This window comes from Pseudomonas sp. Xaverov 83 (genome assembly GCF_019352905.1).
Classification (GTDB): domain Bacteria; phylum Pseudomonadota; class Gammaproteobacteria; order Pseudomonadales; family Pseudomonadaceae; genus Aquipseudomonas; species Aquipseudomonas yamanorum.
Window position 1 is genome coordinate 172,400 of sequence record NZ_JAAAFU010000083.1, and the last position, 50,109, is coordinate 222,508.

The window sequence follows — 50,109 nt, forward strand, 5'->3', positions numbered from 1 at the left end:
GCCACCGACCTCCATCGCACCCTCGATGGAAAACGCCAGGGCCAACGGGTCACGGTCCTGAGGTATCGCCCTGACACATACATCCTTCAGACGTGGTTCATAGGCCTGGATGGAGCGCTCAATCAGGAAACGGGCCTGGCTCAACGCGTCATGCAGACTGAGCCGCATGTCATTCAGATCAGGCAACCCGTAGTCCGGTAGCGTCTGTACGCTGCCCACACGGGTGCTGAGCATGTTCGCCAGATGGCTCGCCACGGACTCCACGATGCAGCCTTGTGGGCTACGTCCCACGCCGGAATCCAGACGTTCGAAAAGGCTGCGGTTTTGGGTCATCACGTGGCTGCGACTCATTCTTTATCGAGCTTGCCGACGAGAGACAGGGTGAAGTCCGCCCCCATGTACTTGAAGTGCGGGCGAACGCTCAGGTTGACGCGATACCAGCCGGGCTCCCCGTCGACATCGCTGACCACAATGCGTGCTGCCCGGAGCGGGCGTCGTCCACGCACTTCGGCGCTGGGGTTATCCTGATCGGCAATGTATTGGCGAATCCACTTGTTGAGTTCCAGTTCGAGGTCGGTGCGCTCCTTCGACGATCCCAGCTGTTCGCGCTGCAGCACCTTGAGGTAGTGAGCCAGACGATTGACGATCATCATGTAAGGCAGCTGGGTGCCAAGCCGGTAGTTCAGCTCCGCGACCTTGCCCTCGGCGCTGATGCCAAAGGACTTGGGTTTCTGCACCGAGCTGGCGGAGAAGAACGCCGCATTGTCGCTGCCCTTGCGCATGGTCAAGGCGATAAAGCCCTCTTGCGCCAGCTCGTATTCCCGCCGGTCGGATACCAGCACCTCGGTGGGGATCTTGGTTTCGATCTCGCCCATGCTGTGAAAGTGATGCAGCGGCAAGTCCTCCACCGCGCCACCACTTTGCGGGCCGATAATGTTCGGGCACCAGCGAAACCGGGCGAAGCTGTCCGTCAAGCGGGTGGCAAAGGCATACGCCGTGTTGCCCCACAGATAGTGCTCGTGGCTGTTGGCGACATTTTCCTGGTAGGCGAAGGTCTTGACCGGGGAATCAATGGGATCGTAAGGCGTACGCAGCAGAAAGCGCGGCACTGTGAGCCCGATGTAACGGGCATCTTCGCTCTGGCGAAAGCTCTGCCATTTGGCAAACTGCGGCCCTTGGAAGTGGTCTTTCAGATCCTTGAGGTCAGGTAGGCCGGTGAAGCTCTCAAGGCCAAAGAAACCTGGGCCAGCCGCCGCGATGAAGGGTGCATGGGCCATGCAGGCCACATTGGAAACGTACTGCATCAACCTGACGTCGGGTGCACTGGGGGAAAGGAAATAATTGGCGATGATTGCCCCGACGGGCTGACCGCCGAACTGACCGTATTCGGCACTGTAAATATGCTTGTAGAGCCCGGACTGGGTAACTTCCGGCGAGTCCTCGAAGTCATCCAGCAGGTCCTGTCGAGAGACGCTCAGCAGTTCGATCTTGATGTTTTCACGAAAATCGGTGCGATCAACCAACAACTGCAGGCCGCGCCATGATGACTCCAATGACTGGAAATCGGGATGGTGGAGGATTTCATCCATTTGCTGGCTAAGTCTTGCATCAATCTCGGCAATCATCCGGTCAACCAGGCGCTTCTTGACCGGCTCGTCCCTGTTCTGCGGTTTGATCAGCTCCTCGATAAATGCCGACACCCCGCGCTTTGCGATGCCATAGGCTTCGTCGTCGGCGCTGAGACGGGTCTGGGCAATGATGTTGTCGAGAATGCTGCATTCATCCATTGCGCGAGCATGCAACGGGCTTTGGCTGGTAGTCATAGTGTCAGTGTCCTTTTACTGAGGGAGTCATGCGGCGGGGCTACCCAGCCCCAATTCAGCCAATACCCGGGTGCGGGACTCGTCATCGGCAAGCGCGTTTTCAATCGCCTTTCGAAAGCTCGGCGTGTTGCCCAGCGGACCCTTGAGCGCCACGAGTGCATCACGCAGCTCCATGAGTTTTTTCAGCTCGGGTATTTGCTCAACCAGGTGCGCCGGATTGAAGTCCTTCATCGAATTGATCCTGATCTGGATCGCCAGCTCATCCAGCTCGGCAGAGTCCTGGAGCCGATTGGGGACGCTCAAGGTCAAGCTCAAGGCTTGCTTGGCCAACACCTCGTCAAAGGTGTTCTTGTCGATCCCGACGGGCTTGCGGTCTTCGAATTGGCGTGGGTCTTCACGCTGGGTGAAGTCGCCAAGCACCAGCAGTTTCAACGGCAGCTCCAGCTCTTCCTGCGCAGTACCGACGGCGGGTTTGAACGTGATATTGATGCGTTCCTTGGGGGCTACCGAACCTTCTTTCGCCATGGTGTTTCTCCTTTTTCGGGTGGCTCGAAAGCCTATTCAAGTACCGCTTCAAGATCGAAGTGGCACAGCCTGCGATGGACATCTTCCTTGCGCTCACGCACAGAGTGGCTTTGCGGCAACACGTCACAACAGCCATGCAGGAGTTGCAGCACCTCAACCGCCAATTCAGGCTCCCAGCGCTGCAAGCCTGACTGCTGCAGTTCGTGGTCCAGGTGGTCAAGCTGGACTTTGGCAAGGTCATGCTTACCCGCCAGCACAGACAACCTGGCGAGGCCAAGCCGCCAATGAAATCGGGCACGCTCACCTGTGGCGGTTTGCATGCTTTGCTTGAGAGATTGAACGGCCGCCTTGAATCCGTCCTTGCGCAGCACGGGCACGACGTCGTGCAACGCTTTGTCCCAAGGCGCAGCCTGGGCATCAAGTGCCGACCGGGCTGGCACCGGACTTTGCAAATGGCGGACAACCTGAGTGTTGATCCAGCCCCGGGTAACGGAGTCAGCGAATGGCGTTCCATCGTGAAAGCGCAACTGCACGAGGCCAGGCAAACGCTGGAGCAACAAGGCGAAGTGCACTTCCAGCTCGGTCATGGCCAAATCGGCCTGAAGTGTCTGCAGGCACTCCCATACCCTGTACAAGCCGTCAAACCAGAAAGGTGCGCAGGCCAGGCTGGCCTCAAGTTCCAACAACAGGTCGGCGTGTTGCCCTTGGGCAAAGCGCTCCTGGTAGCGCTTGAGCTTGTCCGGCGCCGGGCCCCGCAAAGGCGTGACCTGTTCGTTGTCACAGTCCGGGAGGCTGGTGATCGTCAGCCAGGTCAACGTTCGGTTCAGACGCAGCGCGCGCAGGTCAGTGGCATTCTGGCGCTGCCACCAGGCAGACAAAGGCCGGGCATTCTCCTGCAGCGCACGCAGCAGCTTATGGGCGTCCTTTTCGTTATCCACCACAGGCTCGGGGGCCAGCTGTTGAGTCGCCACCGGCCTGACCTGGTCGCTTACCCCTGCGATACCGTTTGGCGGGGAGTCACTCACGGTGGCCTGCTGCAACCCGTCCGAGAGCCGCCTGCGAATCGGCAGTAACGATGGCGCCTCGTCGCCGAGATGCTGGGTCAATAGTTCATCCAGCCGGGTCAGGTGTTCGAGCATGCAGTGGAACAGGGAGCGCTGATCCTTGAACGGAAGATGTTGCCCAAGCGCCTGCTCAAGGCGCGGAACCAGCCAGCCAAATGCGGCACTGCGGGTACGCAGTTTGACCGGGTACACGACCGCCCAATGATGCTCACAGAGGTAGCGCAGCAATCCGAGGCCTGCGAGCAATCCTGGAAAGGACTCACGCTGATGCAATGCCCAGGTCAACCAGACAGCAACCCGCAAGTCCTTGGACTGGTGGCGTAACAAAGCCTCGCCTTTTTCCACTACCCATTGCCAGTCAGGTTGGCTGTTACCATGTATGGAATGCGTCTTGCCCAGTTCGGTTTCAAGTGCCTCATATTCAGTGGAAAAACGCATATCCGCGCCCGCATAACTCACTGTCGAGTTGGGTGCCTGCGCAAGTTTCAGGTAATAATCGGAAAGCCTGTCTGAATAAACCATTATTGGCTGCACTTTACTTCCTGGACATGTTCAGCTAACTAACGGCAATTTAAGCGCACATTAGAATACTGTTTTAAGTTCATCTTCCCGGCGGGAAGAGCACGAACCTTATCCATGCAAAAAGCTTTGTTCAAGCCACGAAACGGCTGTTAAGGAATTTCCTACAAAAATAAAAAATTCGCCGGTGCGCAACAGTTTGCACAATCAGAACAACACGCACGCTTATGTTTAATGTAGACCCTGCGGATAAGCCGCCTATCAGTACGCTGCAACTAACTGCACACCGCTGCGCAAACAAATACAAATAACTTCAGTTCCAAACCGACATCACCTCTTAAAAAACAAACCAATAAAACCTTAACCCCCCGATTTCATTAGCTCTTGAACTTTCCGGCACGCTTCTTGATATCGAGCATTACCCAGCCGGCAAATCAGCCGACTGGGGCGACCTCATTTATCAGGCAAGGAAACCAGTTATGCCAACACCCGCGTATCTCTCCATCACCGGCACCAAGCAAGGCTTGATTACGGCAGGCACATTCACCCAGGACTCGGTCGGCAACATCTATCAGGAAGGCCACGAAAACCAGATTCTGGTGCAGGGGTTCCAGCATCAGGTGATCATTCCCCGTGATCCACAATCCGGCCAGCCCACCGGCCAGCGAGTGCACAAGCCCCTGATGATCAGCAAGGTATTCGATAAGTCTTCGCCACTGCTGTTCAACGCATTGACCTCCGGGGAAATGGTCAAGTGCCGCCTTGAGTGGTACCGCACCTCTTCAGTCGGCACCCAGGAGCACTACTTCACCATCGAGCTGGAGGACGCGATTCTGGTGGACATCCAGTCACGGATGCCCAACTGCCAGGACCCGAACAATTCGCACTTCACACATCTGGAGGATGTGTATTTCGCTTACCGGAAAATCCTCTGGACCCATAAGGTATGCGGCACCTCAGGCCATGATGACTGGCGCAACCCGGTAGCTGGCTAAGCACCCACCGAAACAAAAACGGCAAAGCCATGGATGGCGCCGTTTCTGTCGGCTGCTAGACCATCGCCAGCGGATGCTTGCGCTTCGGCGCACCAAAAACCCGGTCAATCGCATCCAGGTCGTGCTCATCCAGCACCAGCTTTGCCGCTGCGGCATTGAGCCGGATATGCGCGGGCGTCACAGCTTTGGGAATGGCGATCACACCGTCCTGGCGCAAGACCCAGGCCAGGGAAACCTGGGCGGGTGTGACCTCGTGTCGACGGGCAATTTGCTTGAGGGTCGGGCTGGCCAACAGCTCGCCACCCTGGGCGATGGGACAGTAGGCCATCAATGGCAAATTATGTTGCTGCCACCACGGCAGCAGGTCGAATTCGATACCGCGCTCTTCAATGTTGTAGAGCACCTGATTGGTGGCGCAGGCCGGGGACGCCAGTTCCTGCAGGTCGGCCACATCAAAGTTGGACACGCCCCAACGACCGATCTTGCCCGCCTCACGCAAGCGTTCGAAGGCTTCCACCGTTTCTTCAAGGGGGTATTGCCCACGCCAATGCAGCAGATACAGGTCGATGTAGTCGGTGCCCAGGCGCTGGAGGCTGGCCTCACATGCCTGTGGAACACCTTTACGGCTGGCATTGTGCGGGTACACCTTGCTGACCAGGAACACCTGGTCACGTTTACCGCGAATCGCTTCGCCGACGACTTCTTCGGCGCCGCCTTCGCCATACATTTCAGCGGTATCGATCAGGGTCATGCCCTCATCAATGCCCAGTTGCAACGCCGCCACTTCGGCGCTGCGTTGACCGGGGTGTTCGCCCATGCGCCAGGTCCCCTGGCCGATGACAGGGACGGGAACGCCGGCCAGATCAATGGTGCGCATGACAACCTCCTGATGAATTCGCGAATTAACAGTGTGGCACCGACTGGACAAAAGGGTTCAATCGAAGGATGGTGGCCCTTTCCATCCCAGCCATAGAAAGGGCGCGCAATGCTGTTTGTGGTCATGCTTGGGGGCAAGCACCCCCGGGCGAAAATCGAAGTGCATGATGTGGTATTCGCCGTGGCCGACACCCTGGAAGCCGCCTACCCGCAACTGCGCGAGGGCTGGTTTGGCAGCCAGAAAGGTGTGCATATCGATTCCTGGATGACGGTGGACGGCGTCGACGGCTGGAAAGTCCACCTCAGCCACCTGGCACCTAACGCCGGTGCGCCGCGCCTGTACTTCATCAACCTGGGCGGTTATGAATCGAACATCTTTGGCGAAGCCCACCACTACCTGCTGGTGGTTGCGCGCACGGCCAGGGAAGCCGCGGCCCAAGGCAAACGGCAGATACTCACCCACTGGACCCAACCCCATACCGACGGTGTGCTGGATATCGACGACTGCCTGCCCATCGACCTGGTAGACGGACGCTATATCCACCTGGAACAGGGCGTTCACCGCCCGGTCGTCACGCGAAACGACTACATCGTACTGCCCTGACCGCCTCCTACCCGAACGGGGTATGGCGCCCCACCCACCACCTGCCTGAAAGTGCAATCAGCCCCTCGGCCTGACAACAAGCACAATTTCAAGGTGGGTCCGCCATGCATAAAGCCGTTATCGCCCTGTTCAGCGCTGTCTTGCTTGCATCCACGTCCCTCAGCCAGGCTGCTGACGACCCGGGCAACACCTTGCGCATCTACAACTGGGCCGATTACATCGGGGAACACACCCTCACCGACTTCGAGAAAGCCAGCGGCATCAAGGTGATCTACGACACCTACGACTCCTACGAAACCGTGCAGGGCAAGCTGCTCTCCGGGCGCTCGGGTTATGACCTGGTGGTGCTCAACGCGTCCCTGGTGCCGCTGCTGATCAAGGCCAAGGCCTTCCAGCCCCTCAACAAAACGCTGTTGCCCGACTGGAACAACCTTGACCCTCAGGTGCTGAAAAGCCTGGAAACCCATGATCCGGGCGTGACCTATTCGGCGCCCTACACCTGGGGTAGCAACGGCGTGACCTACAACATCGACAAGATCAAGGAACGCATGCCGGATGCGCCTATCGGCTCCCTGGCGATGATCTTCGACCCCAAGATCGTTTCGCGCTTTGCTGACTGCGGCATCACCTTCATGGACTCCCCTACCGACATGATCCCGCTGGCCCTGACCTATCTCGGCCTGGACCCCAACAGTGTGGCGCCCAAAGACCTCAAGGCCGCCCAGGATGTACTGATGGCCGTACGCCCGTACATCCGCAAATTCGACTCCAGCGGCTTTATCAACGGCCTGGCCAACGGCGAGTTGTGCATGGCCACGACCTGGTCCGGCGACTACGCCACGTCCCAGGCCCGGGCCGCGGAAGCCGGGGCCAAGGTCAACCTGGGTTACTTCATCCCCAAGGAAGGCTCGCTGATCTGGTTCGATAACTTCTACATCCCGACCGACGCGCCCCATGTGGCGAATGCCCACAAGTTCATCGAATTCCTCCTGCAACCGGAAGTCATCGCCGGCGTCAGCAACACCATTCACTACGCCAACAGCAACCTGGCGTCCAAGCCCTTTGTAAATGCGGACATACGCGACAACCCGGCCATCTACCCGGACGCGGCGACGATGCAGCGCTTGTTCACCCAGAAAAGCCAGTCCCAAGCCGCCGTGCGCCTGATCACCCGTACCTGGAACGCCGTGAAGACCGGCAAGTGAAACCCAGCCATTGAAGGTAAATGCCATGACCCTGCCAAATCCTGCTTTTTTCGCCCAGTTCGACCACGAGCAACTGGACGCCGCCGACAAGGCCCATTACATGCACGGCTTCCATATGTTCGATGAGCACCGTGAGCAAGGCTCGCTGAACATCGCGGCCGGTGACGGCGCCTACATCTACGACACCGCCGGCAACCGTTACCTGGATGCCGTCGGCGGCATGTGGTGCACGAATATCGGCCTGGGCCGCGAGGAAATGGCCGACGCCATCGCCAATCAGGTGCGCCAGTTGGCCTACTCCAACCCGTTCTGCGACATGGCCAACGTCACCGCCATCGAACTGTGCGCCAAGCTCGCCAGCCTGGCCCCCGGCGACCTCGACCATGTGTTCCTGACCACCGGCGGTTCCACGGCTGTCGATACCGCCTATCGTCTGGTGCAGTTCTATCAGAACAGCCGCGGCAAGCATGCGAAGAAACACATCATCTCGCGCTTCAGTGCGTACCACGGCTCGACATTCCTCACGATGTCCATCGGCAACAAGGCCGCCGACCGCGCGCCGGAATTCGACTTCATGAGCGACCTGTTCCACCACATCTCCTGCCCAAACTACTACCGGGCGCCAGAAGGCATGAGCGAGGCGCAGTTCCTCGATTTCCTGGTGGATGAGTTCGAAGACAAAATCCTGACTATCGGCGCCGACAAGGTGGCCGCGTTCTTTGCCGAACCGATCATGGGCTCGGGCGGCGTGATCATTCCGCCGAAGGGTTATCACCAGCGCATGTGGGAAATCTGCCAACGCTACGACCTGCTGTACGTGGCGGATGAAGTGGTGACGTCCTTCGGCCGGCTGGGAAAATTCTTCGCCTCCCAGGAGGTGTTCGACATGCAGCCGGACATCATCACCACCGCCAAGGGCCTGACTTCCGGCTACCTGCCGTTGGGCGCGTGTATTTTCTCGGACCGCATCTGGCAAGTGATCGGCGAGCCGGGCAAGGGCCGCTGCTTTACCCACGGTTTCACCTACAGCGGCCATCCGGTGAGTTGCGTGGCGGCGCTGAAGAACATCGAGATCATCGAGCGGGAAAACCTGCTGGCCCATGTCGAAGACGTCGGCGTGTACCTCGAACAGCGCCTGCAAACCCTGGCCAGCCTGCCGTTGGTGGGCGACGTACGCTGCCAGCGCTTGATGGCCTGCATTGAATTTGTCGCCGACAAACACACCAAGGCGCTGCTGCCGGACGCGGTGAACATCGGCGAGAAGATCCACCTGCGGGCCCAGGCCAGAGGCTTGCTGGTACGGCCCATCGGCCACCTGAATGTGATGTCGCCGCCGCTGATCATCACCCATGCACAAGTGGATGAAGTGGTGGAGATCCTGCGCCAGTGCATCCTCGACACCGCCGAAGAGCTGCGCCAAAGCGGCGAGTATCAAGGCCGATGAGCCTGGGCGCCCCGGTGCTTTTGCCGGGGCCCTGGCCGGCGGGTAGACTGGCCGGCATGAGCCAGAACGCCGATCACTGCCCTGCCCCGTCCTTCCAGGTGCTTGAAGCCTGGAACGGCGCGTTGGCCCGCGCCTTCGCCAGCGTTGACGAAGCCTCATTCCTTGAACACCTGGCCTGCGCCCTCAGTGCCCTGACACCCATCGAATCGATGATGATCAGCCTGGAGCGCCAGGGCCAGGCGCCGCACTTGCTGTACCAGCAAGGCATCCCCCGGCCGCACTACGAAGAAATCATCAACCGTTACTTTTCTCGGGGCTACCTGCTGGACCCGTTCTGTCTCGCGGTAGACAAGGGCCTGGCCGAAGGTTTCTACCACCTGGCGCAAATCGCCCCGGACGATTTCTTCAACAGCGAGTACTACAAGACCTACTACCTGCGCAGCGGCGGCGCCCAGGAGAGCTACTACATCGTTGACCTGTGCCCCAACAGCAAGATTTCCCTGTGCATGTTCCAGGGGCTGAGTGCCGGCCAGTTCAGCGATGAACAACTGGCGCTGCAACGAACCGCCCACCCCATCGTGCGTGAACTGCTGCGGCGCTTCGGCACCACGGGCGGGCTGTGCAAGGTGATCAGCGACGAGGCTTTCACCCAGACCCAGGTGCATCAGCAGATTGAAGCGGCGTTCATGCATTTTGGCAGCGGCGTATTGACCGTGCGCGAACGGGAGATCGCCCACCTGATCCTGCGGGGGCACTCGGTGAAATCCACCGCGCAGGTGCTGGGCATTTCCCCGGAAACCGTGCGCATGCACCGCAAGCATTTGTATACCAAGCTTGAAATCAACTCCCAGGCGGAGCTGTTTGCGCTGTTTATCGATTGGCTGACCCACAGCGGCGTAATGGCCCGCCACACCTGACCCACCATCCCCCCGGGCGCGGCGCTCGTGAGGCTACGGTTCATTCTTGGGGAACTTTGCCAGGAAATAACCACCTGAATCCGGTACGCTCACCGTTTTTACCCAAGGAGTTATCCCTCATGGCCAAAGCCACCGCCCGTCACATCCTGGTTGCCACCGAAGACAAGTGCAACGAACTGAAAGCACAGATCGAAGGCGGCGCTGATTTCGCCGAAGTTGCCAAAGCCAACTCGTCCTGCCCGTCCAGCCGTCAAGGCGGCGACCTGGGCTCGTTCGGCCCGGGCCAAATGGTCAAAGAATTCGATACCGTCGTCTTCAGCGCCCCGGTCAACACCGTGCAAGGCCCAGTGAAAACCCAGTTCGGTTATCACCTGCTGGAAGTGACCAGCCGTCAGGACTGATCCAGTCCGCACCTATGTTTAAAACAGCGGCCCGCCTTTTGGTGGGCCGTTGTGCATCTGTGACAGTGTGAAGACTGGCGAGGCGTACGCGCATAGCGTACAAATCCCCTTACCTCTTCACCCGGCGCCCAAGGCTGATAATGCGAGTCGCTTTTTCTACCCTGTTTTGCTCCACCCTGGCCCTATTGCTGGCCAGCACCGCCGTGATCGCCGCGCCGCAATCGGCACTGACCGTGTACGGCGAACCGGCCAAATACCAACCCGGGTTCACCCATTTCGATTACGCCAACCCCAATGCCCCCAAGGGCGGCAGCTTGCGGCGTTCGGCGATCGAAATCGGACGCTACGACCATGTATTGCCCTATGGCGACAAAGGCATCGGTGTCAGCCAGGTCGACGGTTGGCTGTATTCGCCCCTGGCCCAGCGCTCCCTGGATGAGCCCTACACGGTCTACGGCCTGGTGGCGGAAAAGATGGAGCGGTCAGACGACGGTCTGTCCCTGCGTTTTTACCTGAACCCCAAAGCCCGTTTCGCCGATGGCCAGCCGATCACCGCCGAAGACGTGCGCTACACCTTCGACCTGCTGATGACCCAGGGCAGCCTGCGCTACCGCACGCTGTTCGCCGACGTCAAACACGTCGAAGTCGAAGGCCCGCGCCAGGTGCGCTTCGATTTCTCCAGCAACGAAAACCGCACCCTGCCCCTGGACGTCGCCACCCTGCCGGTGTTCCCCGAGCATTGGTGGAAGACCCGCAACTTTGCCGACGGCGGCGGCTACGAGATTCCCCTCGGCAGCGGCCCCTACACCATCAGCAAGGTGGATGCCGGCAACACCATCACCTTCAAACGTGACCCGAACTGGTGGGGCAAGGACCTGCCCATCAGCCGTGGCTTGTACAACTTCGATCACTTGAGCCTGGAATACTTCGGCGACACCGAAGTGGCGCGCCAGGTCCTGCGGGGCGGAGCCTACGACTTCAACCGCGAATTCTCTGCCACCGGCTACTCCATCGGCTACAACGGCCCGGCCCTCGACGATGGTCGCCTGCAGCGCGCGCACCTGGCCAAAGAGGCGCCGCAACCGGCCCAGGGTTACGTGTTCAACGTGCAAAAGCCAATGTTCAAGGACCGCCGCGTGCGCCAGGCCCTGGCCATGCTGTGGGACTTCGAGTGGGCCAACCGGCAGATGATGCGCAACATGTACATCCGCCAGCAAAGCTTCTTCTCCAATAGCCCGCTGGCGGCGACTCAACTGCCGGATGCCCAGGAACTGGCGATTCTGGAACCTTTGCGCGGGCAGATTCCCGACGAAGTCTTCACCCAGGTGTTCAAGGCCCCCACCACTGACGGCACCGGGATGATCCGCGACAAGCAACTGCAAGCCCTGGCCCTGCTGGAACAGGCTGGCTGGAAACCCGACGGCGACAAACTGGTAAATGCCGAAGGAGAGCCGCTGGAGTTCACCTTCCTCAACGCCCAGAACGGCCTTGAGCGCCTGTTGTTGCCGTACAAACGCAACCTGGCGCAGATCGGCATCACCCTCAATATCCGCCGTATTGACTCCTCGCAATACGTCAACCGCCTGATGGCCCGGGACTACGACATGATTGTCACCGGTTTCCCGGTCACCACCTCGCCGGGGATGGAGTTGTACAACTACTTTGGCTCGGCCGCCGCGTTTGATACCGGCGCCAACAACTACATGGTCCTCAAGGACCCAGCCGTGGACAGCCTGATCAACGGCCTGGTCAAGGCCAACACCCAGTCGCAGATGCTCAGTTACGCCCACGCCCTGGACCGCGTGCTGCAATGGAATTACCTGTGGATTCCCAACTACTACCCGCCGGGCACCTCCGCCGCGTGGTGGAACCGCTTCGGCCGCCCGGCCGTGGAAGCCAAGACCGATGAGGCCCTGGAAACCTGGTGGGAAATCAGCCCCACGCCGCTGACCAATGAACAGATGAAAGCCGAACTGACCAAACGCCCGGGAGCCCGCTGATGTTTGCCTATATCGTGCGGCGCTTGCTGCTGATCATTCCCACCCTGGTGATTATCCTGCTGGTGAACTTCGTTATCGTGCAGGCCGCGCCCGGCGGGCCGGTGGAACAGGCCATTGCCCACCTGCAAGGCATCGGTGGCGGTGGCGTCGGCGGCTCGTCTGCCGAAAGCCTCAGCAGCGGCTCACGGGCCAGCCGTGGCCTGGACCCGAAACTGATCAAGGACATCGAAAAACAATACGGCTTCGACAAGCCCGCGCCGGAACGCCTGTGGCTGATGCTCAAGAGCTACGCCCAACTGGATTTCGGCAACAGTTTCTTCCGCGGCAAAAGCGTGACCGACCTGATCCTGGAAAAGATGCCGGTGACCATTTCCCTCGGCCTGTGGGCCACCTTGATCACCTACCTGGTGTCGATCCCGCTGGGGATTCGCAAAGCGGTGCGCCATGGCAGCAGTTTCGATGTGTGGAGCAGCACCGCGATCGTGATTGGGTATGCGATGCCGGCGTTTCTGTTTGCGATGTTCCTGATCGTGGTCTTCGCCGGCGGCACTTCGCTGAACTGGTTCCCGGTGCGCGGACTGGTCTCGGAAAACTTCGACCAGTTGAGCACCGTCGGCAAGATCGCCGATTACTTCTGGCACCTGGTACTGCCGGTCAGCGCCCTGGTGATCGGCGGTTTCGCCACCTTGACCATCCTCACCAAAAACTCGTTCCTCAATGAAATCACCCGCCAGTACGTGGTCACCGCCCGAGCCAAAGGCTTGAGTGAACGCCGGGTGCTTTACGGGCATGTGTTCCGCAATGCCATGCTGTTGGTGATTTCGGGGATTCCCCAGGCGTTTATCGCGGTGTTCTTTGCCGGTTCGCTGCTGATCGAGGTGATTTTCTCCCTCGATGGCCTGGGCCGCATGAGCTACGAAGCGGCGGTTTCACGGGACTATCCGGTGGTGTTCGGTTCGCTGTTTATCTTCACGCTGTTTGGCCTTTTGATAAAACTCATCGGTGACCTCTGCTACACCCTGGTGGACCCGCGTATCGACTTCGCCGCGAGGAACGCCTGATGCTCAAGCTCTCTCCCGTGGCCCGTCGGCGCTTTGAACGTTTCAAGAAAAACCGTCGCGGCTGGTGGTCGCTGTGGCTGTTTATCGGCCTGTTTATCCTGACCCTCGGCGGCGAGTTGATCGCCAATGACAAACCCTTGGTGCTCAGCTACCAGAACGAACTGTATTTCCCGGTGTTCAAGCGCTACACCGAGCAGGAGTTCGGCGGGCAACTGCCCTTCCAGGCGGATTACCGCAGTGAATACGTACAGAACCTGATCAAGAAGGACGGCGGCTGGATGCTGTTCCCGCCGATCCCGTTCAGCGACGACACCCCCAACTACGAACTGACCCGCCCTGCCCCCAGCCCGCCATCGAGCGTGAACTGGCTGGGCACCGACGACCAATCCCGCGACGTCCTGGCGCGGGTGATCTTCGGCGCACGGGTATCGATCCTGTTTGCCCTGGCCCTCACCGCCATCAGCGCCGCCATCGGCATCGCCGCCGGGGCGTTGCAGGGTTACTACGGCGGCTGGGTCGACTTGCTCGGGCAACGAATATTGGAAGTGTGGTCCGGCCTGCCGGTGCTGTATTTGCTGATCATCCTGTCGGGGTTTGTCGAGCCGAATTTCTGGTGGTTGCTGGGGATCATGGCGCTGTTTTCGTGGCTGGCCCTGGTGGACGTGGTGCGCGCCGAGTTCCTGCGAGGGCGCAACCTGGAGTACGTCAAGGCCGCGCGGGCCCTGGGGCTGGGGGACGGCAAGATCATCCGCCGGCATATCCTGCCGAACGCGATGACCGCCACCCTGAGTTACTTGCCGTTCATTCTGACCGGGGCGATTTCTACCTTGAGCGCCCTGGATTTCCTCGGCTTCGGTATGCCCGCCGGCAGCGCTTCCCTGGGCGAGCTGATCGCCCAGGGCAAGCAGAACCTGCAAGCGCCATGGCTGGGGCTGACTGCATTTTTCACCCTGGCGCTGATTCTGTCGTTGCTGGTGTTTATCGGCGAGGCGTTGCGTGACGCCTTCGACCCACGCTCATGAAGGGCCCTGAGATGACTGAAAACCTGATCGAGATTCGCGATCTGAGCGTCGCCTTCAACGGCCAGACCGTGGTGCGCAACCTGTGCCTGGACGTGCGCCCCGGCGAGTGCCTGGCGCTGGTGGGCGAGTCGGGGTCGGGCAAGTCGGTGACCGCCCATTCGATCCTGCAATTGCTCCCCGAAGCCGGCACCGAAACCACCGGTTCAGTGCGTTATCGCGGCCAGGAACTGCTCGGCGCCTCACCCGCGACCCTGCAAAAGCTGCGGGGCAACCGGATTGCGATGATCTTCCAGGAGCCGATGACTTCCCTGAATCCGCTGCACAGCATCGAGAAGCAAATCGGCGAAACCCTGCTGTTGCACAAGGGCCTGGGCGGCAAGCAAGCCCAGGCGCGGATCCTTGAGTTGCTGGAACTGGTGGGCATCCAGAAGCCCCAGGAACGCCTCAAGGCCTACCCCCATCAACTCTCCGGCGGCCAGCGCCAGCGGGTGATGATCGCCATGGCCCTGGCCTGCGAGCCGGAATTGTTGATCGCCGACGAACCGACCACCGCGCTGGATGTGACGGTGCAACGCAAGATCCTGCTGCTGCTCAAGTCCCTGCAACAACGCCTGGGCATGTCGTTGCTGCTGATCAGCCACGACCTCAACCTGGTGCGCAGCATTGCCCAGCGGGTGTGCGTGATGAAGGCCGGGGAGATTGTCGAGCAGGCAGATTGCGAAACCCTGTTCTGCGCCCCCAAACACCCTTACAGCCGCCTGCTGCTGGATGCTGAACCGGCAGGCATCGTCTTGAATCACGAGGCGCGGGAGACGGTGTTGCAGGTGGATGACCTGAGCGTGCAGTTCCCGCTGGGCGGCGGACTGTTCCGGCGCAAGCAGTACCTGCAAGCGGTGGACGGCATCAGCCTGACGGTGCAGCGCGGCAAGACCTTGGGGATTGTCGGCGAGTCCGGCTCGGGCAAATCCACACTGGGCCAAGCGATTCTGCGGCTGCTGGATTCCAGCGGCACGATTCGCTTCCAGGGCGAGGCTCTCGAAGGCCTGACGCAAAAACAGATGCAGCCGTGGCGCAAGCAGATGCAGGTGGTGTTCCAGGACCCGTTCGGCAGCCTCAGCCCGCGGATGTCGGTGGCGCAGATCATCAGCGAAGGCCTCGAAGTGCATGCCCCGTGCAGCCTCAAGGACCGCGAAGCCCAAGTGATCCGCGTGCTGGAAGATGTCGGCCTGGACCCCGCCAGCCGCCATCGCTACCCCCACGAATTCTCCGGCGGCCAGCGCCAACGCATCGCCATCGCCCGGGCTTTGGTACTCAAACCGGCGTTGATTCTGCTGGACGAACCCACCTCGGCGCTGGACCGCACCGTGCAGAAACAGGTGGTCGCCCTGCTGCTTGAGCTGCAGGAAAAGTACGGCCTGACTTACCTGTTTATCAGTCACGACCTGGCAGTGGTGAGGGCCCTGGCCCACGACATGATCGTGATCAAGGACGGCAAGGTGGTGGAGCGCGGGCCGAGCGACGAAGTGTTTGCCGCGCCTCAACACCCCTACACCCAGGAACTCCTCGCGGCGGCGCATCCATGAACACCAGCGGCAGCCTCAAGGATTACCAATACGTTCGTGGCCTGGCGATCCAGTCGTTGTTCGAGATCATCGAGCAGTCCAGCGAAGGCACGGTGATTGTCGACGGTGACGCCAACATCGTCTGGATGAACGAGCGTTACGCCAAGCGCTTCGGCCTGAAAAGCGCCGACGAGGCCATCGGCCAGCCGTGCGAGCAGGTGATTTCCAACAGCCTGCTGCGCCAGGTGGTACGTAACGACCAGCCGATATTGCTGGATATCCAGGACACGCCCAAAGGCCCGCTGGTGGTGATGCGCCTGCCGATCCATGACGACGCCGGCAAGGTGATCGGCGCCATCGGGTTTGCGTTGTTTGATGAGCTGCGCAACCTGTCGCCGCTGATCGAGCGCTACCTGAGCATGCAGCAGGAACTGGCGTCCACCCGGTCGTTGCTGAGGTCACGGCAAAGCAAGTACAACTTCGCGCACTTTATCGGCACCAGCGCGGCCAGCCTGGAAGTCAAACGCCGGGCGCGGCGCAGTGCCAGCGCGGACTCGCCGGTGTTACTGCTGGGGGAAACCGGGACCGGCAAGGAACTGCTGGCCCAGGCGATTCACGGTGCATCGCCTCGGGCGCACAAAGCCTTTGTGAGCATCAACAGCGCGGCGATTCCCCATGATTTACTGGAAGCCGAATTCTTTGGCACCGCACCGGGCGCGTTTACCGGCGCCGACCGCAAGGGCCGTCCCGGCAAGTTGCAGATTGCCCAGGGCGGCACGCTGTTTCTCGATGAGATCGGCGACATGCCGCTACCGCTGCAAAGCAAATTGCTGCGGGTGTTGCAGGAGAAAGAGTTCGAGCCAGTGGGCTCCAACGAGATGATCCACAGCGATGTGCGGGTGATTGCCGCCACGTCGATGGACCTGGAAGCGGCGATCAAGCGCGGGGAATTTCGGGCGGACCTGTATTACCGCCTGAATGTGCTGCCGATCCAGGTACCGCCGTTGCGCGCACGACTGGATGATTTGCCGGCATTGAGTGAGGCGATCCTGGAGGAGTTGCGCAGCCAGCATGAACTGGACCGCGAGGCCTTGGCGTTGTTGGCGCAGCATGCGTGGCCGGGGAATATCCGCGAGCTGCGCAATGTGCTGGAGCGGGCGGCGTTGTTGAGTGATGACCTGGTGCTGGATGCCCGTGAAATTCGCGCGGCAATTGGTACGTTCAGTCCGGTTGAGCACCGTTCGGTAGAGACCGTTGAGGGCGAGAGTTTCAGTGCGGCCAGGGAACGGTTTGATCGGCAGGTGATTGGGGCGGCGTTGAAGCAGTGTGAGGGGAATGTGGTGGAGGCGGCGAAGCGGCTGGGGCTTGGCCGGTCGACCTTGTACAAGAAGATGGTCGCGCTGGGCATCGCCTAGTCTCAAAACAGAGACATAATTCCAAATACAGAGAAAATCCAATGTGGGAGCGGGCTTGCTCGCGAATGCGGTGTGTCAGTGCATGAATTACTGCCTGATACACCGCATTCGCGAGCAAGCCCGCTCCCACATTTGATCTCCAACAGTCTCAAATTCGGGACAAAACTTGAGAACACATTCACAGGTCAATAATTTCTCTATATATATCAAAAATTTAACCACTTGGCACACATCTCGCTATAGCCCTTCCCCACCGCCTCACCCACAAAAATAACAATCAGATGGAGACACACCATGAGTGTGATCATTGCCCTCGCAGCCCTGGCGCTGCTGATGCTGGCCGCCTACCGTGGCTACAGCGTCATCCTGTTTGCCCCCATCGCCGCCCTCGGCGCTGTGCTGCTCACCGACCCTTCCGCTGTCGCGCCCGCCTTCACCGGGGTGTTCATGGAGAAGATGGTCGGCTTCCTGAAACTGTATTTCCCGGTATTCCTGCTCGGCGCGGTGTTCGGCAAGCTGATTGAAATCTCCGGCTTCTCGCGCTCCATCGTCGCTGCCGCGATCCGCTTGCTCGGCACCCGCCAGGCGATGCTGGTGATCGTGCTGGTGTGCGCCCTGCTGACCTACGGCGGCGTGTCGCTGTTTGTGGTGGTGTTCGCGGTGTACCCGTTTGCCGCCGAGATGTTCCGCCAGAGCAATATCCCCAAGCGCCTGCTGCCGGCGACCATCGCCCTCGGTGCGTTCTCGTTCACCATGGACGCCCTGCCCGGCACGCCGCAGATCCAGAACATCATCCCCAGCACCTTCTTCAACACCACCGCCTGGGCTGCGCCGTGGCTGGGGCTGATCGGCACTATCTTCGTGTTCTGCGTCGGCATGCTGTACCTCGCCCGCCAGCGCAACAAGGCTCAGCGTGCCGGTGAAGGCTACGGCACCAACCTGCGCAACGAGCCGGAGACCGCCGAAGACATCAAGCTGCCCAACCCGTGGATCGCCCTGTCGCCGCTGCTGCTGGTGGGCATCATGAACCTGCTGTTCACCCACTGGATTCCGCTGTGGTACGGCAAGACCCACACCCTCAGCCTGCCGGGCATGAGCGTGCCGGTGCAGACCGAAGTCGCCAAGCTTACGGCGATCTGGGCAGTGCAGGCGGCGTTGCTGGTAGGGATCATCGTGGTGCTGGTATTCGGCTTCTCGGCGATTCGCAGCAAGCTCGCCGAGGGCAGCAAGAGTGCGGTCAGCGGTGCACTGCTGGCGGCGATGAACACCGCTTCGGAATACGGTTTTGGTGCGGTGATCGCCTCGCTGCCGGGCTTCCTGGTGCTGGCGGACTGGCTCAAGGGCATTCCCAACCCACTGGTCAACGAGGCGATTACCGTGACCCTGCTGGCCGGTATCACCGGCTCTGCCTCGGGCGGCATGAGCATTGCGTTGGCGGCCATGTCGGAGAGCTTTATTTCAGCGGCCCATGCGGCCAATATCCCCCTTGAAGTACTGCACCGGGTCGCGGCCATGGCCAGCGGCGGCATGGACACCCTGCCCCACAACGGCGCCGTGATCACGTTGCTGGCGGTCACCGGGCTGACCCACCGCGAAGCCTATAAAGATATTTTCGGCATCACGATCATCAAGACCCTCGCGGTGTTCGTGGTGATTGGTACTTTCTACGCCACCGGCATTGTGTGAGGTTGATATGACGACATTGAACGGCAAGACCGCCCTGGTCACCGGCTCCACCAGCGGCATCGGCCTGGGCATCGCCCTGAGCCTGGCCAAGGCCGGCGCCAACCTGATCCTCAACGGCTTCGGCGACGCCAGCGTGGTGATCGCCCAGGTGCAGGCCTTCGGTGGCAAGGTGGGGCATCACCCGGCCGACGTCAGCGACCCGGCGCAGATCGCCGAGATGATCGCCTACGCCGAGCGCGAGTTTGGCGGCATCGACATTCTGGTGAACAACGCCGGGATCCAGCATGTGGCGCCGGTGGACGAGTTCCCGGTGGAGCGTTGGGATTCGATCATTGCGATCAACCTGTCATCGGTGTTTCACAGCACGCGTTTGAGCCTGCCGGGCATGAAAGCCAAGGGTTGGGGGCGGATCGTCAATATCGCGTCGGTGCATGGGCTGGTGGGTTCGGTGGGCAAGGCGGCTTACGTCGCGGCCAAGCATGGCGTGATCGGGCTGACCAAAGTGGTGGGGCTGGAAACCGCCCAGAGTAATGTCACCTGCAATGCCATCTGCCCGGGCTGGGTGTTGACGCCGCTGGTGCAGAAACAGATTGATGACCGCATTGCCAGCGGGGTTGATCCGCAGCAGGCACAACATGACTTGCTGGCGGAGAAGCAGCCATCCCTGGAGTTCGTGACGCCGCCGCAATTGGGGGAACTGGTGCTGTTCCTGTGCAGCGAAGCCGGCAGCCAGGTGCGGGGCGCGGCGTGGAATATCGACGGCGGCTGGTTGGCCCAGTAAACGACGATTCCCAAGACACCGCAGCTTGATCGTTCCCACGCTCCGCGTGGGAATGCAGCCCGGGACGCTCCGCGTCCCAAGAGCGGACGCAGAGCGTCCAATGAGGCATTCCCACGCGGAGCGTGGGAACGAGAGAGACTCACCTATGTCCGAAATACTCTGGCAACCCTCCCCCGAACGCATCCACAACACCCGGATGGACCAATTCCGGCGCTTCATCAATGAACGCCATGCCTTGCAAATCAGCGACTACCCGGCCCTGCACCAATGGAGCATCGACCAGCGCCCGGACTTCTGGCAGTCCATTGTCGAGTTCTTCGAGGTGCAGTTCCGCACGCCACCCAACGCGGTACTGATCGAAGGCGCCGAGATGCCCAGCGCCCAGTGGTTTCCCGGCGCTACCCTGAACTTTGCCGAACACCTGCTGCGCCGCCGCGACGATCATCCTGCGGTGGTCGCCATCAGCGAAGACGGCCAGCGCGAACAACTGACCTATGCCGAACTGGCCCGCCACGTCGCCGGCCTGCAACGCAGCCTGCGGGGGGCCGGTGTGGGCGTCGGTGACCGGGTGGCCGCGTGCATGCCCAACACCTGGCAAACCCTGGTGGGCATGCTCGCCACCACCAGCCTCGGGGCCATCTGGTCGTGCTCTTCGCCGGACTTCGGCACCCAAGGAGTGATCGACCGCTTCGGCCAGATCGAACCCAAGGTACTGATCACCTGCGCCGGTTACCGGTATGCCGGCAAGGTCATCGACCAAAGCAGCAAGCTCAATGAAATCCTCGAGCGGCTGCCGTCCCTGCAACAGCTGATCATCGTGCCGTATGCCCGCCCGCAGGCACGTCCCGAGGAGTATCAGACCCGGGCCAACGTCGCGCTCTGGAACGACTTCTACAGCCCCGGCGGCGAACCCGATTTCGTCGCCGTGCCCTTCGATCATCCGCTGTACATCCTCTATTCCAGCGGCACCACCGGCGTGCCCAAGTGCATCATCCACGGCACGGGCGGCGTACTGCTCACGCACCTCAAGGAACACGGCCTGCACGCCGACCTGTCGCGGGATGACTGCCTGTTCTACTACACCACCTGCGGCTGGATGATGTGGAACTGGCTGGTGTCGGTGCTGGCCATCGGCGCCACGGCGGTGCTGTATGACGGCTCACCGTTTCACCCGGGGCCGGAACGCCTGATGGACCTGATCGACCAGGAAAAAATCAGCGTGTTCGGCACCAGCCCGAAGTTCCTCGCCACTTTGGAAAAGGCCGGGCTGCAACCGCGGCTGAGTCACGACCTGGGCAGTCTCAAGGGTTTGATCTCCACCGGCTCGCCGCTGTCGCCCCAGAGCTACGACTACGTGTACCGCGAGATCAAGCCGGAGCTGTGCCTGTCGTCGATGTCCGGCGGTACCGACATCGTCTCCTGCTTTGTGATCGGCAACCCGGTGCTGCCGGTGCGGCGTGGCGAGATGCAGTGCAAGAGCCTGGCGATGGCCATCGAAGTCTGGGACGATCAGGGCCGCCCGCGGGTGGGCGAAAAAGGCGAACTGGTGTGCACCCGGCACTTCCCGGCGATGCCCATCGGCCTGTGGAATGACCCGCACCAGGAAAAACTGCGGGCCTCGTATTTCAGCCAGTTTCCCGGCGTATGGGCCCAAGGCGACTACGCCGAACAACGGCCCAATGGCAGCCTGCTGATCCATGGCCGCTCGGACGCGGTGCTCAACCCCGGAGGCGTGCGCATCGGCACCGCAGAGATCTATCGCCAGGTGGAAAAAGTGCCGCAGGTCCTGGAAAGCCTGGCCATCGGCCAACGCTGGCAGGATGACGTACGGGTGGTGCTGTTTGTGCGGCTCAGCGACGGCGTGGAGCTGGATGACGCCCTGGAGCAGCAGATTCGCCAAGTGATCCGCGCCAACACCACGCCGCGCCACGTGCCGGCGAAGATCCTCGCGGTGACGGATATCCCGCGCACCATCAGCGGCAAGATCGTCGAACTGGCGGTGCGCAACGTGGTGCATGGCGAGGCGGTGAAGAACACCGACGCCCTGGCCAACCCCGAGGCACTGGAGCAATTTCGTGATCGCCCGGAGCTGGCAGAAAGATGAAACGTTTTAGCCCTTCAGCACTCATTTGAAGACAAAACCCTCAAGCATGCTATTTTTCGAGGGTGGAAAGCCGATCACTCCTCGCGGGATAATCGGCTTTTGTCATTCTTCAAGCGTTACGCGCAGGGCATTTTCATGAACGTATCACCCACCGGCAGCGAGGCCGCAGCACTGATTGCGCGGCTGGACTGGGCACGAAGCCCCCTCGGTGACGCCATTGATTGGCCGCAAAGCCTCCGCACAGCCGTCGACATCGTGATCCATTCACCCATGCCGATGCTGTTGTTGTGGGGTGCCGAACTCACCCAGATCTACAATGACGGCTTCGCAATGCTGGCCGGCAACAAGCACCCTGGCGCCTTTGGCCAGCCTGCCGACCTGATCTGGCCGGAACTCAAGCCCTTCACCGACCCGATCTACAGCGCCGTCTTGGCGGGCCAGGTGCGCACGTTCACCGAGCAGCGTTTCGTGCTGCAACGCAATCACCGCGACACCGAGATCTGGCTCGACCTGACCTACAGCCCGATCCGCGACGAGCGTGGTGAGGTCGCCGGAATCCTGATCACCGCCATCGAAACCAACGAGCGCCGGCGCATCGCCCTGGAACTCCAGCAGCGCACCGAAAACAGCCTCAGGGCCCAGCGCGATACCGAACAGCGCCTGCAACTGGCCCTGGCCGCCACCGACGCCGTGGGCACCTGGGACTGGGACATTGGCGAAGACCGGTTTATCGCCGATGCACATTTCGCCCAACTGCATGGGGTTGACCCCTGCGATGCCGGCCTGCTGCCCATCAGCGACTACCTGAAGGGCGTGCACCCCGAAGACCGTGGCATGGTGGCCCGCAGCATCAAGCATTGCATCACCCACGGCACCGAATACGCCGAGGAATACCGCCTGCTGCAGGCCGACGGCGAAGTGCGCTGGGTGTTTGCCCGGGGCCGTTGCTACAAGGATCACCATGGCCGACCGGCACGCTTTCTCGGCGCCGCCCTCGACCTGACCGAACGCAAGCACACCGAACAGGCCCTGCGCCAAAGCCAGACCGAGCTGCAACTGATCATCAACGCCATGCCGGTGCTGATCGGCTATGTCGACCACGAGCAGCGTTTTCGCCTGAACAACAGCGCCTACCTGGACTGGTACGGCATGACCCCGCAGGAGCTGTACGGCAAGACCATCCGCGAAGTGGTGGGCGACGAGATCTATGCCGGGCGCGTCGACAAGATCGAGGCGGCGCTCAAGGGCAAGGCTTGCAGTTTTGTCACCGTCACGCCGCACCATGACGGCCGACCCCGCCACGCGCTGATGAAGTACCTGCCGCGTTTCAGCGCTGACGGTTCAGTCAACGGTTTCTACATTTTTGTGATCGACGAGACCGAGCGCAAACTGACCGAAGAAGCCCTGCGTCACCTCAACGAAAACCTCGAAGAGCGCGTCAACCAACGCACCCAGGCCCTGGCCGAAGCCAACCAGCGCCTGCAAAACGAGATGTTCGAGCGCGAGCGTGCCGAAGACGCCCTGCGCCATGCACAGAAGATGGAAGCGGTCGGCCAGCTCACCGGCGGCATCGCCCATGACTTCAACAACATGCTCACCGGGATCATCGGCAGCCTGGACCTGATGCAACGCTACATCGCAGCCGGACGCAGCGACGAGATCGGCCGGTTCACCGACGCCGCGGTGTCCTCGGCTCATCGTGCCGCTGCGCTGACCCACCGCCTGCTGGCGTTCTCCCGCCGCCAATCCCTGGACCCCAAGCCGGTGGATCCGAATCAGTTGGTGGCGTCCCTGGAAGACCTGTTCCGCCGCACCAAGGGCGCGCACATCGAACTCAAGGTGCAACTGGGCACCGACGTGTGGCCGGTGAACACCGACGCCAGCCAGTTGGAAAACGCCCTGCTCAACCTGGTGATCAACGCCCGCGATGCGATGCCCGACGGCGGGCAATTGTGCATCGAGACCGCCAACAGCTACCTCGACGGCACCGACATCACCACCCTGGAGCCGGTCAAGGCCGGCGACTATGTGATGCTTGGCGTGAGCGACAACGGCGCCGGCATGACCGCGAAGATTCTCGCCAAGGCTTTCGACCCGTTCTTCACCACCAAGCCTATCGGCCAGGGCACCGGCCTCGGGTTGTCGATGATCTATGGGTTTGCCCAGCAATCCGGCGGGCACGTGACCATTGAAAGCCAGCCGGGCCAGGGCACTTGTGTGCGGTTGTACCTGCCGCGCCTGCATGGCACTGCACTGGAACGCACCGTGCCCGCCAGCCACGGTGAAGCCCCGGTGGCCCTGGCGGGTGAAGCGGTGGTGGTGGTCGAGGATGACGCGGCGGTACGGATGCTGGTGGTGAATGTGCTGGGTGAACTGGGCTATACCGCGCATCAGGCCGCCGATGCGCGGGCGGCATTGCCGTTGCTGGAGTCCGACCTGCGGGTGGATTTGCTGGTGACCGATGTGGGCTTGCCGGGAATGAATGGTCGGCAATTGGCCGAAATCGCCCGGCAACACCGGCCGGCACTCAAGGTGCTGTTCATGACCGGTTACGCCGAGAAAGCCGCCGAGCGCCAGGGGTTCCTGGAGGAAGGCATGGACATGGTGGCCAAGCCGTTTTCGATTGACCTGCTGGCTAACAAAATCCGCAGCATGATCAGCTCAGAGGCCTGACTTCAGGCATAATCGCGCGCCGTTTCACATCAGGACCGATCAATGAAAGCCCAAGCCCGTCACATTCTGGTGAAAACCAGTGAGGAAGCCGAACAGCTCAAGCAGCGTATTGCCAAGGGCGAAGCGTTTGACGTGTTGGCCAAGAAGTACTCCACCTGCCCTTCCGCCAAGCGCGGCGGTGATTTGGGTGAAGTGCGACCGGGGCAGATGGTGGGGGTGATTGATGCGGTGATCTTCAAGAAGCCGGTGAAGGTGGTTCATGGGCCGATCAAGAGCAAGTTTGGGTATCACTTGGTGCAGGTGTTTTACCGGGATTGAGCGGTGGGCTTTAGACCGCTATCGCAGGCAAGCCAGCTCCCACAGTTGACCGAGTTCTCTCTCAATAATGCGGTCAACTGTGGGAGCCGGGCTTGCCCGCGATCCGCCGCAGGCGGCCAGGCACCTCAATCTCGCGGAATCAAAGCACCTGGCACCTGAATCACCCGGCTCGCCAATCGATGCCCGGCCAGTGCTGCATCCTGCGGCGAACCACCCTTGAGCCGACTGGCGAGATACGCCGCACTGAACGAATCCCCCGCCGCCGTGGTGTCGACCACCTTCTCCACCACCAACGCCGGCACCTCGAATCGATCACCTTCACAGCGAATCAAACACGCATCCGCGCCCCGCTTGAGCACCACTTCGGCAATCGTCGGGTACGCCGCAAACACCTGCTCGCTGTCCTCATAGCCAAACAATGCGCGCTCGTCATCTTCCGTCAGCAAGGCAATGTTCACTTCGGCCAATACCCGGTGATACGCCGCACGCGCCGCGTCCACACTGGCCCACAGGCGTGGCCGGTAGTTGTTGTCGAACACCACCTTGCCGCCGCGCTGGCGGGTTTCGATCAGGGTTTCCAGCAAACGCCCACGGCCCACTTCGCCCAGTACCGCCAGGGTGATGCCGCTGAAATACACCACGTCGTATGCCGCCAGAGCCGCCAGGATCGACTCGGCCGCCGGCGTGGTGAAGCAGTCGCGCACGGCCGCTTCGTTGCGCCAGTAAAGGAATTTGCGCTCGCCGTTGGTATCGGTCTGGATGCAGTACAACCCCGGCAACCGCCCGGGCAGGCGCTGGACCATCCCCAGGCCCAGGCCTTCTTCGGCCCATTGCTTGCACATGGCGTCGCTGAAACTGTCATCGCCCAGGGCGGTGACGTAGTCGACGGTGCTGGGTTCATCCAACTCGCGGCGCAGGTAGACGGCGGCGTTCAGGGTGTCGCCGCCGAAGCTTTGTTGCAGGCTGCCGTCGGCGCGGTGTTGCAGTTCGATCATGCATTCGCCGATGAGGGCGATGCGCGGTTGTGTGTTCATGTCTGGGGGCTCTCGATGTACTGGAGGGCCTCTTCGCGAGCAAGCCCGCTCCCACATTTGATCGCATTTCAACTGAAGGAACTCGGTCGAATGTGGGAGCGGGCTTGCTCGCGAAAGGCGCGACTCGGTCTAGAAGCAGGTATGCAGGCTTTCGATCACCTGCAACTGCTCATCCACCAAATTACCCACTTGCCACTTGTCGAAGGTCAGGCACGGGTGGGAAGTACCGAAGGAGATGATGTCGCCAATGCGCAACTCAACCCCCGGCGCAACCACCATGAACGCATGCTGGTCCATCACGGCGGTGACCTTGCACGCGGTCACGTCATCACCCTCGGCCGGCACCACGCCTGCCTTGTAGCGCTTGAGCGGCACTGGCAGGCCGGCGTCGTAGGCGACGTCGCGCTTGCCCAGGGCGATCACCGCGAAGCCTGGCTCCGGCAGCGATTGCACGTGGGCCCAGACTTCCAGCGCCGGGCGCAGGCCTTCGTTGAGGTCGCTGCGGCGGTCGAGTACGCAGCACTGTGCTTCTTTGTAGATGCCATGGTCGTGGGCCACGTAGCTGCCCGGGCGCAATACGCTGAGGAAGCGGCCGGCGGCGTTCTGGGCTTCGAAGGATTCGGCGATCAGGTCGTACCAGGCCGAACCCGAGGCGGTGATGATGGGCTTGGCCAGGTCGAAGGCGCCGCTGTTTTGCAGGTCGACGGCGAGGCGCACCAGGGAGGCGGCGAATTCGCGGATGCCACTGATGGCGTGCTCGCCGTGGATCACCCCTTCGTAGCCTTCGATGCCGGTGAGGGCCAGCGCAGGCTGGGCCTTGATCGCCTTGGCCAGGTCGAGCACCTGTTGTTCGGTGCGGCAACCGCAACGGCCGCCGACCACGCCGTATTCGATCATCACGTTCAGGCGCAGGCCACGAGCGGCAAAGAACAAACCCAGGTCGGCCACGTTGTCCGGGTGGTCGACCATGCAGTGGAAGTCGAATTCGGGGTCGGCCAGCAGGTCTGCGATCAACGCCATGTTCGGCGCGCCCACCAGTTGGTTGGCCATCAATACGCGGCGAACCCCACCGGCGTACGCGGCGCGGGTCTGCACGGCGTTGGCCAAGGTGATGCCCCAGGCGCCCTGCTCGATCTGCCGCTGGAACAGCGCCGGCATCATGCTGGTCTTGCCGTGGGGCGCCAGCTGCGCGCCGCTGTTGCTGACGAAATCCTGCATCCAGCGGATGTTGTGTTCCAGGGCATCGCGGTGCAGCACCAGGGCCGGCAGGCTGACGTCACGGACCAGATGTGCACCGATGGCGGCGGCGCCTTTTTCAACGGCATTGAAGGCAGACATAGCAATTTCCTATTCGTTGATGCGACGGGCCAGGTTGTTCGCGCTTTCGATCAGTACCCGGCGATAGTCGTTGTAGTTTTTGAGGGCATCGGCCCGTGGGGCGACGATGCACAGGGTCGCAATGCTGATGCCTTGGGCGTCCCGAACCGGGGCGGCAAAGCAGTGGGTGAAGGTGTCGGCGACGCTGTCGAAGGAGAAGAATCCGTCGAGGGTGGCCTGGCGGATTTGCCCGAGGAAGGTTTCCAGAGGCAGGCGCTGACCGTCCGGGAGGATGAAGTCGTCGTAGTCGATCAGGTCGATGATTTGCTGGTCGCTCAGGTGGCCCAACAGCAGGCGGCCGGAGGCGGTCCAGGGGATGGGCGCGTTCTCGCCGATGTCTGAGGAAATGCGGAAATGCCGCTCGCCTTCGCGCATCAGGGCCACGGTGTATTTGCGCCCATTGAGCAGGCACATCTGTGCCGTTTCGTGGGTCTGGCTGACGATTTCCTGCAGGGCGTGGTCGGCTTCACGGGTCAGGTCGAAATGGCGCAGATGGGCCTGGCCGAGGAAGTACAACTGACGGCCGAGGTAGACATGACCGTCCTTGCCGACGGTTTCGAGGATGCGCCGTTCCAGCAGCGAGGCCACCAGTTCGTAGACCGTGGATTTGGGGCTGCCAATGCCACTGGCGATATCATTCGGGCGCAGGGGCTGGCCGATCTCCTTGAGGAAATCGAGGATATCGAACGCCCGGTCGAGGCCTTTGGCGCGGCGTTTGATGGTGTCTTCGGTCATGGCAGTCGTCGGTCCCGTTTGAAGATGTAGCTATCAACACAGATCCCCTGTGGGAGCGGGCTTGCTCGCGAAAGCGGTGTGTCAGTGAATACATCTACAACTGATCCACCGCATTCGCGAGCAAGCCCGCTCCCACATTGGGTCTCCTGTGGTCTCAAGAGACGGGCATTTAGCCTTTTTTCTTGTAGGCCACGCAATCAATCTCAACCTTGCAATCGACCATCATGTTCGCCTGCACACAGGCCCTCGCCGGGGCGTGTTCCGGGTTGAAGTATTCGCCGAACACTTTGTTGAAGCTCCAGAAATCCCGTGGGTCTTCCAGCCACACACCGACGCGCACCACGTCTTCCAGGGCGTAGCCGGCTTCTTCGAGAATCGCCACCACGTTGCGCATGGTCTGGTGCGTCTGCTCGACGATGCCGCCGGTGATGATTTCACCGTCCACCGCCGGCACCTGGCCCGACACGTACAACCAGCCATCCGCTTCCACCGCGCGGGCGAAAGGACGAGGCTGGCCGCCGCCGGCCGTGGCGCCGGTGCCGTAACGAGTAATGCTCATAATGGATCTCCTGAAACGAGTGAATTAAAAACGAATGTTCTTGAGAAATTCCGCCAGTCGCGGCGATTGCGGGCGTTCGAAAATGTCTTTCGGCGGCCCCTGTTCTTCAATGCGGCCCTGGTTCATGAAGACGATCTTGTCCGAGACTTCATAGGCAAACCGCATTTCGTGGGTGACCAGCAACATGGTCATGCCCTCTTCCGCCAAACCCTTGATCACACTGAGCACTTCGCCCACCAGCTCCGGGTCCAGGGCCGAGGTGACTTCGTCGAACAGCATCAGGCTCGGGTTCATCGCAATCGCCCGGGCAATCGCCACGCGCTGTTGCTGGCCGCCCGACAGTTGGCCCGGGAAGTGATTGCGGCGTTCCAGCAGGCCGACACGGTCCAGCCATTTTTCCGCCAGTGCAACCGCCTCGTCCTTGCCCATCTTTTTGACCTTGAGCAGGCCCAGGGTGACGTTCTGCAAGGCGGTCAAGTGCGGGAACAAATTGAACTGCTGGAACGCCATGCCGGTCATCGCACGGTGTTGGGAAATCACCCGCTCCGGGTGACGCACGCGCTTGCCGCCGACGTCGCTGTAGCCGATGGACTCACCGTCGAGGGTGATCTGGCCGCCCTGGAATTCTTCCAGCAGGTTGACGCAGCGCAGCAGCGTGGTCTTGCCCGAACCGCTGGAGCCGATCAACGTCACGACGTTGCCGCGCTGCATGCTCAGGTCGACGCCCTTGAGCACTTCCACCGGGCCGTACTGTTTACGCAGGCCGCGAATGTTCAGCAGCGGCTGGCTTTCATTTGAGGATTGGTTCATGGCAACGCCACCCGCTTTTCAATGTAACGCCCCAGTAATTCGATGGCGTAGTTGATGACAAAAAACATAAAGCCTGCGAACAGGTAGAACTCCAGGGTCATGAACGTCCGGGCAATGACCTGTTGGGTGCTGAGGAGCAATTCGGCCACGCCGATCACCGACAGCAAGGTGGACGCCTTGACGATTTCCGTGGACGAGTTGACCCAGGTCGGCAGGATCTGCCGCAGGGCCTGAGGCAACAGCACGTAGCCCAGGGACTGGTAGAACGTCAGGCCGATGGCCTTGCCGGCTTCCAGTTGCCCCTTGGGAATGGCTTGCAACGCACCGCGCACGATTTCCGAAACGTGGGAGCCGCAGAACAGCGTCAAGCCCACGGCACCGGCCTGGAACGCGGTGATCTGCCAGCCGAGTGCCGGCAGCATGTAGAAGCATGCCAGCACCAGCACAAACACTGGCGTTCCGCGGATCAGGTCGACGTACAGGCGAAACGGTACGCGCATCCAGAATTTGCCGTAGGTCAGGATCAATCCGGCAACGATGCCGATCAGGGTGCCGAAGATGATGGCCAGGGCCGAGCAGTAAACGCTGGTCTGGAACCCCGCCCAGAGGGTTTCCCGGGCGATCCACAACTCATGCAGCCAGCTGGGGGATTCGTACATGGGGGCTCCTTAGCGGCGAATCGCCAAACGCTGTTCCAGGTAACGGAGCAGCATGGCAATGAGGTAACAGGCAGCCACGTAGAGCGCGGTCGTGACCATCCAGGTTTCAATCACCCGGTAGCTTTCGACGTTGATCTTGCGGGCGTAATAGGTCAGCTCCGGCACCGCGATGGCGGCCGCGAGGGAGGTATCCTTGAACAGCGAGATAAAGTTGTTCGACAGCGCCGGCAGCACGTTGCGCAGCATCACCGGCACGGTGATGTACGCGCGGATGCGCCATTCGCCCAGGCCGATGGCCAGGCCCGCTTCACGCAACCCCTTGGGAATGTTCAAAAGGCCTGCGCGGAACACTTCGGTGAGGTAGGCACCGGCGTACAGCGACAGGGTGATGATGAACGAGGGGATCTTGTCCAGCCGGATCCCGAGGCTGGGCAAGGCGAAGTAGATCAACAGGATCAGCACCAGGATCGGGGTGTTGCGGATCACCGTCACATACACCGAGGCCACGATGCGCAGCGCGCGGTGTCTGGACAGCATGGCAAACGCCATCAACAGGCCGATCACGCAACCGATGGCGATGGACAGCAGTGCCAGTTCAAGGCCGAGGCCGAGCCCCGCCAGCAAGCTGGGGAAGTCGCGCCACACAGCGGCAAAGTTCAACTGATAGTTCATGGTCAGCAGTACCTGATTGGGGCGCCGTCAGCGACGCCCCCAGTGTTTACGAATTACTTGAACTCAACCGGGAAACCGATCGCAGGCTCTGGCAGATCCACACCGAACCATTGCTTGAACGAGGCCTTGTACATCGGGAACTCCACGCCGGTCATGGCTTCGTGCAGCGCGGTGTTGACGAAGTTCAGCCAGTCCTGGTCGCCACGCTTGACGGCGCACGCGTAGGTCTGCGGGCTCCAGGCGTAGGCTGGGCTGCGGTAACGGCCCGGGTTTTGCACCATCAGGTACTTGACCGAGGACTGGTCCGTGGCGGCGGTGTCGGCACGGCCGGAGTTCACGGCCTGGTACATCAGGTCGACGCTGTCGTACTGGTCGACCTTGGCTTTAGGCAAGGCCTGGTGCACCAGTTCTTCGGCGTAGACGTTTTGCAGCACGGCCACGGTGACGCTGTCGCCGGCCGCCTGCAGGTCTTCGATTTCCTTGTACTTGCTGTTGGCCGGCAGCAGCAGCCCCACGCCTTCGCGGTAGTACGGCAGGGTGAAGGCCACTTGCTGCGCACGGCTGGCGGTGACGGTGATGAACTGGCAGCTCATGTCGACCTTGTCGGTCAACAGGTTGGGAATCCGGGCGTCGGAGGACTGCACCACGTATTCGACTTTGCTCGGGTCGTTGAACAACCCCTTGGCCACGATATGGCCGATGTCGATATCAAAACCTTGCAACTTGCCATCCGCTCCCTGGAAGTGCCACGGCGCATTGGTACTGCCTGTACCCACGATCAGATGCCCACGCTTGAGCACTGTATCGAGCTTGCTGTCCGCCGCCTGCACTACGCTGGCGAGGGAAGCCGATGCGGCGAAGAGAAAAACACACGCTTTGAACACGGAAGGTCGGTGATGCATGACAAGCACTCCAGGGGTTGTGTATTCCGCTATACCGGAACTTAGTATGTAACAACGGAATAGACAGCAGAAAGTGTGCCACACGCAGTAACAGAAAAATATTGCGGGATTAATTTCTTTTTAAATCAACGGGATAAATTTGTATCGGCAACAAGGCACTGGGCCAGCAGCTGAAATCGGATTGCTACCGTTGGCTACACACCGGGGTGACAGGCCACATTTGGGTGCGGGTGCGGGTCGTTACCGTGCACACAAGCGGTGCGGCGGCCGTGAATGGAAGAATCCCGTGGCTGGGCTAGGCTTGGCAGATGATCGAGCCCCCAAGGAACGCGTTCAGATGAAGATTAGTCTTGTCCTTATGTTGTTGTCGCTGGCGTTTGCTAGCCAGGTGTTCGCCAAGGATGACCGGCGCGAATGCAAGGCCGAGCTGGTCAAGCTGAAGGCGGCGTTCAGTACGAACTACACCACGCAGAATCATCATGGGTATCGTCGGGCGAAGGATGCCAAGGATCAGGGCGACTATAAGCAGTGCGTGGGGTTGGCGAAGAAGGCTCGGGAGCGGGCGGAGCGCTGAATCCTTCGGGGCTGCGCAGCCCAGCGGGAGCAAGCTCCCTCGCCACAATGGACCAGTTGGAGGTGGGTACCTGTCAGTTTTGACAGTAGACGGTTTTGATCGCCGGGATTAGCGTGGGCCAAGCCTTTCGCTCAAGGAGATCATCATGGGAATTGCAACGGCGGTGATTGCCGATGCCAAGGCGTATCAGCAGGTGCTCAAGGCACACAAAACAGTGTTCATGCTGTTTGTTTCGCAGCATTGCCCGGCCTGCGGGGAAGCCGGGCCACTGTTTGAACGGATTGCCGGGAAATACGCCAGCTCCGTGAAAAGCCTGGTGCTCGACACTGCCCAAACCCCGAGGCACCCAGAGGTAACCGGCACTCCCACACTGCTGGTTTTCCAGAACGGCGAGATGGTCGAGAAGCTGAAGGGGTTCGACGAGAAGACCCTGAGCGAGACGTTCGCCAAGACCAGAATCAGTCCTCCAACATCAACCGCGCCGTCCCCGACACCCGAATCGAGGCACCCTTCTCATCAGTGATCTGCGCCTGCAAACGCGAACGGCTGCCCATGTCCTCGCCTTGAATGATGTTGATGCACCCGCTATGCGGCCAGCCCAGGTCCCGCAGATAGCCGGCAAAGGCGGCGGTCGCGGCGCCAGTGGCGGGGTCTTCGTACACACCACCCACCGCAAACGGGTTGCGGGTGTGGAACAGTGTCGGGCTTTCTGCAAACACCAGCACCACGGTGCCCAAACCGGCGTCGGTCATGTAGCGGCGACCGGCTTCCAGTTCATAGTGCATCTGGCTGAGCTTGGCGCGGCTGTCGAGGGCCAGCACCAGATGGGAGATGCCGGCATGGATGATCGCCGGCGGAATGCTCGGGTCCAGGTCATTGCGGGTGTAACCGAACAAGGTCAGGCCCGCGTCCACCAGCGCATCGTTGGCCGGTGCGCTGCGGGTTGGCGGGGATTGCAGGGCCGCTTCGATCAGGTCGCCTTCGCTGCGGCCGCTGACGGAAATATCGCCGTTGTTCAAGGTCAGGTGGAATTCACCGTCGCCCAGCGCCAGGCTCAAGGCCGCGCCGAGGGCGATGGTGGCGTGCCCGCAAAAGGCGACTTCGGACTCCGGCGCGAAGTACCGCACACGCCAGCCGTCATCCTGCGGGCAGGCGAATACCGTTTCCGAAAACCCGACTTCGTGGGCGATACGCTGCATTTCTGCGGCTTCCGGCAGGTTGTCACCGATCCATACGCCTGCCGGGTTACCGCCCTGGTTACCGTCACAAAATGCAGAAATCTTAAGCACGTCCAAAGTCATTCGGGTAACCCTTCCTTAACGGTTCAATGAGCGCCGATGCTATCCAAAGGCCAGCGCAGCGTCGAATGAAATTCACCCGTTAGAGAGGAGCCAGCAACACCTGAGTAACTCGCCGCTCCTCCACCGCTGCCACGGTCAGGCGCCACCCTTCATGTTCCAGGCTATCGCCGACGGCGGGGAGGCGATCCAGCAGGCTCATCACCAGCCCGGCCAGGGTCTGGTAATCCTCCGTCGCCACCGCCTTGAAGCCGGTGCGCTGGCGAATCAGGTTAAGGTTCAAGGCACCATTAACCCGAAAGCCACCCTCTTCCTCAACGATGTCTGGCCCTTCGACTTCACTCGCATCCGGCAACTCACCGGCGATGGACTCGAGGATGTCGGTCATGCTCAACACCCCGATAAAGTCACCAAATTCGTTGATCACGAACGCAATGTGAGTAGATTCCTGACGCATCTGCTCCAGGGCATTGAGAATCGAAAAACTCTCCAGCAGGTTGACCGCTCGGCGCGCCAAGTGCTCCAGGTTCGGCTCGTTACCGGCCAGGTATTCCTTGAGCAACTCCTTCTTGTGCACAAAGCCCAATGGCTCGTCGACATTACCGTTGCGGATCAAGGGCAGACGCGAGTAAGACGAATGCATCAGTTTCAGGCGGATAGTGTCGGGATCGTCCGACAGATCTATAGAGTCCACCTTCGCCCGAGGCGTCATCAGGGTACGGATCGGGCGTTCAGCCAGTTGCAGCACGCCACTGATCATCACCCGCTCACGCCGATCGAACAGCGGCCCGCCGTTGGCATCAGGGTTATCCAGCAGGTCGGCCACCTCTTCACCCACCTCCTCCACTGCCAGATTACGCCCGCCGAGCAAACGCATCACCGCATGGGCCGTGCGCTCACGCCTCGGCAGCGTGCCTTGAGCCGACTTCTTGCGGCGCGACCGAGCGATCTGGTTGAACACCTCGATCAGGATCGAGAAACCGATGGCCGCGTACAGATAGCCTTTAGGAATGTGGAAGCCCAGGCCCTCTGCGGTCAGGGCAAAACCGATCATCATCAGGAAGCCCAGGCACAGCATGATCACCGTCGGGTGGGCGTTGACGAAACGGGTCAGCGGCTTGCTGGCAACGATCATCAGGCCAATGGAAATGATCACCGCGATCATCATCACCGCCAGCTCATCCACCATGCCCACCGCGGTAATCACCGCATCAAGGGAGAACACCGCATCCAGCACCACAATCTGCGCAACGATCGGCCAGAACATCGCATAAGCCACGTTGCCAGTGCGCTGGGCCACATGCCCCTCAAGGCGCTCATGCAATTCCATGGTGGCCTTGAACAACAGGAACACACCACCAAACAGCATGATCAAGTCACGGCCCGAAAAACTCTTGTCGAACACCTCGAACAGCGGCTGGGTCAGGGTCACCAACCACGAAATACTTGCCAGCAAGCCCAGGCGCATCAGCAATGCCAGGGACAAACCGATCAGACGCGCACGGTCACGCTGCTCCGGCGGCAACTTGTCCGCCAGGATTGCGATAAACACCAGGTTGTCGATGCCCAGCACCAGCTCCAACACAATCAAAGTCAACAGGCCGAGCCAGGCCGTTGGATCCGCTAACCATTCCATTTTTCAGTATCTCTTCAAGTTTTTCAGAATGCCGGGCACGGCAACGCACGGTCGAGGGACCGGGTAAGGGTAGGCAATCGGAAGACGGGATGCTTGGCCCGGAGGCAGGCGATCAGCGGGAACGGCGACAGTGCATGTCTTGGGGAAAGACGACTGGGAGGCTCCGAGAGGGTGTTCATGTAGGTCCTGTTGTGGAAAAAGGACTTGAATCGTACAGGCGAAACAGGAATTTCCTACAATGCAAAACTATTACAAGATCTGTAATGAATTGCGTGAAAGTCCCTTGAATAAAAAACATACCCTGCTTCAGTAGGAGCAAGCTTGCTCGCGATGGACGTGAACGATGACCCGGGAAGCCTGACACCCCACAGTGCTCTCCGGTTTTTCGCGAGCAAGCTCGCTCCTACAGAAAGCGGCCTGTTCAGAACGGTCCTTTCGTCATCACCCGCTCATCAATAAAGCTGCGCAACATCGCAATACGCTGCGTATAGGCTTTGCTCAGGCAACTGACTTGGGCGCCGCACGTATGCCGTTGCTTGAGCCACACAGCCTGATCATCCATCAACGAACCACGTCCTCCCATGGCCATGAAGTGCCGGTTGAGGTCATAAAGCAGCGCCATGGTCACGTCCTGATCATTGAGGGAGCGCGTGGCACAGATGGTTTTCTCGTCAGGCGCCTTCGCCCGGTCACAGTCAAAACTGGCCGCCAGGCTTGCAGGGCTGAGCCACAACACGCAAAACCCGGCGAGCACTGCAAATACCGCCGGTTTAATCAAACGAACTACCATGGAAATACCTCCTGTAGGAGCAAGCAGTAAGCGGCGCCATCAGTGAGTTGAGGTTTTAAACTTTGCAAACGCATCCAGATAAGCTGCCTTCAACCCCACACTGACGGCATCGAGGGTAGCTGAATTGAAAGCCACTTTATCCCGCTGAATAAGCGTCTGGCCTGCGCCTTTTATCTTGATTCGTGAATGCCCGGCATATTTGACACCGCCGATATAGACCGAAAGCTCTACATCAGTTGCATAGTATTCGGGATCACTCCAGGTTTTTACGAAAACCCGATCAATCTCGACCCGGGTTTTAATGGACGATGTCGAATCAGACCCTATAGCCCGCTTGGTAAAGCCAACCCAATCATCAACAGGAACATTGGCCATCCCCTCGTAGAGGCTGACGATTTCGTGATTCGCGGCATGCCATACAATCTTGCTTCGCTCAGTACAGGGCCCACAACGCTCGTAGCCTGAAACCCCGACAATATCCGACTGAACAGCACTGTTCTTAATGCTGGCCAACTCCGCGTCAGAGGTATAAGAAGCGAAGTGCAACTGATTGGTGACGCAACCACCCAGCATCAATAAAACAGCGATCAGCAACCCTGCTTTCATACTAAATCCCTAGAAAAAACCACTGCATTAAGAATGTCGCGCCTACAGAGGGCCGCGAGCCACACCCTGCCCAAACCGATAAATCGCCAGGCAATACCCAATCAACGCCACTGCCGCCAGCAACCCGCCGGCCGCGCCGATCCAGGCGAAACCAAAGTGGCTGCCCACCCAACTGCCCATCAACGCCCCGCCGCCAATGCCGATGTTGTAGATCCCGGAAAACATCGCCATCGCCACATCCGTGGCATCCGGCGCCAGCACCAGCACCTTCGATTGCAGCGCCAGGCCAAAGCCCATGATGGCCATGCCCCAGAACACACTCAGGGTCACCAGGTACGACACCTCGCCACTCAACGGCAACAACAACGCCAGGCACAGCGCGAGGATGGTCACCGCGCTGATCAGGAAACGATGGGGATTAAAGCGATGCACCAGGCTGAACAACAACGAACCAATGATCCCCGCACCGCCGAACACCAGCAGGATCAGGGTCACGGTGTTGCCACTCATGCCGGCAACACCTTCAACAAACGGCTCAACATAGCTGTAGGCCGTGAACTGCGCCGTCACCACCATCGCCGTCAGCACGTACAGCGCCACCAGTGCCGGGCGCTTGAACAGCAGCGGCAGGCTGCGCAACGAGCCGGAGTTCTGGCTCGGCAGCAGCGGTAAGGTGCGCGCCAGCCAGAACACCAGCCCGCCGGCAAACGCGCCGATCACCAGGAAGGTGGTGCGCCAGCCCATGGCTTCGCCCAGCAGGCGGCCGAGCGGGATGCCCAACACCATGGCCAGGGAGGTGCCGGTAGCGAGCAAGCCGAGGGCCTGCACCTGCTTGCCCTCCGGTGCCAGGCGCACCGCGAGGGAGGCGGTAATCGACCAGAACAACGCATGGGACAGGGCAATGCCGACCCGGCTGAGCATCAGGATGCCAAAGCTGGTGGCCACGCTGGACAGGATATGGCTGGCGATAAACATGCCGAACAGCACGATCAGTAGCTTGCGCCGCTCGACGTTGCGGGTCAGCAGCATCACCGGCAGCGAGGTCAGGGACACGATCCAGGCATAGATAGTCAGCATCAGGCCGACGCTGGCAATGGGCATGTCGAAGCTCGCCCCGATGGCACTCAGCAAGCCGACCGGCACAAATTCGGTGGTATTGAAAACGAAAGCGGCCAACGCGAGAGCGAAGACCGGTTGCCAGTTGGCTTGAGGTGTTGCGGCGGAAATGCTCATTGACAGGTCGTCGTACTCGTTTGCGCGCAGATCAAGCCGGCCCGATGCCGGGCCTTGAGCCGCGCGCAAAAAATAGTAACACGACGATTCAGGGATCGACTTGCCCCATCAGCTCGGGAATCGATTCCGGACGCTTGGCATACCGCTGGGCCAGCGCCGCACAGACCATCAACTGGATCTGGTGAAACAGCATCAGCGGCAAAATCAACACGCCCATACTCGCCCCGGCGAACAACACCTGGGCCATCGGCACACCCGTGGCCAGGCTTTTCTTCGAGCCGCAGAACAGGATGGTGATCCGGTCTTCCTGGCTGAAACCAAACGCCTTGCCCAGCACCGTGGACGCCACCAGCACCAGCCCCAGCAACACACAGCACGCCACCACCAGGCCGCCCAGCTCCCACAACGGAATCTGGTGCCAGATGCCTTCGTTGACTGCTTCACTGAACGCGCCGTAGACCACCAGCAGGATCGAACCCTGGTCGACGAACTTCAGCCAGGATTTGTTACGCCCCACCCACTCGCCGATCCAGCGACGGGCGATTTGCCCGGCGATGAACGGTAGCAGCAGTTGCACGCTGATTTTCAGGATCGCATCGACGGTGGAACCGCCATCGCCATGCACGTTGAGCAGCAAGGTCACCAGCAACGGCGTCAGGAAGATCCCGAACAGGCTCGACGCCGCCGCGCTGCAGATCGCCGCCGGGATGTTGCCCCGGGCCAGCGACGTAAAGGCAATCGCCGACTGCACGGTGGCGGGCAACGCACACAGATAGAGCATGCCCATGTACAGGTCTTTGCCGATCAGCGGTGACAACACCGGCTTGAGCGCCAGGCCCAGCAGCGGAAACAGCACGAAGGTCAGGCTGAACACCAGCAGGTGCAGGCGCCAGTGCCCGGCACCGGCGACGATGGCCTGGCGCGACAGCTTGGCGCCATGCAGGAAAAACAGCAGCGCGATGGCCAGGTTGGTCACCCAGCCAAAGGCCACGGCGGTCTGGCCGCTGGCGGGCAACAGGGACGCGAGGATCACCGTGGCCACCAGGGTCAGGGTGAAGTTGTCAGGTAAAAAGCGTGGGCGGGTCATAAGCCAATCTTCCAGGGGTTGCCAAGAGCATCGTCGCGACTCTAACGTAACGGCTTGTTACCGACTAACGCCAATGAGCCAGTAAATGCCGCCTAAAGGACATGACAAAACCGTGCGCCGCAGCGTGCCCGGGCTTTCCAGCCTGCCGAGGCCGGTGTATGGCCGCACCGAATCCCTGCCCAACCGCGCACTGACCCGCCGCCACAGTCACCCGTGGGTGCAGTTGTCCTACGCGATATCCGGGGTGCTGGAGATCCAGACCAGTGTCGGGCGCTTCGTCGCGCCGCCCCAGCGGGCCGTGTGGATCCCGGCCGGCATGCCACACCGGGTGTTCAGTTCGCCCCATACCGAGATGCGCAGCTTGTACCTGGATTGCAGCGTCACCGGCTGGGCGGCCGACCGCTGCCAGGTGCTGGCGGTGAGCAGCCTGTTGCGGGAGTTGATTCGCAGCTTCAGTGAATTGCCGGTGGAATATGCCGAGGACGGCCCGGATGGGCGATTGGCCCAGGTAGTACTGGACCAGTTGGCCGCTGCACCTCAGGTCGACCTGATGTTGCCGCTGCCCGCCGACAGCCGCTTGCGCCAGATTTACCGCAGCCTGAACCTGCACCCCGAGCAGCAAACCACCCTGGGGCAATGGAGCCAGAAACTGGCGGTCAGCGAGAAAACCCTCAGCCGGCTGTTCCTGAGCGACACCGGCCTGACCTTCCGCGCGTGGCGCCAGCGCTTGCGTTTGCTGAGCGCCCTGCCCGCGTTGGAGCAAGGCGAACGGGTGACCGATGTGGCATTGGCCTGCGGCTATGAGTCCACCTCGGCTTTTATCAACGCCTTCCGCCAGCAGTTCGATGCCACACCGGGGGAGTTCTTCCGCTGATCATCAGACAACAAAGACCCAAAATGAGAACGGGATCCCCTGTGGGAGCGGGCTTGCTCGCGAATGCGGTGGATCAGTCGATACATGTGCTGGCTGACCCACCGCATTCGCGAGCAAGCCCGCTCCCACATTTTTGTGTGCGTTTCAATTCAGAATAAAGTCAGCTCCCGTCAGCGCCATGGGCCTCCTCAAAGAAGTAATCCTTCCAGCTCCCCGCCTTGTTTTTCAGCACGCCCAACGCCTGCAATTTCTCCGCATAAATGTAGGTACGCTGCGGCACGATGGTGAAGTCGATTTCCGGGTCCTGCACAATCTTCTCCACCAGCGCCAGCGGCAGCTTCGACTGCTCGACACGAATGTATGCCTGGGCCGCTGCCGGTTTGTCAGCCTTGATAATCTTCTCCGCCTCGGCCAACGCGTCATAGAACGCCTTGTAGGTCTTGGGGTTTTCGTCGTGGAATTTCTCGGTGGTGTACAGCACGTTGAACGTGGCCGGGCCGCCGAGGATATCGTAGGAACTCAGCACCTTGTGCACCTTGGGATTCAACAACTCCTGGTACTGGAACGGCGGGCTGGAAAAGTGCGCGTTGATCTCTGAACCGCCAGCAATCAACGCGGCAGTGGCGTCCGGGTGCGCCAGGCTGATGGAGATGTCATCGAACTTCTTGTAGTTGCCATCGCCGAATTGCTTGGCGGTTTCAATCTGCAAGGTGCGCGACTGGAAGCCCACGCCCGCCGCCGGTACGGCAATGCGGTCTTTTTCACTGAAGTCCTTGAGGGTCTTCACGTCCGGGTTATTGGTCAGCAGGTAATTGGGCATCGACCCCAGCGAGGCGATAGCCTTGACGTTCTGCTTGCCCTTGGTACGGTCCCACAGCGTCAGCATCGGCGGCACACCCGCTGAAACCACGTCCAACGCGCCGGCCAGCAACGACTCGTTCATCGCGGTGGCGCCGGAAATGCTGCTCCACTCCACCTTGATGTCCAGGCCCTGCTCCTTGCCGTGTTTCTCGATCAGGTTCTGGTCGCGAACCACGTCGAGGATCAAGTAGCCAATGCCGAATTGCTGGGCGATGCTGATTTTGCCTTCGGCGTGTGCACCAAGGCTGAGGAGCGCACTGGCTGCTGCCAGGAGCGTCAGGGTGGGTCGTTTTATTATCATGAGAACGCTGCCGCGACATTGAGAAGGGCTGCGAGCGTAGCGACCAACCTGCGGTGCGAAAAAGAATATCGGGATCTATGGATATACGAAAAACACTGCCCGCCGACCCTTTCGGCTGGTATGGTGCCGCCCTTGAAAAAACCGCTGCGAGGAAATCGACCTTGAACTCTGACGAAAAAATGACCGGTGACCTGTTCGAAGTGGACAAGCGCCTGTCACTCAAGCCCGTGGTGGACTTCAACAACTACCTGCGCAGCGCCTTCGGCGATGGCCCCTGTACCTGCATCCGCTGCGTCGCCAGCGAAGGTAACGAGGCCGGTTACGAGTTCCAGCACACCTTCGATTTCGATGGCAAGAAAGTCCACCGCCGCTTCGCCTCCACCGCCGGCAGCGACGTGCTGCTGATGCTGAAAAAGGCCTGGTTGTCCTACACCAAGGCAGAGTTGCCGCCGACTGGCGCGCTGGCGCTGGACACGGTAAAAGAGTTTGTCGAGCCGCAGTTGCACAAACGCGTGGCACCGTTGTTTTTGGCCAGTGGCTTGGTCAAGGATGTGGAAGGCGAGTTGCGGATGCAGCCGCAGGTGGCAGGCTGATCGCGTAAGGGACACCCCCGTCATCAAACACCAGGGAATGAATTTGATGAACCAAGAAAGCATCACCCGTTACTGGCATGCCGTCGAATTGCTACAGCCCCAGTCGGCACCAAAAATCGAGAAGCGCGACAGCCTGCCGTCGTCATTTTTTCACGACATCAATGCCGGGCGGCCGGTGATGCCTTGGACGGAACAAAGCCCGATCGCCCGGCAGCCGATTGCCGGAAACCGAATCTGGAGCCATACCCTCTTTGCTCACCTGTACGACAGCAAGCTTGTCGCGGAAAAGCTCAAGGCGCTTTACGGCGCCGACCAGGGTTACCGGGAACAACCCAAAAGCCGCGAGTCTGCACTGTTTGCGCTGAAGTTCACCGCGCAGGGGATGATGGTGCAAGACAGCCTGGTGCTGTCCAGCGAAGCCTGGTTCCTGGGAAAAGCGCTGACAGGGAAAGATTGGAAAAGAGGCTTCGACGAGGACCAGAACGCCCTGCGTGAAGACATCAAGCCGTTGATGGGCGGACAGGTCGACGCCGCTGCGTTGCTTGAGTTGACCGCCAGGATTCGACGCTTTCTGGGCGTGGATGAGTTTTTCCAGGAATTGGCGCTGTTTCGGCACCGGTTTCGCTCCACTCCCGTCAAGGAGAAAAAGCCGGAACCGGAAGACGACCCGCTCAACAGCTTCCTGCTGTCAGACCTCGCCGATGTGTCAGACAGCCTCAGCAAAGGCACTACCAGCAAGGCACTTGATCAATACCTCAAGCGGCACAGCCCGGAAAACCGTCTGCACGTCGATGAAGACGATGCCTCGGCGCAGTTGATCGAGCGTCTGACCCCGAAATATTTCGCCCCAGGTTGCTGGCCCGCAGAGCGCCACCTGGGCCTGGTGCACTCGCAGCAGTTGGCGGTGAACACCATCATCGACACCCTGGCTGAGGGTGAGGGCCTGATTGGCGTCAACGGTCCTCCGGGAACAGGCAAGACCACCCTGCTGCGGGATCTGATCGCCGCCGTCGTCACCCGACGCGCCGATGTACTCGCCAGCCTGTCGCGCGCCTCCCAGGCCTTCGTCGAGGGCATGCCCGAAAAAGTCGGCGACGGGGCTGATTTTCAGAACATCCACAAGCTCGACCCGGCCTTTTTTGGCTTTGAAATCGTGATCGCGTCTTCGAATAACGGCGCCGTTGAAAACGTCACGATGGAGCTGCCTCAACGGAACAAAATCGACGAAAGCTGGCTGCCGGAGGCCGACTATTTCGGCGAACTGGGTGAGTTGGTCAGCGGACAACCGGCCTGGGGACTGATTTCCGCGGCACTTGGCAGCAAAGCTCGGCGCAAAGCCTTTGTCAGCCGTTATTTTTACGGCCAGGCACCCGAAAAAACCAAGGCTGGCAACAAGGTCGATGAGGCAACCGAATGGCTGCCCGCCCTGGATGCCGAAGAGCTGGATGACGAACCTGAGGCCGCCGACAGCGAATCCGGCGAATCGCCTGACGAAGACATCAGCACCCCGCGCGGCTTCCTCGGCTGGCTCAAGACACACGCCGATACCACCCGAACAACAGCTCAGCGCCAGGACAACTGGCGGCAAGCTGTCGCTGCCTACAACGCAGCAAAAGCCCGCGTTGAGCAAATGAGTGCCGACGCCAACGGCATCAATGCGCAGCTCCTCGCGTTGAACGCCTTATCCCAACAGGTCACTGAGCGATCAGACGCTCTGCGGCAGTCAAGCCAAAACATAAAGGATGTTGAGGCGCAGCTGACGCAACTGGATGAGGTTGAGTTCAAGCCTGCCCGGCACCTGTTGCAAGAGTGCCTGCTGGAACTGCAACGCCTTCAGCAGAACAAACCCGGATTTTTGGCCAACCTGTTCAGCTTCTGGGGTGCCCATCGCAACTGGAGCACGCAGCGGCGACTGATCAGTGCCAGGCACCTGATCGCAGAAGAAGACTTCGAACGCATCAAACGCAGTACGCTTCGCCTGACCGCTGAACGCACACGGCTCGATGACCTCAGTCGCGCAGAACACCAAGCCCTGACGCTTCTCCAGGAACGCCAGCGTCAACACGTTGAACACGTCACACGCTTGGCGCAAACCTGCAAGGCCGAGCATCTCCTGGCCTGGCTGCGTCATGGGATCATTGGCCGTGGCGAGGCAATCGAGCTGGTTGAGCCCTGGGCCATTAAGGGTTGGCGAGAGACACGGGCCCAGGTATTTATCCAGGCGCTCAAACTGCATCAATGCTTCTTTGAACTTGAAGCCAAACGGATTCGCGCCAATCTGTTCTTCATCAACAGTGTGCTGCAAGGCGGTCGATTCCAGGGTGTCTCACGGGATGCCATTCGCTCAAGCTGGGCCTCGCTGTTCATGCTCGTGCCTGTGTTGAGCAGCACCTTCGCCTCCTTTGCGCGGTCGTTCGGCTCCCTGGGTGTCGGTGAAATCGGCTGGCTGCTGGTGGATGAGGCCGGTCAGGCAACCCCACAAGCTGCCGTCGGTGCCCTTTGGCGTGCGCGTCGCGCTGTACTGGTAGGCGACCCCTTGCAACTCAAGCCCATCATTACCGTCTCCGATGCTGTACTCGAACACATGCGAACGCGCTACGCGGTTGACCCCCACTGGCTACCCAACCGCCAATCCGCCCAGACCCTGGCCGACGAAGCCACCCTTTGGGGGCGAATGATGGGGCCTGCCCAAGACAAGCGCTGGGTTGGCCTGCCCCTCGTGGTGCACCGACGTTGTGACCGGCCGATGTATGCCTTGGCTAACCGAATCGCCTATGACGGTGTCATGGTATTTGGCACCCTCAGCCCAAGCCCGGAGAAGGAAACCACTGCTGGCCTGCCGACCGGCTGGATTCAAGCGAGCGGAGCTTCCACCGGCAACTGGGTCGCCGCCGAGGGCACTGCGCTGCAGTCCTTGCTGGGCAGGTTGCGTGACGAGGGGGTGAGCATTGCTGATATCTCGGTCATCACGCCGTTCCAGGCCGTCAGGGAACGCATCAAACAGCTGCTTCCGCGCAAGATGGTCTTTGGCACTATCCATACCATGCAAGGTAAAGAAGCCGCCGTGGTGATCATGGTGCTGGGCGGTAGCAGCGAGAACCCGGGCGCGCGCGACTGGGTAGTCTCCGAACCCAACTTGCTGAACGTCGCCGCGACACGCGCCAAGCGGCGGTTCTACGTGATTGGTGACCGCAACGACTGGCGCCATCGGTCGTTATTCTGTGATGTGATGGACTTACTGCCACTGCAACAGCTTGAGCTGCCCGTTTCGTCGTGAGCGGGAAAGGGTTGGCCTTGACGTAGCATAAACCGCACCGTCAAGGCCCTGCCTTTTGCTAAACCAGGGCTGCACCCTGCCCCTGGAACACCGGGGTCATTTCTTCCAGCGGCTCGGTCAAAGGCCGGTTATCCGCCACGGGTAACAGGATCACCTTGCGGCAATCCTCTTCGCACTTATCAAACAGTTCATAACCGCGCGCCGCCTGTTCCAAGGACAGCCGATGGGTGACGATCGCCTCCGGGTTCAGGTGCCCCAGTTCGATATGTTCAAGCAGCTCGGGAAGAAAGCGCTGCACGTGAGTCTGGCCCATCTTGAACGTCAGGCCCTTGTCGAAAGCATCGCCGAACATGAAGCCATGGATAAACCCCGAGTACACCCCCGCCACGCTCACTGTCCCGCCCCGGCGCACCGCGGCAATGCATTGACGCAAGGCTTTGCCGCTGCTGCCTTCGAGCTTGAGGGTGGCGAGGATGGTTTCAGTCGTGCTGCCCTTGGCTTCGAACCCTACGGCGTCCACCACGCCATCCACACCGCGCATGCCCTTGGTCTGGCGAATGATGGTGTCGGCAGGGTCATCGTCGTCCTCGAAGTTAACCGGGATCACACCGTACATTTGCTGGGCGTACGCCAACCGATAGGCATGCTGGTCAACCATGAAAATCTGCTCGGCACCGAGCATGCGTGCACACGCAGCACTCAGCAGCCCCACGGGCCCAGCGCCGTAGATCGCGACGCTGGAACCTGCGCCGATACCCGCATTGGTCACCGCCTGCCAGGCGGTGGGCAAGATATCGGAAAGGAACAACACTTTGTCATCCGCCAAGGTGCCGGGCACTTTGAATGGCCCGGTATTGGCCTTTGGCACCCGCACCAGTTCAGCCTGGCCACCAGGAACGCCACCGTACAGACGGCTGTAGCCAAATAGCGCCGCACCCGGTGGAATGGCTTTTTTATTCAGGATCGCACCGCGCCCATCGTTGGTGGTTTCGCAGGCAGCGAACTGTTGCAACTGGCAGAAGAAACAGTCGCCACAGGCAATCACGAACGGAATAACCACGCGGTCACCGCGCTGTACCTGGGTGACCGCCGGCCCGGTTTCCTCGACGATGCCCATGAACTCGTGGCCGAAAATATCACCGTGCTCCACCGTTGGAATCTTGCCCCGGTACAAGTGCAAATCGGAGCCGCAGATAGCAGTGGCCGTCACTCGCAAAATGATGTCGTCGGGTTGTTCGATAATCGGATCGGGAACGGTATCGACCTGTACTTTGTGGGCGCCCTGGTAAGTCATCGCTCGCATGGCCTGCACTCCTGTTGTTGAGGTGATTACCTAGTTAAGGGGTGCAAGCACGGCTGCGGTTCAGTTGAACAGCGACGCCAACCGATAAGTGGTCGCCGGGATGGAGTGGCTTACACGTCAATAATCGTGGTGCCCGCGATGGTTTCGGCAAACCCTACACCCAACACGCGCCCCGGCGTTGCGAACCCCGGTTGGCGTTCACCGGCCAACACCCGACGCGCGGCTTCCACCGCCGCCAAGGGCGGTATAGCTGTAGCGTCCGGTGTAGCCCGTGGCGCCGTAGATCATTAAGGTTTTCATTGGGTGTGCTGCCAGTTCTTGTAAACAAATTCCAGACTGTAGCCGTCGGGGTCCAGCACGTTGGCGGCGTAGTAGTTCGGGTCATAGTGCAAACGTGCATCCGGTGCGCCGTTGTCGACAGCACCGGCATTGATTGCCGCCCGGTAGGCCGCATCGACCTCGGCCCGGCTGCCGGCGACAAACCCCACATGCACCGCCCTGCCCTCAACCACACCCTCGCGCAACCAGAAGAATATCCGCCCATTGGCGCCGAAACCCTTGAGGTCCGGATGGCCGGGTGGGCCGTCCTTGCCGTCGTAGTCGTGGCGCGTGGTGATACCCAGCGGTGTCAGTGCGGCCTGGTAGAAATCGATGGAACGTTGAATATCGCTGACCGACAAAAAGACATGATCCAGCATGCTGTAGCCTCGCTTTTCAGATGATGTAACCGCCCGCGACCTCGATCGTCTGGGCATTGATCCAGCGGCCTTCCTCCGATAGCAACATGGCGATCACGCGCGCCACGTCCTCAGGCTCGCCCACTCGGCCGAGGGCCGTTTGGGAAGCCAGCAGCGCCTCGAATTCATCATTGAGCCCGCCGCCCAGTTCGGTGCGGATGGCTCCCGGGGAGACGGCATTCGCACGGATCTGCCGCTCGCCAAACTCCTTGGCCATGTAACGGGTCAGTACATCCAGCGCGCCCTTGAAGGCTGCATAAGGCGCAACTCCGGCGGTGGCCACGCGAGTCGTGGCACTGGTGAGGTTGACGATGCAGGCCTGTGCTTGCAGCAACGGCAATAACGTTTGAGTCAGGAAAAAAGGGCCTTTGAGGTGCACATTCAGCAGGCCGTCGAACTGGGCCTCGGTGACCGACTCCAGGGGATTGAACAGGCCATAGCCGGCGTTATTCACCAGCCCACTCAAGCCACTTACGCCCCAGGTCGCCGACAACGCCCGTTTTACCGCCTCGCCAAAACCGTCAAAGGAACTCACGTCAGCCACGTCCAATGGCAGCGCGACCGCCTTGCCGCCTGCAACCTCAATCTTCTGCACTACGGCGTGTGCGGCCTCTGGATGGCTGTTGTAGGTCAGGATCACGCCCATGCCTTGTCGGGCACACAACTCTGCGGTGCTGGCACCAATGCCACGGCTGCCGCCGGTGATGAGGATAACGCCCATGTGTGGCTCCACTGCTTGCTCAAATGAGTCACCACAGTAGGCCTGCGCGCCTGAGCCGGCGCAGCGGTTCCTGCTCGAAACCTGCCTGTTTCTGCTTTTTGCTTGCACAGGGCCCACCTGGGCGCTCAGCATGCCCGGCATGAACACACAACTGATCGAACTGCGTGCCTTGGCCGCCAAGGCCGAAAACCGCCGCACTGAAACGGGTATACCGCGGGTGGCCATGGTCCAGGGCGCGATTCCCGAGCACATGCTGGCCGCCGTGTATGACCCGATGATCAACCTAATCCTGCAGGGCAGCAAATCCATGACCGTGGGCGACCGCACCCTGCGGTACGACCCGGCGACGTATTTCGTGATGTCCATCGAGCTGCCCGCGGTGGGCACTGTGCACCCGGCGGCGACCGGTGAACCCTACCTGGCGGTCAGCCTGACACTGGACCCGACGGTACTCGCGACGCTGCTGAGCGACTTGCCCGAACCTGCCGGGCGCTACGACCACAATGCCGGCTTTTCCGTGGCCGCCGTCACTCCGGAGTTGATGGACGCCTGGCTGCGCATGCTGCGGCTGATGGGCAACCCCGAGGCGATCGCCGCCCTCGCACCGGTTTACGAGCGCGAGATTCTCTACCGTGTACTGCAAGGCCCCCACGGCTGGATGCTGCGTGAAATCGCCGCGCCGGACACCGCAATGGCCCGGGTGAGCCAAGCCATCCAGTGGATTCGCCGGGACTTCGCCGAACCGATCCGGGTAGAAGCCCTGGCGCAGAAAGCCGCGATGAGCGTGTCAGCCTTCCACCGCCACTTCAAGGCCGTCACCAACCTGAGCCCGTTGCAGTATCAAAAACGCGTGCGCTTGCTGCAGGCCCGCACACTGATGGTAGCCAGCGCCAAAAACGTCACCAGCGCCGCCTTCGAAGTCGGCTATGAAAGCGCCACCCAGTTCAGCCGGGATTACGCCCGGGTGTTCGGCCTGCCACCGGCTCGGGACGCGGCGCGAATCCTGGGAGAAAACCGAGGCCCGAAGGCACAGTGACCACAACATGCTAGCCTGCCTTCGCACGCCCCACGACAAGGAGTTGCCGATGGCCGAGCCAAGCAAAAAGATGAGCCTGATGGGCCTGACCACCCTGGTGGCGATCAACATGATGGGCTCGGGCATCATCATGCTGCCCGCCAGCATGGCGCAGTTGGGCGCGATCTCGCTGCTGTCGTGGCTGATCACCGCCGTGGGCTCGATGGCCATTGCGTACTGCTTTGCCCAGTGCGGCCTGTTCTGTACCCGCACGGGCGGCATGTCGGCCTACACCGAAGAGGCCCACGGCAAGTCCGGGTTCTTCCTCTGTTCGTTCCTGTATTTCCTGTCGCTGATCATCGCCAATGTGGCGATTGCGATTTCGGCGGTGGGCTATCTGTCGTCCTTCATCCCGTGGCTGGGCAGCGGGCCGATCCCGTTGTTTATCGGCACCCTCGGGCTGATCTGGCTGACCACCATTGCCAACTTCGGCGGCCCGCGCCTGACTGGCCGGATCGGCGTGGTCACCGTATGGGGCGTGATCATTCCCGTGGCGGGCTTGAGCGTGTTCGGCTGGTTCTATTTCAAAGCCGAGGTGTTCAGCGACGCCTGGAACCCCAACCAGTTGCAACTGTGGGATGCGATTGGCGCGAGTATCCCGCTGACCCTCTGGGCGTTCCTCGGCATGGAGTCCGCGGCCCAAGGCTATGACGCGGTGGAAGATCCCAAGCGTACCGTGCCGCTGGCCTGCCTGTTGGGCACCCTCGGCGCGGCGCTGGTGTATGTGCTGTCGACCACGGTGATTCAGGGCATCGTGCCCAACGCTGAACTGGCCGAGTCTTCTGCGCCGTTTGCCCTGGTGTATGCGCAGATTTTCACGCCGCTGGTGGGCGATATCATCATGGCGCTGGCGGTGGTGGCGTGCATGGGTTCGCTGTTGGGCTGGCAATTCACCTTGGCGCAAACGGCCAAGATGTCGGCGGACCAGCGTCTGTTTCCGCGGTTCTTCAGCCGGGTGAGCCGTGCCCAGGCACCCGTGTGGGGGCTGATTGCCTGCGCGGCGTTGCAGAGCCTGATTGCCTTGTCGACCGTCTCGCCCACGGCCAGTGCGCAGTTTGGCAAGTTGGTGAACCTGGCGGTGGTGACTAATTTGATTCCTTACGTCACTGCGCTGACTGGGCTGCTGGTGATGATGCACAAAGCGCGGGTGGCGGCCTCGATTTATGCACGCAATACCACGGTGTTGCTGATTGCCGTGGGGTATTCGCTGTATGCGATTTATGCGTGTGGTGAGGAGGCGGTGTTTGGTGCGACGCTGGTGTTGGCGTTTGGGTATCTGTTGTATGGGTTTTTGGCGCGGCGGTTTGTTACGGCCGGTGGGGGGTGAATATCCGTTATTTAGGTAACGGCCGCTTATGGTTCCGCTCTTACAGCGGCTCACTTTTGAACAGCGCAAAAGT

General features: G+C 60.7%; 45 protein-coding genes and 1 pseudogene (1 of these 46 running past the window's edge). 23 read left to right on the forward strand and 23 right to left on the reverse strand.

Going from position 1 to position 50,109, the window contains the following annotated elements; all coding sequences use genetic code 11:
* The 4 genes in view from tssE to tssA are tightly spaced (at most 32 nt apart) and all read right to left on the reverse strand, a layout consistent with a single transcriptional unit that may run on beyond the window.
* Positions 1 to 351: the 5' portion of a type VI secretion system baseplate subunit TssE gene (gene tssE, locus K0H47_RS28090; protein WP_093208900.1), read on the reverse strand. It extends 75 nt beyond the left edge of the window; the window shows 351 of its 426 coding nt (coding positions 1–351); the start codon lies at positions 349 to 351; the stop codon falls past the left edge of the window.
* The gene (tssC, locus tag K0H47_RS28095) at positions 348 to 1,823 is read right to left on the reverse strand and encodes a type VI secretion system contractile sheath large subunit (RefSeq protein ID WP_063029249.1); all 1,476 of its coding nucleotides are present in this window, start codon (positions 1,821 to 1,823) and stop codon (positions 348 to 350) included. The genes tssE and tssC overlap by 4 nt, the downstream gene beginning before the upstream one ends.
* Positions 1,824 to 1,850: 27 nt before the next feature.
* On the reverse strand, positions 1,851 to 2,348 hold the full coding sequence (tssB, locus tag K0H47_RS28100) for a type VI secretion system contractile sheath small subunit (protein ID WP_063029248.1): 498 nt from the start codon (positions 2,346 to 2,348) through the stop codon (positions 1,851 to 1,853).
* 32 nt (positions 2,349 to 2,380) lie between these two features.
* Complete coding sequence (gene tssA / locus K0H47_RS28105; protein ID WP_177070993.1) at positions 2,381 to 3,934, reverse strand: type VI secretion system protein TssA; 1,554 nt, start codon at positions 3,932 to 3,934, stop codon at positions 2,381 to 2,383.
* 476 nt (positions 3,935 to 4,410) lie between these two features.
* Between tssA and K0H47_RS28110 the strand changes: the two genes are divergently transcribed.
* Complete coding sequence (locus tag K0H47_RS28110) at positions 4,411 to 4,926, forward strand: Hcp family type VI secretion system effector (RefSeq protein WP_063029245.1); 516 nt, start codon at positions 4,411 to 4,413, stop codon at positions 4,924 to 4,926.
* Between the two features lie 55 nt (positions 4,927 to 4,981).
* Here K0H47_RS28110 and K0H47_RS28115 read toward each other — a convergent pair whose 3' ends face one another.
* Positions 4,982 to 5,803: an aldo/keto reductase gene (locus tag K0H47_RS28115; RefSeq protein WP_219273968.1), complete on the reverse strand. Its 822-nt coding sequence runs from the start codon at positions 5,801 to 5,803 to the stop codon at positions 4,982 to 4,984.
* 108 nt (positions 5,804 to 5,911) lie between these two features.
* Here K0H47_RS28115 and K0H47_RS28120 point away from each other — a divergent pair, with 108 nt between their 5' ends.
* The 15 genes and pseudogenes from K0H47_RS28120 to K0H47_RS28190 form a co-directional block, all read left to right on the forward strand.
* Positions 5,912 to 6,406: a DUF1543 domain-containing protein gene (locus K0H47_RS28120; RefSeq protein WP_219273969.1), complete on the forward strand. Its 495-nt coding sequence runs from the start codon at positions 5,912 to 5,914 to the stop codon at positions 6,404 to 6,406.
* Positions 6,407 to 6,510: 104 nt separating this feature from the next.
* Positions 6,511 to 7,611 (forward strand): polyamine ABC transporter substrate-binding protein, encoded by a 1,101-nt coding sequence (locus tag K0H47_RS28125; protein WP_177070933.1) that lies wholly within the window; start codon positions 6,511 to 6,513, stop codon positions 7,609 to 7,611.
* A 25-nt stretch (positions 7,612 to 7,636) separates the two neighbouring features.
* Positions 7,637 to 9,055: an aminotransferase gene (locus K0H47_RS28130; RefSeq protein WP_219273970.1), complete on the forward strand. Its 1,419-nt coding sequence runs from the start codon at positions 7,637 to 7,639 to the stop codon at positions 9,053 to 9,055.
* A 56-nt stretch (positions 9,056 to 9,111) separates the two neighbouring features.
* On the forward strand, positions 9,112 to 9,972 hold the full coding sequence (locus K0H47_RS28135; protein WP_219273971.1) for a response regulator transcription factor: 861 nt from the start codon (positions 9,112 to 9,114) through the stop codon (positions 9,970 to 9,972).
* Positions 9,973 to 10,091: 119 nt separating this feature from the next.
* A complete protein-coding gene (locus tag K0H47_RS28140) occupies positions 10,092 to 10,373 on the forward strand; it encodes a peptidylprolyl isomerase (RefSeq protein WP_003208024.1) in 282 nt (93 codons plus the stop codon).
* A gap of 140 nt (positions 10,374 to 10,513) precedes the next feature.
* Positions 10,514 to 12,373, forward strand: a complete 1,860-nt coding sequence (locus K0H47_RS28145; protein ID WP_063029235.1) for an extracellular solute-binding protein — start codon at positions 10,514 to 10,516, stop codon at positions 12,371 to 12,373.
* The gene (locus K0H47_RS28150; RefSeq protein ID WP_003208021.1) at positions 12,373 to 13,434 is read left to right on the forward strand and encodes a microcin C ABC transporter permease YejB; all 1,062 of its coding nucleotides are present in this window, start codon (positions 12,373 to 12,375) and stop codon (positions 13,432 to 13,434) included. Before K0H47_RS28145 ends, K0H47_RS28150 begins: the two co-directional genes overlap by 1 nt.
* Positions 13,434 to 14,456 carry an ABC transporter permease gene (locus K0H47_RS28155; RefSeq protein ID WP_003208019.1) on the forward strand — a complete coding sequence of 341 codons (1,023 nt, stop codon included), beginning with the start codon at positions 13,434 to 13,436 and terminating at the stop codon, positions 14,454 to 14,456. Before K0H47_RS28150 ends, K0H47_RS28155 begins: the two co-directional genes overlap by 1 nt.
* Before the next feature lie 11 nt (positions 14,457 to 14,467).
* Entirely contained in the window at positions 14,468 to 16,039 is a 1,572-nt protein-coding gene (locus K0H47_RS28160) for an ABC transporter ATP-binding protein (protein WP_063029231.1), read from the forward strand.
* A complete protein-coding gene (locus K0H47_RS28165) occupies positions 16,036 to 17,433 on the forward strand; it encodes a sigma-54-dependent Fis family transcriptional regulator (protein ID WP_219273972.1) in 1,398 nt (465 codons plus the stop codon). Before K0H47_RS28160 ends, K0H47_RS28165 begins: the two co-directional genes overlap by 4 nt.
* Positions 17,434 to 17,727: 294 nt before the next feature.
* On the forward strand, positions 17,728 to 19,119 hold the full coding sequence (locus K0H47_RS28170) for a GntP family permease (RefSeq protein ID WP_093208848.1): 1,392 nt from the start codon (positions 17,728 to 17,730) through the stop codon (positions 19,117 to 19,119).
* A 7-nt stretch (positions 19,120 to 19,126) separates the two neighbouring features.
* Positions 19,127 to 19,900, forward strand: coding sequence for a 3-hydroxybutyrate dehydrogenase (locus K0H47_RS28175; protein WP_063029225.1), 774 nt, complete (start codon positions 19,127 to 19,129; stop codon positions 19,898 to 19,900).
* A 145-nt stretch (positions 19,901 to 20,045) separates the two neighbouring features.
* On the forward strand, positions 20,046 to 22,004 hold the full coding sequence (locus K0H47_RS28180) for an acetoacetate--CoA ligase (protein ID WP_219273973.1): 1,959 nt from the start codon (positions 20,046 to 20,048) through the stop codon (positions 22,002 to 22,004).
* A gap of 135 nt (positions 22,005 to 22,139) precedes the next feature.
* Entirely contained in the window at positions 22,140 to 24,677 is a 2,538-nt protein-coding gene (locus K0H47_RS28185) for a PAS domain-containing protein (RefSeq protein WP_219273974.1), read from the forward strand.
* Positions 24,678 to 24,704: 27 nt separating this feature from the next.
* Positions 24,705 to 24,995: pseudogene (locus tag K0H47_RS28190) on the forward strand (peptidylprolyl isomerase); the annotation flags it as partial.
* 125 nt (positions 24,996 to 25,120) lie between these two features.
* Here K0H47_RS28190 and K0H47_RS28195 read toward each other — a convergent pair.
* From K0H47_RS28195 to K0H47_RS28230, 8 genes are all read right to left on the reverse strand, one after another.
* Positions 25,121 to 26,029, reverse strand: coding sequence for a sugar kinase (locus K0H47_RS28195; RefSeq protein ID WP_219273975.1), 909 nt, complete (start codon positions 26,027 to 26,029; stop codon positions 25,121 to 25,123).
* A gap of 129 nt (positions 26,030 to 26,158) precedes the next feature.
* A complete protein-coding gene (locus tag K0H47_RS28200) occupies positions 26,159 to 27,367 on the reverse strand; it encodes an amino acid deaminase (protein ID WP_219273976.1) in 1,209 nt (402 codons plus the stop codon).
* 9 nt (positions 27,368 to 27,376) lie between these two features.
* Entirely contained in the window at positions 27,377 to 28,141 is a 765-nt protein-coding gene (locus K0H47_RS28205) for an IclR family transcriptional regulator (RefSeq protein ID WP_017479820.1), read from the reverse strand.
* Positions 28,142 to 28,310: 169 nt separating this feature from the next.
* The gene (locus K0H47_RS28210; RefSeq protein ID WP_003208000.1) at positions 28,311 to 28,700 is read right to left on the reverse strand and encodes a RidA family protein; all 390 of its coding nucleotides are present in this window, start codon (positions 28,698 to 28,700) and stop codon (positions 28,311 to 28,313) included.
* A 24-nt stretch (positions 28,701 to 28,724) separates the two neighbouring features.
* Complete coding sequence (locus tag K0H47_RS28215) at positions 28,725 to 29,510, reverse strand: amino acid ABC transporter ATP-binding protein (RefSeq protein WP_063029216.1); 786 nt, start codon at positions 29,508 to 29,510, stop codon at positions 28,725 to 28,727.
* Positions 29,507 to 30,169 (reverse strand): amino acid ABC transporter permease, encoded by a 663-nt coding sequence (locus K0H47_RS28220; RefSeq protein ID WP_017479818.1) that lies wholly within the window; start codon positions 30,167 to 30,169, stop codon positions 29,507 to 29,509. Before K0H47_RS28220 ends, K0H47_RS28215 begins: the two co-directional genes overlap by 4 nt.
* Positions 30,170 to 30,178: 9 nt before the next feature.
* Complete coding sequence (locus K0H47_RS28225) at positions 30,179 to 30,841, reverse strand: amino acid ABC transporter permease (protein WP_063029214.1); 663 nt, start codon at positions 30,839 to 30,841, stop codon at positions 30,179 to 30,181.
* A gap of 53 nt (positions 30,842 to 30,894) precedes the next feature.
* Entirely contained in the window at positions 30,895 to 31,743 is an 849-nt protein-coding gene (locus K0H47_RS28230) for a transporter substrate-binding domain-containing protein (protein ID WP_017479817.1), read from the reverse strand.
* Positions 31,744 to 32,080: 337 nt separating this feature from the next.
* On the opposite strand from K0H47_RS28230, the gene K0H47_RS28235 reads away from it, so the two are divergent.
* Both K0H47_RS28235 and K0H47_RS28240 read left to right on the forward strand, forming a co-directional pair.
* Positions 32,081 to 32,317, forward strand: a complete 237-nt coding sequence (locus tag K0H47_RS28235) for a hypothetical protein (protein ID WP_177070927.1) — start codon at positions 32,081 to 32,083, stop codon at positions 32,315 to 32,317.
* A gap of 145 nt (positions 32,318 to 32,462) precedes the next feature.
* Complete coding sequence (locus tag K0H47_RS28240; RefSeq protein ID WP_093208818.1) at positions 32,463 to 32,840, forward strand: co-chaperone YbbN; 378 nt, start codon at positions 32,463 to 32,465, stop codon at positions 32,838 to 32,840.
* On the opposite strand, the gene K0H47_RS28245 is transcribed toward K0H47_RS28240, so the two are convergent.
* From K0H47_RS28245 to K0H47_RS28270, 6 genes are all read right to left on the reverse strand, one after another.
* Positions 32,776 to 33,618, reverse strand: coding sequence for a PhzF family phenazine biosynthesis protein (locus K0H47_RS28245; protein WP_093208814.1), 843 nt, complete (start codon positions 33,616 to 33,618; stop codon positions 32,776 to 32,778). The genes K0H47_RS28240 and K0H47_RS28245 overlap by 65 nt on opposite strands.
* Positions 33,619 to 33,697: 79 nt before the next feature.
* Positions 33,698 to 35,251, reverse strand: a complete 1,554-nt coding sequence (locus K0H47_RS28250) for a TerC family protein (RefSeq protein WP_063029207.1) — start codon at positions 35,249 to 35,251, stop codon at positions 33,698 to 33,700.
* A gap of 421 nt (positions 35,252 to 35,672) precedes the next feature.
* On the reverse strand, positions 35,673 to 36,041 hold the full coding sequence (locus tag K0H47_RS28255) for a lysozyme inhibitor LprI family protein (protein WP_219273977.1): 369 nt from the start codon (positions 36,039 to 36,041) through the stop codon (positions 35,673 to 35,675).
* A 39-nt stretch (positions 36,042 to 36,080) separates the two neighbouring features.
* Entirely contained in the window at positions 36,081 to 36,647 is a 567-nt protein-coding gene (locus K0H47_RS28260; protein WP_063029201.1) for a hypothetical protein, read from the reverse strand.
* A 42-nt stretch (positions 36,648 to 36,689) separates the two neighbouring features.
* Positions 36,690 to 37,880: a sugar transporter gene (locus K0H47_RS28265; RefSeq protein ID WP_219273978.1), complete on the reverse strand. Its 1,191-nt coding sequence runs from the start codon at positions 37,878 to 37,880 to the stop codon at positions 36,690 to 36,692.
* Positions 37,881 to 37,968: 88 nt separating this feature from the next.
* The gene (locus tag K0H47_RS28270) at positions 37,969 to 38,967 is read right to left on the reverse strand and encodes a bile acid:sodium symporter family protein (protein WP_063029197.1); all 999 of its coding nucleotides are present in this window, start codon (positions 38,965 to 38,967) and stop codon (positions 37,969 to 37,971) included.
* Between the two features lie 85 nt (positions 38,968 to 39,052).
* Between K0H47_RS28270 and K0H47_RS28275 the strand changes: the two genes are divergently transcribed.
* The gene (locus K0H47_RS28275; RefSeq protein ID WP_093208800.1) at positions 39,053 to 39,841 is read left to right on the forward strand and encodes a helix-turn-helix domain-containing protein; all 789 of its coding nucleotides are present in this window, start codon (positions 39,053 to 39,055) and stop codon (positions 39,839 to 39,841) included.
* Between the two features lie 160 nt (positions 39,842 to 40,001).
* Here K0H47_RS28275 and K0H47_RS28280 read toward each other — a convergent pair whose 3' ends face one another.
* The gene (locus tag K0H47_RS28280; RefSeq protein WP_063029193.1) at positions 40,002 to 41,003 is read right to left on the reverse strand and encodes an ABC transporter substrate-binding protein; all 1,002 of its coding nucleotides are present in this window, start codon (positions 41,001 to 41,003) and stop codon (positions 40,002 to 40,004) included.
* 161 nt (positions 41,004 to 41,164) lie between these two features.
* Between K0H47_RS28280 and K0H47_RS28285 the strand changes: the two genes are divergently transcribed.
* Both K0H47_RS28285 and K0H47_RS28290 read left to right on the forward strand, forming a co-directional pair.
* Positions 41,165 to 41,596, forward strand: a complete 432-nt coding sequence (locus K0H47_RS28285) for a hypothetical protein (RefSeq protein ID WP_063029191.1) — start codon at positions 41,165 to 41,167, stop codon at positions 41,594 to 41,596.
* Between the two features lie 46 nt (positions 41,597 to 41,642).
* Positions 41,643 to 44,873 (forward strand): ATP-binding protein, encoded by a 3,231-nt coding sequence (locus K0H47_RS28290; RefSeq protein WP_063029189.1) that lies wholly within the window; start codon positions 41,643 to 41,645, stop codon positions 44,871 to 44,873.
* 58 nt (positions 44,874 to 44,931) lie between these two features.
* On the opposite strand, the gene K0H47_RS28295 is transcribed toward K0H47_RS28290, so the two are convergent.
* The 3 genes from K0H47_RS28295 to K0H47_RS28305 form a co-directional block, all read right to left on the reverse strand.
* A complete protein-coding gene (locus tag K0H47_RS28295; RefSeq protein WP_063029187.1) occupies positions 44,932 to 46,176 on the reverse strand; it encodes a zinc-dependent alcohol dehydrogenase in 1,245 nt (414 codons plus the stop codon).
* A gap of 296 nt (positions 46,177 to 46,472) precedes the next feature.
* Positions 46,473 to 46,874: a VOC family protein gene (locus K0H47_RS28300; protein WP_063029185.1), complete on the reverse strand. Its 402-nt coding sequence runs from the start codon at positions 46,872 to 46,874 to the stop codon at positions 46,473 to 46,475.
* A 16-nt stretch (positions 46,875 to 46,890) separates the two neighbouring features.
* Positions 46,891 to 47,634, reverse strand: a complete 744-nt coding sequence (locus K0H47_RS28305; protein ID WP_063029183.1) for an SDR family NAD(P)-dependent oxidoreductase — start codon at positions 47,632 to 47,634, stop codon at positions 46,891 to 46,893.
* Positions 47,635 to 47,773: 139 nt separating this feature from the next.
* On the opposite strand from K0H47_RS28305, the gene K0H47_RS28310 reads away from it, so the two are divergent.
* Together K0H47_RS28310 and potE are read left to right on the forward strand one after the other, a co-directional pair.
* Positions 47,774 to 48,670, forward strand: a complete 897-nt coding sequence (locus K0H47_RS28310; protein WP_201264139.1) for an AraC family transcriptional regulator — start codon at positions 47,774 to 47,776, stop codon at positions 48,668 to 48,670.
* A gap of 49 nt (positions 48,671 to 48,719) precedes the next feature.
* Positions 48,720 to 50,036: a putrescine-ornithine antiporter gene (potE, locus tag K0H47_RS28315; RefSeq protein ID WP_219273980.1), complete on the forward strand. Its 1,317-nt coding sequence runs from the start codon at positions 48,720 to 48,722 to the stop codon at positions 50,034 to 50,036.
* The last annotated feature ends 73 nt before the right edge of the window (positions 50,037 to 50,109 follow it).

Bases quoted from the DNA above. Each gene is read 5' to 3' on its own strand.
- tssC (WP_063029249.1), bottom strand. From the start codon at position 1,823: ATGACTACCAGCCAAAGCCCGTTGCATGCTCGCGCAATGGATGAATGC.
- tssB (WP_063029248.1), bottom strand. From the start codon at position 2,348: ATGGCGAAAGAAGGTTCGGTAGCCCCCAAGGAACGCATCAATATCACG.
- tssA (WP_177070993.1), bottom strand. From the start codon at position 3,934: ATGGTTTATTCAGACAGGCTTTCCGATTATTACCTGAAACTTGCGCAG.
- K0H47_RS28110 (WP_063029245.1), top strand. From the start codon at position 4,411: ATGCCAACACCCGCGTATCTCTCCATCACCGGCACCAAGCAAGGCTTG.
- K0H47_RS28115 (WP_219273968.1), bottom strand. From the start codon at position 5,803: ATGCGCACCATTGATCTGGCCGGCGTTCCCGTCCCTGTCATCGGCCAG.
- K0H47_RS28120 (WP_219273969.1), top strand. From the start codon at position 5,912: ATGCTGTTTGTGGTCATGCTTGGGGGCAAGCACCCCCGGGCGAAAATC.
- K0H47_RS28125 (WP_177070933.1), top strand. From the start codon at position 6,511: ATGCATAAAGCCGTTATCGCCCTGTTCAGCGCTGTCTTGCTTGCATCC.
- K0H47_RS28130 (WP_219273970.1), top strand. From the start codon at position 7,637: ATGACCCTGCCAAATCCTGCTTTTTTCGCCCAGTTCGACCACGAGCAA.
- K0H47_RS28135 (WP_219273971.1), top strand. From the start codon at position 9,112: ATGAGCCAGAACGCCGATCACTGCCCTGCCCCGTCCTTCCAGGTGCTT.
- K0H47_RS28140 (WP_003208024.1), top strand. From the start codon at position 10,092: ATGGCCAAAGCCACCGCCCGTCACATCCTGGTTGCCACCGAAGACAAG.
- K0H47_RS28145 (WP_063029235.1), top strand. From the start codon at position 10,514: ATGCGAGTCGCTTTTTCTACCCTGTTTTGCTCCACCCTGGCCCTATTG.
- K0H47_RS28150 (WP_003208021.1), top strand. From the start codon at position 12,373: ATGTTTGCCTATATCGTGCGGCGCTTGCTGCTGATCATTCCCACCCTG.
- K0H47_RS28155 (WP_003208019.1), top strand. From the start codon at position 13,434: ATGCTCAAGCTCTCTCCCGTGGCCCGTCGGCGCTTTGAACGTTTCAAG.
- K0H47_RS28160 (WP_063029231.1), top strand. From the start codon at position 14,468: ATGACTGAAAACCTGATCGAGATTCGCGATCTGAGCGTCGCCTTCAAC.
- K0H47_RS28165 (WP_219273972.1), top strand. From the start codon at position 16,036: ATGAACACCAGCGGCAGCCTCAAGGATTACCAATACGTTCGTGGCCTG.
- K0H47_RS28170 (WP_093208848.1), top strand. From the start codon at position 17,728: ATGAGTGTGATCATTGCCCTCGCAGCCCTGGCGCTGCTGATGCTGGCC.
- K0H47_RS28175 (WP_063029225.1), top strand. From the start codon at position 19,127: ATGACGACATTGAACGGCAAGACCGCCCTGGTCACCGGCTCCACCAGC.
- K0H47_RS28180 (WP_219273973.1), top strand. From the start codon at position 20,046: ATGTCCGAAATACTCTGGCAACCCTCCCCCGAACGCATCCACAACACC.
- K0H47_RS28185 (WP_219273974.1), top strand. From the start codon at position 22,140: ATGAACGTATCACCCACCGGCAGCGAGGCCGCAGCACTGATTGCGCGG.
- K0H47_RS28195 (WP_219273975.1), bottom strand. From the start codon at position 26,029: ATGAACACACAACCGCGCATCGCCCTCATCGGCGAATGCATGATCGAA.
- K0H47_RS28200 (WP_219273976.1), bottom strand. From the start codon at position 27,367: ATGTCTGCCTTCAATGCCGTTGAAAAAGGCGCCGCCGCCATCGGTGCA.
- K0H47_RS28205 (WP_017479820.1), bottom strand. From the start codon at position 28,141: ATGACCGAAGACACCATCAAACGCCGCGCCAAAGGCCTCGACCGGGCG.
- K0H47_RS28210 (WP_003208000.1), bottom strand. From the start codon at position 28,700: ATGAGCATTACTCGTTACGGCACCGGCGCCACGGCCGGCGGCGGCCAG.
- K0H47_RS28215 (WP_063029216.1), bottom strand. From the start codon at position 29,510: ATGAACCAATCCTCAAATGAAAGCCAGCCGCTGCTGAACATTCGCGGC.
- K0H47_RS28220 (WP_017479818.1), bottom strand. From the start codon at position 30,169: ATGTACGAATCCCCCAGCTGGCTGCATGAGTTGTGGATCGCCCGGGAA.
- K0H47_RS28225 (WP_063029214.1), bottom strand. From the start codon at position 30,841: ATGAACTATCAGTTGAACTTTGCCGCTGTGTGGCGCGACTTCCCCAGC.
- K0H47_RS28230 (WP_017479817.1), bottom strand. From the start codon at position 31,743: ATGCATCACCGACCTTCCGTGTTCAAAGCGTGTGTTTTTCTCTTCGCC.
- K0H47_RS28235 (WP_177070927.1), top strand. From the start codon at position 32,081: ATGAAGATTAGTCTTGTCCTTATGTTGTTGTCGCTGGCGTTTGCTAGC.
- K0H47_RS28240 (WP_093208818.1), top strand. From the start codon at position 32,463: ATGGGAATTGCAACGGCGGTGATTGCCGATGCCAAGGCGTATCAGCAG.
- K0H47_RS28245 (WP_093208814.1), bottom strand. From the start codon at position 33,618: ATGACTTTGGACGTGCTTAAGATTTCTGCATTTTGTGACGGTAACCAG.
- K0H47_RS28250 (WP_063029207.1), bottom strand. From the start codon at position 35,251: ATGGAATGGTTAGCGGATCCAACGGCCTGGCTCGGCCTGTTGACTTTG.
- K0H47_RS28255 (WP_219273977.1), bottom strand. From the start codon at position 36,041: ATGGTAGTTCGTTTGATTAAACCGGCGGTATTTGCAGTGCTCGCCGGG.
- K0H47_RS28260 (WP_063029201.1), bottom strand. From the start codon at position 36,647: ATGAAAGCAGGGTTGCTGATCGCTGTTTTATTGATGCTGGGTGGTTGC.
- K0H47_RS28265 (WP_219273978.1), bottom strand. From the start codon at position 37,880: ATGAGCATTTCCGCCGCAACACCTCAAGCCAACTGGCAACCGGTCTTC.
- K0H47_RS28270 (WP_063029197.1), bottom strand. From the start codon at position 38,967: ATGACCCGCCCACGCTTTTTACCTGACAACTTCACCCTGACCCTGGTG.
- K0H47_RS28275 (WP_093208800.1), top strand. From the start codon at position 39,053: ATGCCGCCTAAAGGACATGACAAAACCGTGCGCCGCAGCGTGCCCGGG.
- K0H47_RS28280 (WP_063029193.1), bottom strand. From the start codon at position 41,003: ATGATAATAAAACGACCCACCCTGACGCTCCTGGCAGCAGCCAGTGCG.
- K0H47_RS28290 (WP_063029189.1), top strand. From the start codon at position 41,643: ATGAACCAAGAAAGCATCACCCGTTACTGGCATGCCGTCGAATTGCTA.
- K0H47_RS28295 (WP_063029187.1), bottom strand. From the start codon at position 46,176: ATGCGAGCGATGACTTACCAGGGCGCCCACAAAGTACAGGTCGATACC.
- K0H47_RS28300 (WP_063029185.1), bottom strand. From the start codon at position 46,874: ATGCTGGATCATGTCTTTTTGTCGGTCAGCGATATTCAACGTTCCATC.
- K0H47_RS28305 (WP_063029183.1), bottom strand. From the start codon at position 47,634: ATGGGCGTTATCCTCATCACCGGCGGCAGCCGTGGCATTGGTGCCAGC.
- K0H47_RS28310 (WP_201264139.1), top strand. From the start codon at position 47,774: ATGAACACACAACTGATCGAACTGCGTGCCTTGGCCGCCAAGGCCGAA.
- potE (WP_219273980.1), top strand. From the start codon at position 48,720: ATGGCCGAGCCAAGCAAAAAGATGAGCCTGATGGGCCTGACCACCCTG.